We start from the raw sequence: 54,398 nt of genomic DNA on the forward strand, positions 1-54,398 counted from the left end.
CCCGAGAGAGGGCGTCGAGCGCGCGCGCTCGCGAGCTCGCGCTGCGCGTGCGGTCCCGCAGCTTGTTGTCGGCCGTCCGCAGCAGCCAGGGGAGCGACATCGGCCTGCGGGGATCGAGCTTCCGCCAGGCCACGACGAAGACCTCGGCGGTCAGCTCGTCGACCTCGTCCTGCTCCTCGACCAGGCATTCGAGGTGGGCACGGACCCGGGGAAGGTACTGGTCGAACAGGTCCCGGAAGGCGGTTTCCTTCGCATGGTCCTCGGGCCCGGCCGCGGCGGCATGCGCCTGGCCGCTGTCGCTGCCGGTCTCCGACCTCGTCGCGCCTCGTGACACCCCCGCGCTGGAGAGCACCACGCCGAGCGCGGCGAAGATCCCGAGACGCACCGTGCCCCCTTGCTCCCCCGCCCTCGTGGGCCTCCGTCCAGGCTAGGGCATGTCGACGGAACGCCGAATCCGTCGCAGGGCCGATCGCCCCCGGGGTGACCCGTGAGCGTGTCGGGGACCGCGGCTGCCCCGCCGGTCAGGACGAGCAGCGGATGGTGCTGACCGTGCCGTAGACGTTGGTGCTCGTGCCCGCGCTGGCCGTGGCGAGCACCGCACCCGACGACGTCCTGGCCTGGACACTGCCCGAGCTGCGGGCGTTCGCGATCGAGCCCACCGAGGACAGGCCCGTCGGCGTCACGGTGGTGCACGTCGTCCAGCTGAGCTTCGTGCCGCCTCGGTCGGCGCGCGAGTAGGCGCAGAACGTGCCCGTCGCGCACGTGCCCACCGCGCGGGCGAAGGAGGGGACGGCGGACAGCTCCATCCCCAGCTCGGGCCAGACGACGTGGTACTCGTCGATCACGACCCCGCCGGGGACGGCATCGAGCGCGTATTCGACGTCCGGATGGAGCGAAGCCGGCACGGTCGTGGCCTCGGCGGCGGCGGGAAGCCCGACGAGCGCGAGGGTGAGCGCGGCGGCAGCGATGAACTTCTTCATGACTGTTCTCCTGGCGACGGGCGAGCGATCGGGTGAGGCTCGTCGTCTCGGGTGACGACGGGCCGCGCTCGCGCCTTCAAGAGAAGTGTCCGGCAGCGCGCGATATGCCAGAAGGGCGGAGTGTGCGCCCTTTTGCCGCTGACGCCGATTCCTGACATCCGTCGCGGTCAGTAGCTGAGGCTCGGCTGCAGCGCACCACCCACGACGAGCGCGAAGCCGAGGCCCGCGAAGCCCAGCGTCACCACCGTCCAGGACAGGACCGAGAGCCAGCGCCACCGTGCGCCCGACCGCGCCGCGGCCACCGCCCGCCACGCCGCGGGGACGACGCCGAGCGCGGCCAGCGCGAGCAGCACCTGCCCGGTGCGGATCACCGCCTCGGCCGGTGCCGGGCCGTCGGTGAGCAGCGCCTGGGCGACCGCGGACCAGGGCGCGACCGACGCCGCCGCGCACGCCGCGGCGAGCCAGGCGGCCCACGCCGGCGCCGCCGTGCGCAGGGACGACGCGCGCCGGCCGCGCGAGACACGGCGCGCCAGCGCGGCGATCGGGAGCGCCGCGAGGAAGGCCACGATGATCAGGGCCGATGCGAGCGCGACCAGCGGGAAGGCCGCCCGATGTGCGGGCATCGGCTGCAGGGTGAAGGCGGGGCTGAGGCCGACGGCCACCACCTCGCCGTCGCGGACGTCCGCGGCGACCACGCGGTCTCCGCCCACCTCCCGCCACACCCACGGCTCCACCTCGACGAGGTCGACCGGCTGCCCCGCGGCATCCGTGATGGCCGACACCGAGACCACGCCCTCTCCGCGGTCGGTCACGGCGACCGCGGAGGCGATGAAGAACGCGCGGATGAACGTCGACTCCCCGCGACGGGACAGCTGGTAGGTCCCGGCGATCGCCGCGGCATGATCCGCCGCCTCCGGGAGAGCGGCGGGCGTCTCCTCCCCGTCCGCGGGGAGATAACGATCGGCGAAGCCCGCGGCGACGAGCTCGCGCACGGCGGTTGACGAGTCGTCGCGGACGCCGCTGCTGTTCAGTGAGATGAAGATGCCGGCGCCGTCGTCGGGGTACAGCTCGAGCTGCGCGTGGAACGCCGTCAGGTCTCCCGCATGGCTCAGGACCCGATGGCCGCCCCGGGCGTCCTCGAAGAACCCCAGCGTCATCCGCGGGCCCGCGGCGAGGCCGCCGAGGTCGTCGGAGTCGAGCGCGGGCGCGTGCATCCGCTCGAGGCTCGCCTCCTCGAGCAGAGGGCGGTCGCCCGCGCCGAGCTGCGCCAGCATGAACCGCGCCATGTCGGACGACGTGGCCGAGACGGCGCCCGCCGGGGCGGGGGAGACGACCTCGAACGGCACCGGGTCCGACCCCGCGAAGCGGTACCCGGCGGACATGCGCTGCTGGTCCTCCGCGGCCAGGGGCTGCGTCACCGATGCGGTGTCCATGCCCGCCGGCTCGAAGACGTGCTCCTCGACGTACTGCTCGAACGGCTCGCCCGAGACCCGCTCGACGATGTACCCGGCGAGGCCGTTCGAGTAGTTGGAGTACGCGGGCGTGGTGCCCGGCTCGAAGATCTGCTCGGGCGGGTCGATCGACACCGCGTCGCGCAGGCTCACGGTCGGGCTGTCCGGCGACGTGATGAGCCCGGCGAGCTCGTCCTCGAAGCCCGCCGAGTGCGTGAGCAGGTGACGCACGGTCACCGGGGTCTCGAAGGAGACCGGCAGGTCGAAGTCGAGGTGGTCTTGGATCGGGTCGTCGAGGTCGAGCGATCCCTGCTCGACGAGCTGCATGACGGCGGTCGCCGTCACGACCTTCGAGATGGAGCCGATGCGGAACAGCGTGGAGCCGTCGACCGGGCGCGGGTCGGTCTCGTCGTCCCCGACCTCGGCGTAGCCGTAGCCCCGCTCTGCGACGATCTCGCCGTCGAGGACCACGCTGACGGTCGCGCCCACGATGCCCTCGCGCTCGAGTGCGGGGGGCACCATCCCGTCGAGCCACGCCGCGACGTCCTCCTCGAAGGCCGACTCCGACGCCGGCGCGACGACCGAGGACGCAGCCGGGGCTGCGATGTTCCGCGCTGCCGCGCCGAGGCAGAAGGGCGAGCAGGGCGGCGGCGCGGAGCACGGCGGAGGACTTCGGATGCACATGGCATGATCCCATGTCCGCGCCGCGCCCGACGCCCGCGCCTCGGGACAGGCGCGGGCGTCCTGACGGATCAGGTGGCGGCGTTCGTCCTCGGCTCGACGATCGGGTCGTCGGCGTGCTCGCGTGCATCATCCGGCCGGGCGCCCGGTGCGCCCAGGTCGGCCTGAGAGCGGACCAGCTCCTCGATCTGCGCGCCGGTCGCTGCGTCGACGCGCTTCCAGTACTCGAAGGCGCGCTGCAGCACGTCGCCCGTCACTCCGCCGAGCAGGTGACCCGCTACGGTCTTGACGAACGCCGCGCGCTGCTCGTCGTTCCACACGTCGCGGACGAGCGCGCCGGGCTGCGAGAAGTCGTCGTCCCTCTCCCGCAACGTGTACGCCTGGCGCACCATGTCGCCGTCGGTCTCCCACGACGGGTCGACCTCGCCGGTCTCGTCGGCGTAGCCGCGTCCGTAAGAGTTCGGCGCGTATACGGGCGCGTCCCCGTTGTGGTCGTACGCCATGGGCCCGTCCTGCGTGTAGGTGTTGACCTCGACGTGCGGCCTGTTGACCGGGAGCTGCAGATAGTTCGCCCCGATGCGGTGCCGGTGCGTGTCGGCGTAGGCGAACGCGCGCCCCAGCAGCATCTTGTCGGGGCTGAAGCCGATGCCCGGCACCAGGGCCGACGGCTCGAACGCCGCCTGCTCGATCTGCGCGAAGAAGTTCTCGGGGTTGCGGTTCAGGGTCATGGTGCCGACCTTGATCAGCGGGTAGTCCGCGTGCGGCCACACCTTCGTCAGGTCGAACGGGTTCGTGTGATACCCCTTCGCCTCGTCGTAAGGCATCACCTGCACGGACAGCGTCCACGACGGGAAGTCGCCGCGGTCGATGGCGGTGATGAGGTCGCGGCGGTGGAAGTCGGCGTCCTCGCCGGCGATGCGTGTCGCATCGTCGTCCGTGAGGCCCTCGACGCCCTGGTCGCTGTGGAAGTGGTACTTGACCCAGTGCTTCTCGCCCGCCGCGTTCACCCACATGTACGTGTGCGATCCGTAGCCGTTCATGTGACGGTAGCTCTTCGGGATGCCGCGGTCGCCCATGAGGTAGGTGACCTGGTGCGCCGACTCGGGGTTGAGGGTCCAGAAGTCCCACTGCATGTCGTTGTCGCGCAGGCCGCTGCCGCCGCGTCGCTTCTGCGAGCGGATGAAGTGCGGGAACTTCATCGTGTCGCGGATGAAGAAGACGGGCGTGTTGTTGCCGACGAGGTCGTAGTTGCCCTCGTCGGTGTAGAACTTCAGCGCGAAGCCCCGCGGGTCGCGCCACGTGTCGGGCGACCCCTGCTCGCCCGCGACGGTGGAGAAGCGCGCGAGCATGTCCGTGCGGGCGCCCGGCTGGAACAGGCCGGCCTTGGTGTACGTCGAGACGTCCTCGGTCGTCTCGAAGACGCCGAAGGCGCCGGAGCCCTTGGCATGCACGTTGCGCTCGGGCACGCGCTCCCGGTTGAAGTGCGCCATCTGGTTGAGGAAGTGGACGTCGTGCAACACGATCGGCCCGTCGGGGCCTACCGTGAGCGAGTTGCGGTCGCTGGGCGCGGGCGCACCCGTGTCGGTGGTGGACCCGAGCCGGGCCCCCTCCGACGGGGCGGTCTTGATGGATGTTCCGTCGTTCGGCTGGGGGAGCTCGGGCACGGGAGACCTCCGGATCATGGGGCCGCCTGCCGGACGCGGGCGGCGCGAGTGAAGACCCAGTGTCCGCCCGGCGGGCTCGCCGCGCGACGGGGTCGACGCGGCGACGCCGCGACGGTATCGTGACGGCCCACGCGAGCTCACGGGAGAGCCGGAGAGGAGGGGGACCGGTGCCCGCCGCACGAACACCCGCGACCTCGGCCCTCGGCCGGATGCTCGCCGAGATCCTCGACGGGACGATCGCCGCGGAACCGACGGTTCTCGAAGAGGGCGGCCTGCCCTCGGTGTTCCCGGTCACCGAGCTCGCCACCGCGTCGGTGGCCGCGGCGGGGCTCGCGGTCGCCGACCTCGTCGCGGCGATGGGGCAGCCCCCGCCGCGGGTCGAGGTGGACCGCAGGCTCGCGTCGTTCTGGTTCGGCTCGTCCATCAGACCGCAGGGGTGGGAGTTACCGCCCGCCTGGGACGCGATCGCGGGTGACTACCTCGCCGCGGACGGCTGGATCCGGCTGCACATCAACGCCGTCGCTCATCGCCGGGCCGCGCTCGCCGTGCTCGGCGTCGCCGCCGACCGCGAGCGGGTCGCCGCCGCGGTGTCGACGTGGCCGGCGGACGAGCTGGAGGCCGCGGTCGTCGCGGCGGGAGGATGCGCGGCGGCGATGCGCTCGGCCGAGCGGTGGGAGGCGAGCGAGCCGGGGCGCAGCGTCGCGGGCGAGCCGCTCATCCGCTGGGCGGACGGCGGCCCGGGGGACGCCGCCCCGCTCGCCGACTGCGCGCGACCCCTGGCGGGCGTCCGCGTGATGGACCTGACGCGCGTGCTCGCCGGCCCCGTCGCCACACGGTTCCTCGCCCAGCTCGGCGCCGACGTGCTGCGCATCGACCCGCCGTGGTGGGATGAGCCGGGTCTCGTCCCCGACGTGATGCTCGGCAAGCGCTCCGCCCGGCTGGACCTGCGGGAGGCCCGAGATCGCGAGCGCCTTCTCGACCAGCTCGCGGGCGCCGACGTGCTCGTGCACGGCTACCGACCCGGCGCGCTCGACGGGCTCGGCCTCGACCGCGACGTGCGACAGCGCGTCCGTCCGGGCCTGATCGAGGTGTCCCTCGACGCGTACGGGTGGACCGGTCCCTGGGCGGGCCGGCGCGGCTTCGACAGCCTCGTGCAGATGAGCACCGGCATCGCCGAGGCCGGCATGCGGCTGCTCGACCGCGACCGGCCGACGCCCCTGCCGGTGCAGGCGCTCGACCACGCGACCGGATACCTCATGGCCCACGCCGCCGTCCGCGCCCTCGCCGTGCGCCTCCGCACGGGGCGCGGCAGCAGCGCGGCGCTGTCGCTGGCGCGCACCGCGCGGCTGCTCACCGCCGACGGACCACGCCCGGCGGGGGAGTCGCTCCGGCCGGAGGACGAGCGCGACCTCGCGGCGGGCGTGGAGCGCACCGCGTGGGGTCCGGCCCGTCGGCTGTCCCCGCCGGTGTCGATCGCCGGCGTCGAGATGAGGGCCGAGCTGCCCGCACGCGGCCTGGGGAGCGAGGTCCTCTAGTGGGCGCGGGTCTGGTCGTCGGCAGGTGTCGGATCCCCGGCGTCCGCGGTCGCGGCCAGGGCGTCGAAGAAGCCGCGCAGGGTCTCCCGCTCCTCGGCCGTGAGGCCGGCCACCACGTCGAAGCGGCGCGCATGGCTGCGCCCGACGCTCGCCCGGGCGGAGCGGCGGGTCTCCTCGGTGACCTCGATGGCGAGGCTCCGACGGTCGCTCGGATGCGGGAGCCTGCGAATGTGGCCGCCGTCCGCGAGCCTATCGAGCAGCTTGGTGGTGGAGGCGGTCGAGATGCCGAGATGGGCGGCGATGGCCCCCGGCGTGACGACGACGCCCTGGCGGTGGGCCGCGATGAGGAAGCGGAGCGCGCGCATGTCCGACTCGCCGAGCTTCATGTACCGCTGGGACTCCTCGTTCATGGCGCGCTCGGCCTCGCGCCACCGGCCCATGGCCTCGAGGACGGCCACCACCTGGGCCAGTTCCTCCTCGGAAAGATGCGATCGGCGCACGAGTTCCTCTTCCGGGTCCGTCGTGCGCGGGTCGTGCATCACCACGCGCGACGATCCCCGTGGTGTCAGCTCGGCCATGCGTACGAGATTACTCGACAGCGGCTAGACATTATGCTCATCATGTAGCTAGCCTGTCTAGTAATCAAGATCTGGAGCAAAGTGGAAGACACACTCGAGCGCGTGATCCTGCTGGACGAGCAGGGAGAGCCCTGCGGCGCCGCCCCCAAGAACACCGTGCATCACGCGGACACCCCGCTGCACCTGGCCTTCTCGTGCCACGTCACCGACGACAGCGGGAGGGTGCTGATGACGCGCCGCTCTCTCGCCAAGCGGGCCTGGCCCGGCACCTGGACCAACGCGTTCTGCGGACACCCGCAGCCGTTCGAGCCCGTGCCGGACGCGGTCGCCCGGCGGGCGGACGACGAGCTCGGGCTCGCGCTCGCCGACCTGCGCCTCGTGCTGCCCGACTTCCGATACCGCGCCGTCGACGCGTCGGGCGTCGTCGAGAACGAGGTGTGCCCGGTGTACACAGCACGCGCCGTGGGCGAGCCGGTGCTCGACCCGGAGGAGGCCATGGACGCGCGCTGGGTCGAGCCGGCCGAGCTCGCGGCGGCGCTGCAGGCGGCACCCTGGGCGTTCAGCCCCTGGCTGGTGCTGCAGGCGCGCGAGATGTCGGCGACCGACGGCAGGATCTCGGCGGCCGCGTGGCGGCGGGAGCAGGAGCTGTGACCGTGGCGACGGCTGAGCCGGGGCTCGAGGACGCCATCGAGGGCTACTTCGCCGCGAGGATCGCGCGCGCCGAGACCATCGGCGAGCAGGCGGCCCAGCTCTGGCGTCGTGCCGCCGAGGCCACGCGCGGCGGGAAGCGCCTGCGCCCCCGCCTCGTGCTGCTGGCGCACGACGCGCTGGGCGGGAGGGCGCGTCGATCCGCGGTCACGGTCGCCGCGGCGTTCGAGGTGCTGCACAGCGCTCTGCTGCTGCACGACGACGTGCTCGACGGCGACCTGGTGCGCCGCGGCCGTGCCAATCTCGCCGGCCAGTTCGCCGACACCGCCCTCGAGACCGGCCTCGGCTCGGAGGCAGCGACCGCTTGGGGCGCGGCGTCCGGGCTGCTCGCGGGCGACCTGCTGCTCAGCGGCGTCCACGCGATGATCGCGCGCATCGACAGCCCCGCCCGCCCGGAGATCCACGAGATCGTGGACGACGCGGTGTTCCTCACCGCCGCCGGTGAGCACGACGACATCGGCTTCGCGCTCGGCGCCGTGCCCGCGGAGGCCCGGGACATCTGGCGGATGATGGAGCGCAAGACCGCCGCCTACTCGTTCGCCGCCCCGCTGCGGGCCGGCGCGGCGCTCGCCGGAGCGGACGCGTCGACCGCGCAGACCCTTGCTCGGATCGGCACGGGCCTCGGCCTCATCTACCAGCTGCGAGACGACGTCCTGGGCGTCTTCGGAGCGGAGGAGCTCACAGGCAAGAGCGCGACGGGCGACCTGCGGGAGGGCAAGCGCACGCTCCTGATCGCCTTCGCGTCCCGCGAGCCGGCGTGGCAGGACGTGGCTCATCTGCTGGGCCGCAGGTCCCTCGAGGACGAGGACGCCGATCGGCTCCGGGAGGCCATCGTCGCATCCGGCGCGCGCGCCGCGGTCGAGGAGCTCATCGCCGAGCAGCTGGCCCAGGTGGACCAGGAGCTCCTCTCCTCGGGCCTGCCCGAAGAGCTGCGCGTGGAGCTGCACGCCATCGGGCGGATGTGCGCGGAGCGCGACGCATGACCGCGTCCACCGGTCTGGCGCTCTACACGCGGACTGCTCGTGCGTCGTCGGCGCGCGTCATCGGCGCCTACTCGACGTCCTTCGGCCTCGCGAGCCGCCTGCTCCCGCGCACGGTGCGCGGACGCGTCGCCGACGTCTACGCCCTCGTCCGCGTCGCGGACGAGATCGTCGACGGCCCCGCGACCGAGGCGGGGATGGGCGGCGCCGACAAGCGCGCGGTCCTCGACGCGCTCGAGGCCGAGACGCTCTCGGCGATCGCGCACGGCTTCAGCGCGAACCTGGTCGTCCACGCCTTCGCCGTCACCGCGCGGGAGACCGGCATCGGGGCCGAGCTGATCCGGCCGTTCTTCGAGTCCATGCGGATGGACACGCGTGAGATGCCGGCGCTCGACGAGGAGGCGTACCGACGGTACATCCACGGCTCGGCGGAGGTCGTCGGGTCGATGTGCCTGCGCGCCTTCGCAACCGAGGACCCCCGGCTGCGCCTCGACGACGAGCTCGAGGAAGGCGCCCGCCGTCTCGGCGCCGCGTTCCAGAAGGTGAACTTCCTGCGAGACCTCGCCGACGACGTCGAGCGCCTCGGCCGGGTGTACCTGCCCGGCGTCGACCCCGCGCGCTTCGCCGACGTCGACAAGGACCGGTTCGTGGACGAGATCGCCGAGGACCTGACCGTCGCCTCCCGCGCCATCGTGCGGCTGCCGCCGGCGTCGCGACGTGCGACCGCCGCCGCCGCGGGCCTGTTCGACCGGCTGAACGAACGGCTGCGCGCGACACCCGCCGCCGAACTGCTGCGGCGACGGGTGTCGGTGCCGCGGGCGGAGAAGCTGCGGGTCGTGGCCCGCGCAGCGCTCGGCCGGGTGCCCGCATGACCGCGCGTCGGCGCGTCGTCGTCATCGGCGGCGGCATCTCCGGCCTCGCGACCGCGGCGCTGCTCGCTCGCGAGGGCGACGACGTCACGCTGGTCGAGGCGCGCGACGAGCTCGGCGGGCGTGCGGGCCGCTGGTCGTCCGACGGGTTCGTCTTCGACACCGGCCCGTCCTGGTACCTGATGCCCGAGGTGTTCGACCACTTCTTCCGTCTGCTCGGCACCTCGGCGGCCGAGCAGCTCGACCTCGTGCGCCTCGACCCGGCGTACCGCGTCTACTTCGAGGCGGAGCCGGAGCCGTTCGACCTGCCGGGCTCCGACGCGAGGGACGCTCTCGTCTCGCTCGACCCCGCGGCCGCGGACCGTCTGGACGCCTACCTCGCGTCGGCCGCCGAGACCTACGATCTCGCGACGTCGAAGTTCCTGTACAGCACGTACGAGTCGCTGCGCCCGCTGCTCGGACGCGACACGCTGGCCCGGCTGCCGCGCCTCGCGCGGCTCCTCGGCGAGCCCCTCGACCGCTTCATCCGGCGGCACACCGACGACGTCCGCGTACAGCAGGTGCTCGGATACCCCGCGGTCTTCCTCGGGACGTCGCCCGCCGCGGCCCCCAGCATGTACCACCTGATGAGCCACCTCGACGTCGGGCAGGGGGTGCTGTACCCGCGCGGCGGCTTCGGCGCGGTCATCGACGCGATCGCCCGGCTTGCCGAGAGCCACGGCGCAGAGCTGCGCACCGGAACGCGCGCGCGCCGCATCTCGGTCCGCGGGGGAGTCGCGACCGCGGTGGACGTGGAGCGCGCCGATGGCACCGTCGAACACCTGTCGGCAGACGTCGTCGTCTCGAGCGCCGACCTGCACGTGACCGAGCAGCGCCTGCTCGCCCCCGAGCATCGCAGCCGCCGCGAGTCGTGGTGGGAGTCGCGCGATCCGGGGCCGGGTGCGGTGCTGGCGCTCCTCGGAGTGCGGGGAGAGCTGCCGGAGCTCGCGCACCACACGCTGTTCTTCACGCGGGACTGGGAGCGCGGCTTCGACGCGATCTACGGCTCGCGGCCGCACATCCCCGACCCGGCGTCGATCTACGTCTGCCGGCCGAGCGCCACCGACGACGTCGCGCCCGAGGGCCACGAGAACCTGTTCGTGCTCATCCCCGTGCCCGCCGATCCCGGCATCGGCGAGGGCGGTCTGGACGGCGGCGGCAGCCCGGCCGTGGAACGAGCGGTGGACGCCGCGATCGACCAGGTCGCGTCCTGGGCGGGCGTGCCCGACCTGCGCGAGCGGATCGTCGTGCGCCGCAGCATCGGACCGGCCGACTTCGAGCGCGAGTACGGCGCGTGGCGCGGCGGGGCGCTCGGACCGGCGCACACGCTGCGCCAGAGCGCGGTGCTGCGCGGCAGCAACGCCTCGTCCCGCGTCGGGGGCCTGCTCTACGCGGGGGCGACGACGATCCCCGGGATCGGCCTGCCCATGTGCCTCATCAGCGCCGAGCTCGTCGTCAAGAGGCTGCGCGGCGACCTCTCCGCCGGTCCCCTCGAGGAGCCCCGGTGAGCCTCGTCTACCTCGCCTGCCTGCTCGTGTCGCTCGCCGGCGTGGTCGCGCTCGACCTGCGCCACCGTCTCTTCCTCGGCAGGTCGCCGCTCCGCGCGATCGCCGTGCTCCTGGCGGGGACGGCGTTCTTCCTGGCCTGGGATCTCGCGGGCATCGGCCTCGGCATCTTCTTCCGCGCCGAGACGTCGTTCATGACCGGTGTCCTGCTCGCGCCCGAGCTGCCGCTCGAGGAGCCGGTGTTCCTGCTGTTCCTCTGCGAGCTGACCATGGTGCTCGTGTGCGCCGCCGAGCGCCTGCTCGATCGTCGCGCCGCCGCCGACACGGCCACGGCGCGCCGGGGAGGCGAGCGCCCATGACGTACGCCGTGCTGTGCGCCGCCTTCCTCGCCCTCGCCCTCGCCGCCGCCGTGCTGCTGCGGCTCACGGCGCCCGCATCGGCGCGTCCCTTGCGGCCGTTCGGCCCGCAGGCGCTCGCCGCGGTCGCGCTGATCGTCCTCACCGCGGTGTTCGACAACGCGATGATCGCGGCCGGCCTGTTCGCCTACGACGACGCCCGCATCTCCGGGCTCCGCGTCGGCGCGGCGCCGATCGAGGACTTCGCCTATCCGCTGGCCGCCGTCATCCTGCTGCCGGAGATCTGGCGGCGCGTCCGCCTGGGGGATCCGGTCCGGCCGGGCGATCGCGGACCGTCGCGTCGCGACGAGCCCGCGGGGAACAGAGGGGAGGGCATGCGATGATCCGCGACCTCCTGATCGCCTCGCGTCCGCTGAGCTGGATCAACACCGCGTATCCGTTCGCCGCCGCGTACCTGCTCGCCGCGAGAGAGGTCGACGCCGCCCTCGTCGTCGGGGCGCTGTTCTTCCTCGTCCCGTACAACCTCGCGATGTACGGCGTGAACGACGTGTTCGACCACGCGTCCGACCTGGCGAACCCGCGGAAGGGCGGGGTGGAGGGGGCGCTGCTGCCCCCGAGTCGCCATCGGGCCGTGCTGATCGCCGCCGCGGTCGCGTGCCTGCCGTTCGTCGTGGTGCTCGTGGCCTGGGGCTCTCCGCTGTCGTGGGCGGTGCTGGCGGTCAGCCTCTTCGCCGTCGTCGCCTACTCGGCGCCGCCCTTCCGCTTCAAGGAGATCCCGGTGCTCGACTCGATGACGTCGAGCGTGCACTTCGTCAGCCCCGCCGTCTACGGCGTGGCCCTCGCCGGCGGCTCGTTCGACGCGCGGCTGCTCGTCGTGCTGGCCGCGTTCTTCCTCTGGGGCATCGCCAGCCATGCGTTCGGCGCGGTGCAGGACGTCGTGCCCGACCGCGCGGCGGGCATCTCCTCCATCGCGACGGCCTTCGGGGCGGCGCCCACCGTGCGCCTCGCGATCGCCGCATGGACCGCCGCCGCCCTGCTCATGCTGACGGCGGGTCCGCCCGGGGCCTGGGCGGCGCTGCTGGCGCTTCCCTACCTGTGGATCGCCGCCCCCTTCTGGAGGGTCTCCGACGACGAGTCCGGGCGCGCCAACCCCGGCTGGCGCCGGTTCCTCTGGATCAACTACGTCTGCGGCTTCGTCGTCACGATCCTCCTGATCGTCTTCGCGATGCAGACATCCTCATGACCGCCCTCGACCCTGGAGATCCTCCCGTGGACACCATCGAAACCGTCGTCCCGTTCGCCTCGCCCGCCACGCGGGCGGGAGAGCCCTACGCCACCGCCCCGCAGCGCTACGACGGGCTGCTGCTGGCGGGCTTCGGCGGACCGGAGGGGCAGGACGACGTCATCCCCTTCCTGCGCAACGTCACCCGCGGCCGCGGGATCCCCGACGAGCGCCTGGAGGAGGTCGCCCACCACTACCGCCACTTCGGCGGAGTGAGCCCGATCAACGCCCAGAACCGTGCGCTCAAGGCCGCCCTCGAGGCGGAGCTCGCGCGCCGCGGGATCGACCTGCCGGTCTACTGGGGCAACCGCAACTGGGCGCCCTATCTCGACGACGCGGTGCGCGAGGCGGCCGACGACGGGCGACCGCGTCTGCTCGCGTTCGCGACCAGCGCCTACAGCTCGTTCTCCAGCTGCCGCCAGTACCGCGAGGACTTCGCGCGCGTGCTCACCGAGACCGGACTGGCCGGCACGGTCACGATCGACAAGATCCGCCAGTTCTTCGACCACCCGGGGTTCGTCGACTCGTTCGTGCCCGGCGTCGTCGAGGCGCTCGCCGAGCTGCGCGGCGCCGGGGGAGCGGCTCCTCGCGTGCTGTTCACCACGCACAGCATCCCGATCGACGACGCGCGCCGCTCCGGGCCGAGCGAGCTCGGGCTCGGCGACGGCGGAGCCTACGAGGCCCAGCACCGCGCCGTCGCGGAGGCCGTGATGCAGCGGGTCGTCGAGCGCGACGCGCGGATGGCCGACGTCGAGTGGGAGCTGGTCTACCAGTCCCGCTCGGGGCCCGCGTCGCAGCCGTGGCTCGAGCCCGACATCTGCGACCGGATCGCCGAACTGCCGGGAGAGGACGTCGAGACCGTCGCCATCGTGCCGATCGGCTTCGTGAGCGACCACATGGAGGTCATGTGGGACCTCGACAACGAGGCCCTCGAGGCGGCGGAGGAGGCGGGTATGCGCGCGATCCGCACCCCCACCCCGGGCGTGGACCCGACGTTCGTCACCGGCATCGTGGACCTCGTCGAGGAGCGGATGGCGGCAGTGCCGCGAGAGCAGCGCGTCCACGCGACCGAGTACGGTCCGTGGTTCGACGTGTGCCGCCCCGCGTGCTGCGAGAACGTCCGAGCGGGCTTCCGCCCCGCCGCGGCGGGCATCGCGCCGTAACCTCGCGCCGGCAGGAGAGACCCGCACGACGCATTCATCGAGACAGACCACCGAGCACGGCGACAAGACGAGGAGGTGGGCGACATGGCCCACGACGAGCTGTCCTTCCCTGCGGACGCGCTGAGCGCGCCGACCGGCGCCGAGGAGGCGCTGCGCGCCGCGCGACGATCCGACGGTGAGCCCCCGCGCGTGCTCGTGCTCGGCGCGACCGGGTATCTCGGCGGCCGGCTCGTGCCGCGTCTGCTGAACGGCGGGTACCGCGTGCGCGTCCTGTCCCGCTCGGCCCAGCGCATAGCGGCGCTGCCCTGGGCCGATGACGTGGAGGTCGTCGAGGGCGACGCGGCCGACGCCGATGCGATGGCGCGCGCGACGTCCGGCGTCGACGTGCTCTACCACCTCGTGCACTCCATGACGAGCGGGCGCGGTTTCGCCGAGACCGACCGCGCGATCGCCGAGAACGTCGCGCGGCGATCGGCCGACCACGGCGTCTCGCGGATCGTGTACCTCGGCGGCCTGCATCCCGACGGCGTCGAGCTGTCCCCCCACCTCGCCTCCCGCACCGAGGTGGGGGAGATCCTGCTCGCTTCGGGCGTCCCCACCCTCGTGCTGCAGGCGGGGGTCGTGATCGGATCGGGGTCGGCGTCGTTCGAGATGGTGCGCCACCTGACCGACGTCCTGCCGTACATGCCGGCCCCGAGGTGGGTGCGCAACCGCATCCAGCCGATCGCCGTGCGCGACGTGCTCTACTACCTGCTGGCCGCGGCGCGGGTCGATCCCGAGCTGAGCCGCGCCGTCGACATCGGCGGGCCCGACGTGCTGCGCTACGGGCAGATGATGAACGGCTACGCGGTCGAGGCCGGGCTCCGCCAGCGCGGGATCGCCGCTCTGCCGGTGCTGACCCCGCGCCTCGCCTCGCACTGGGTGGGGCTCGTCACGCCCGTGCCGCGGCAGATCGCCCAGCCCCTGGTCGAGTCGCTGCAGCACCCCTGCGTGATGGCCGACCACGCGATCGACGAGATCATCCCGCCGCCGCCGGACGGGCTGACCGGGTACCGCGAGTCGGTGCGCCTCGCGCTCGGGCGCATCGAGATCGACCAGGTGGAGACGAGCTGGGTCGACGCGACGGTCTCCCGCGCGCCCAGCGACCCGCTGCCGAGCGACCCCGAATGGGCCGGCCGAACCGTCTTCACCGACCGCCGGACCCGCCGCACGACGGCCGACCGCGACGCGGTGTGGTCGGTCATCACGCAGATCGGCGGCGCCAACGGCTGGTACTCGGCGTCGGCGCTCTGGGCGCTGCGCGGCTGGCTCGACCGCATCGTCGGAGGCGTCGGCCTGCAGCGCGGGCGCCGGACCCGCTCGCGTGTGGTGGCGGGCGACGCGATCGACGTCTGGCGCGTCGAGGCCGTGGACCCGGGGCGGCTGCTGCGGCTGCGGGCCGAGATGTGGACGCCGGGCAGCGCCTGGCTCGAGCTCGGCATCGAGGACGCGTCGGACGGCGTCGCCTACTGGCAGCGGGCGGTGTTCTTCCCGCGCGGCCTCGCGGGCAGGCTCTACTGGCTGGCCATGCTGCCCTTCCACGGCCTGATCTTCAGCGGCATGGTGAGCCGCATCGTCTCGACCGCGGAGAAGACGGCCGCCGAGGGCGGCGCCGCGGACTGCGGCACCGCGGACGGCGGCTAGGCACCGTCGTCGTTACTTAGGTTGGCGTGACAGCTTGTGTCACGCTAATCTCAGTGAAGAGGTGATCCCCATGTCCATGGACGTCGATGCTCTTCGCACGGTTCAACGTGCGCCCTTGCGAACGGTGCGACCGCAGGATCTCGACGGTGTACTGACGCATTCCCGTCGGACGATCGGTCGGCTGGTTGAGGCTGGCGCGCTCGTCCGAATCGCTAAAGGGGTGTACACCGCGCCCCCAGACGGTCGGGACGGCCGAGCCTGGAAGCCGACGCTCGAAGACGCGGCACTGGCGATAGGCACGGCGCGATTCGGCAACCGCCGAGTGGTCTTGATGGGTTTGGGGGCAGCGCGGCACTGGGCGGCGATTCCGAGAGCGATCGGTGTGACGACGATCGCCGTGCCGGAGGCCGGACGCCCGCCGGTCGAGGTGGACGGTGGTGGAAAGGTGCACATGATCCCCCGCGACCTCGATCGCCTCGATGCTGTCCTCGAGCGTACGGAGCTGGGCCCCGCTCTCGTGACGACCCCTGCGCAGACCATCTACGACCTCACCATGAAATCAGCCCAGGGCGGCATGCCCGCCGAAGCGGATGCGGCAGTGCGCCATTTGCTCGCCCAAGTCACCCGAACGGAGCTCGCGGAGGTCGTAGAGGCGCGCGGACGCGCGAACGACGCGCTCCGGACGACGCTCGCGGAGATGGGATCACAGGATGAGCGCAGCTGAGCAGCCGGGCCAGCGGCGCTCTCGCACCGCACGCCCTCTCGGAGCGAATCGCGGCAACGACTCGTCCCTACGCGGTGTGCTGGACGAGCACGAGCGTTCGAAGGTGCAAACACTTTTCGGCGTCGCTGCCGAACAAGTTGTTCGCGATCACGCCATCTCGCATGCTCTCGCGGCCATCGGTTCGGTCGTATCCGACGACGTGGTGTTCTTCGGCGGCACTGCCCTCGCCCGCACACACCTCTCCGATGTTCGGTTATCGGAGGACATAGACCTGATCGCGCGTGGTGATCGTCGTGAGATCGGCGACCGGATCGAGGATGCGATCACTCGGTCGTTTCGTCGCGCCTTCGGCCGAGTGTCGTTCACTCCTCGCATCCGCAGCACCGATCATCCGGCCCCCTCGGTCATGCAGGTCGCGGACATCCGCATACAGATCCAGCTGCTGTCCTGCCAGGGGTACCCCGACTGGCCGACAGAGCTCGTCGACATCGAGCAGCGCTACAGCGACGCGCCGCCTGCGAGGATGCGCGTGCTGACGGCGCCTGCATTCGTCGCGTCGAAGCTCGCTTCCTGGAACGATCGAGGGGCCTCGCGCGACCTCTATGATCTCTGGGCACTCGCGAAGGCCGGCAAGATCGATGCCGCGGCGGCGGAACTCTTCGGGAGACACGGACCGTACACCGGGGTGTCGGGTGTCTCTTTCGAGCGGCTGCCGTCTGAGAGCGAATGGCGCGCTGCGCTAGCCCATCAGTGCCGCGTGTCGGTCAATCCGAAGGAAGCCGCGGAAGCCGTCATCGCGGAGTTGGCCACGGTCGGCGATACCTGATCTGCTCCAGCCGACGGCTGTCCCGGGGCGGCGCGCGGCTCAGGAGGACGAGGCGATCAGACCGGGGAACCGGTCGGGGATCTCCCTCGCCAGGTAGCCGACGCCGCCACGGACGGGCGCGAGCAGGCGGTCGGCCGCCGCGTGCACGTGCGTGCCCCACACGGCCGCGCCGACCGGCCCGGTGCCGCGGGCCGCGAACCCGGCGACCGCACCGGCGAGCACGTCGCCGCTGCCGGACGTGCCGAGGCCCGGCCCGCCCTCGCGGAATCGCCACGTCGCCCCGTCCGCCTCGGCCACGAGCGCCTGGGTCGCGACGGCGGCGGCGTAGCGGCGCGCCACCTCGCGGGCCGCGCGCCGCATCGCTCCCGGACGATCCGGCGGGACGTCGTCTTCGCCGAGCAGCACCCCGAGCTCGGTCGGGCTCGGGGTCATCACGAGCCGGCCGCGCAGGGGGTCGACCAGCCCCGGTCGCTTCGCGACGGCGCCGAGCGCGTACGCATCGAGCACGAACGCGGTGTTCTCGCGGGCCTCGGCCGCCAGCGCCTCGACGAGCCGGGCGGCCGAGTCCACGTCGTCGAGGCCGGGGCCGATCAGCACGGCCTGCGCCGAGCTGAGTACCGGCAGGACGGCCTCGTAGGCATCCGGCCGCACGGAGCCCTCCGTCGTCTCCGGCAGGGCCACGACGCCCGCCTCGGGGACGCCGACCCCGAGCGCCGGCGCCACGGAGCGAGCGACCGCCAGCGTGATGCGTCCGGCCCCGACGCGCAGGGCGGCGACGCCCGCGAGCGACACCGCTCCGGGGCTGCTCAGCGCCCCTCCCACCACCAGGACCGTGCCGCGGTCGTACTTCGACGCACCGGGGTCCGGGAGCGCCCAGCGCCGCAGGGCGCGACGGTCGACGGTCCTAGTCCGCGGCGGCATGGGACTCCTCCTCCGCGTCGTCGGGTCTGCCCGGGTCGATGTCGCCGCTGCGCGGCTCGACGTCGTGACGGCCGGCGTGCATCGTGGCCGGGACGCCGTGGCGCTCGAGGTGGGCGACGTCGCCGACGAGCGCGGCTCGCCAGGGGTCGCCCGGAGCCGCGCCGGCCTCGAGCAGCGTGACCGACGCGTTCGGCGCCGGCGCGTCGACCGCGGCGTCGAGCACCCGACGCTCGTCCCACCCCTCGAGGACATAGCGGATGAGATGCACGACGGCCTCGTGCACGAAGACGACGCCGGTGGCCGCGGGCGCCGCGGTCGCGTCCGCGAGGAACGAGCGCAACCGCAGCGCGACGTCCGCCCACGACTCGCCGCCCGGCGGGCGGTAGAAGAACTTGCCGAGGTGCGCGCGGCGCTCGGCCTCGGAGGGGTAGCGCGCGTTCACCCCGTGCGAGGTGAGGTGGTCGAGGACACCCAGCTCGCGGTCGCGGAGACGCTCGTCCAGCCGGAGCGGTGCGCCGAGCCCGGCGGCGGCCAGCGCGAGCTCGCCCGTCCTGGCCGCGCGCCGGTACGTCGACGCCCACACCACCGCGTCGCCCGTGACCCCAATCGCGTCGAGCGCGGATCCCACGGCTCGCGCCTGCGCCTCTCCCGTGTCGGACAGAGGCGTGTCGGCGTCGCGGAACGGCAGGGCGATGACCTCCTCGCCGCCCCGCTCGGCGGCGCTGGCCGCCTCGTTGCCGACGCTCTCGCCGTGCCGGACGATGACGAGCCGCTCGAGTCCCATCGTCCGAGCGTAACGAGCACGTCGCGCTCGGACGACGGGTTGACAGCCGCCGTCGCGGCCGCGTTCAGCGGTCGAACAGGCCGCCGAGGTCGAAGCCCGACACGGCGTCGCCGAAGGAGCCGAGCTCGCCCCCGATCCCGCCGACCGCCTCCTCGATGCCGCCGAGGGCCTCGCCGCCGACGCCCTCCGCGATCGCGTCGAGGTCGACGCCGCCCGTGAGGGCATCGAAGTCGACGCCGAGGTCGGCCGCCTGCGCGAGGAGGGGGCCTGCGACGGCCGTCGCGATCGCTCCGCCGGCCACCGCGGTCAGCAGCCCGCCCGCAGCGGCGCCCGCGCCGGCGGCGAGCGCCATGCGGCCGCGTCCGCCGCCGCCCGCTCGCGCCAGCAGCCCGCGCAGCGAGCCGGGCGTGCGCACCTCCGCGCGCGTTGCCGCCCGAGCGAGGTCGTCGGGGGCCGCGGATGCTGGACGCTCGTGGGGCGGGAGCTCGTCGCCCATGCGCGCCTGCACCTGTGCGCGCTGCTGCGGGCTGAGGCGCGCGAACGCCTCGGCATGCACCTGCTCCAGCTGGCGGGGATCCGCCGTCTGCAGCAGATAGTCGTACCGGGCGATCGCCGCACGGTCCTCCGCCGAGCCGCCTCCCGAGCCGGCGGCGGGCGGCTGCAGCGGGGTCCCCTGCCCGGGGCGGGAGGCGTATGCCGGCTGCGAGCTGCCGGCCGACGACGCGGCGGGGTACGCCTGCGGCGCGCCGCCCTGCGCGCCGGACGCCTGCTGGCCGCCCTGCTCGCCGGTGATCGCGTCGGCCGCCTTGCGGACCATCGCGCGCCAGTCGCCCGAGCCGCCTGCCGCGCCGCCCGCCGCTCCGCCGCGCTGGGACGAGCCGCCGTCCATCTGGTCGAGCGCCTTCTTGGCCATGCCGAACAGCCGGTTCATCTTGCTCATGGTTGCTCCTTCAGAGGTTTTCGGGGGAGGGCGTCGATCAGCGGTCCGACGGACGCTGCTCGACCGGGACGTTCGGCGCCTCGTCGGCGACAGCCTGCCGGCTGCCGCGATCGCCGCGGGTCTTGACGAGGCTCGCCACGGTGGCGATCGTGATCGTCGCCCCGATGAACAGCAGCGAGAACCAGATGGGGATCTCGGGCACCCACGTCACGTGCTCGCCGCCGTTGATGAACGGCAGCTCGTTGACGTGCAGCGCGTGGAAGACGAGCTTCACGCCGATGAACGCCAGGATGACGGCGAGGCCCTGCGCGAGGTAGACGAGCCGCTCGAGCAGGCCGCCGATGAGGAAGTACAGCTGGCGAAGGCCCATCAGCGCGAACGCGTTGGCGGTGAAGACGATGTACGCCTCCTCGGTCAGGCCGTAGATCGCCGGGATCGAGTCGACTGCGAAGATGAGGTCGACGAAGCCGATCGCGATGATCGTGAGCAGCATCGGCGTGACGAAGCGGCGCCCGTCGATCCTGGTCGTCAGCCGGTCGCCGTGGTACTCGTCCGTCACCGGCAGGACGCGGCGGACGAGTCGCATGAACCGTCCGTCCGCCGGGTTGTGGTCGCCGCTGCCGAAGGCCTGGCGCCAGGCGAGGAACAGCAGCAGGGCACCGAACGCGTAGAAGATCCAGCTGAGGTTCTCGATCAGCGCGGCGCCGACCGCGATGAACCCGCCGCGGAGGATCAGCGCGATCACTATGCCGATCATCAGCACCTTCTGCTGGTAGATCTTCGGCACGGCGAAGCCGGTCATGACGATCAGGAACACGAAGAGGTTGTCGACCGACAGCGCCTTCTCGGTGAGGTAGCCCGCGAAGTACTCGCCGCCGTACCGCCAGTCGACCAGCCAGCCGATGCCGACGCCGAACAGCAGCGCGAGGCCGATGTAGAAGGCGGACCAGCGCGCCGACTCGCCGATGGACGGCTCATGCGGCTTTCGCACGTGGGCGAAGAACTCGTAGACGAAGAACGCGATCGTGATCGCGATCGTGATGATCCAGACCAGCGGGGTTACCTGCACGGAGGGACTCCAAGGAGAGAGACGTCGACATGAACGTCAAGGTCTTCTCCACCGGAACGACTGTCCGGCCGGCGGCCCGGGACCCTGCATTGGATCCGTATTGACGGGCCGACCGTCGCTGGGAGTACTCCCCTTGATGGGACGAGGTTACGGCATGTTCTCTATGGCTGGCCTGAGAGCGCCGCCACGGCGTGGCGCCGCTCCGGCGCGATCCGGATCGGCGGGGCCCGCCGGGTCGCGTGCGCGGACGGACGGCACGTCCTCCCGTCCCGACCGCCGCGGGAGATTCCGATCCGTTTCGGGCTCGGCGACGAACAAGCAAGGAACGGTACGAGTGGTCTGCCGATCGAGAGGCGACAGCAATGGCGAATCCCACCGCACGAGCGCAGCAGGCGAAGACCCGTCGCGGGGTCTGGTGGCTGTGGAGCGCGCTCGCCGGCATCGTCAGTGCCGCCGCCTTCCTGGCGGTCGCCGAGCTGATCGCGCTGCTGGTCGCGCGCGAGAGCAGCCCGATCCTCGCGATCGGCGGCTTCGTCATCGACATCGTGCCGCAGCCGCTGAAGGAGTTCGCCATCGCGACCTTCGGCTCGGCCGACAAGATCGTGCTGCTCGGCGGTCTCGGGCTCGCCGTCGTGATCGCCGCCGCGATCGCCGGCATCCTCCAGTTCTTCGCCCGCCCGTTCGGGCTCGTCGTCATCGGCCTCGCCGGTGCGCTCTCGACGGCTGCGATCGTGACCCGCGCCGGCGCGAGCACGCTCGCGTTCGTGCCGCCCGTCGTCGGCACGCTCGTCGGGGCGTTCGTGCTGATCCTCCTCGTCACCCGGCTGCGGCGCTGGGCGGGCGGGCCGGCGACCGCGGATGACGACATCCCGGCGGCACCCGCCGCCGAGCCGCGCGGAATCGCGCGTCGGTCCTTCCTTATCGCGACCGCGGGCGTCGGAGTCGCAGCCGTCGTCGTCGGCGTCGGCGCCCGGCTGCTCAACGTCACGACCGCGTCGCTCGACGCCGTCCGTCGTGAGCTGGCGCTGCCCGCACCGCGCTCGACCGTCACGATCCCCGAGGGCGCCGAGCTCGACGTCGAGGGCATCTCGCCGCTCGTCACACCGAACGCCGACTTCTACCGCGTCGACACCGCTCTCACGGTGCCCAGGGTCGACCCCACGACGTGGCGACTCGTCATCGACGGCATGGTCGACCAGCGCGTCGAGCTGACCTTCGACGACCTCGTGGGCATGGGCCTCGACGAGTACGCCGTGACCTTGACCTGCGTCTCGAACGAGATCGGCGGCGGGCTGGTCGGCAACGCGATCTGGCAGGGGGTCCCGATCCGCGACATCCTGCGCATGGCGGGGCCTCAGGCGGGCGCCGACATGGTCCTGTCGACGAGCGCCGACGGCTACACGGCGTCCACTCCGCTGGAGGCGCTCACCGACGACTCGCGCGACGCGATCCTCGCCGTCGCGATGAACGGCGAGCCCCTGCCGCTCGAGCACGGCTTCCCGGTGCGCATGGTCGTCCCCGGACTCTACGGCTACGTCTCGGCGACGAAGTGGGTCACCGAGCTCAAGGTCACGACGTTCGAGGCGGACGAGGCCTACTGGACGCCCCGCGGGTACGCCGCCGAGGCGCCGATCAAGTTCTCGTCGCGCATCGACACCCCGCGCGCCGGAACGCCGGTGCCCGCGGGAACCGTCGCCGTCGCGGGAGTCGCATGGGCGCAGACCGTCGGCATCGAACGCGTCGAGGTGCGCATCGACGACGGCGACTGGCAGGCCGCGACGCTGTCGACCCCCATCAACGCCGACACCTGGGTGCAGTGGGTGCTCGAGTGGCAGGCCGACGCCGGCACGCACTACGTCGAGGTGCGCGCCGTCAACAAGAACGGCGACACCCAGACCGAGGAGCGCGCGCCGATCGCTCCGGACGGCTCGAGCGGATGGCAGCGCGTGCTCGTCACGGTCAGCGACTGACTGACGGACGGACGGACGCAGGCACGAGGCTCGCCCCGTGCCGCGGGTAGCCTCCGGGCATGGGATTCTCCGCGTGGGGACTGGCGATCGGCCTGGCCGTGCTCGCGCCCAATCTGCTGCTGCCGCTCTTCCCGCCGCGCACGTCGATCCCGTCGTCGCCCGTCCCGCGGGCCCTGGGATGGCTCGAACGCGCCGGGCAGGCCCTGTGCCTCGTGGTCCCCGCGCTCACCGCGTCCGGCGACCCCGTCTGGTGGTGGTTGATCCCGATGCTGGCGGCGCTGGCGGGCTACTACGCGCTGTGGGCGCGCTATCTTCTGGGCGGACGGCGAGGGGAGGACCTGTACCGGCCGCTGGGAGTGCTGCCCGTGCCGATGGCGATCCTTCCCGTGCTGGTCTTCCTCGCGTCCGCCGGCTGGCTCGGCAGCGCCTGGATCGCCGCCGCGGCCGTCGTCCTCGCGGCCGGGCATGTGCCCGCCGCCGCGATGCGCGCAGCGCGCGGCTGATCAGGCCTTCCGGCCCGCAGCCGGGCCGACGAGCCGCTGGGTGCCGAGGACGACCGCGAGCGAGAGACGGTCGGCGTCCTCGGAGCCCGGCTCGGCGGTGTACACCATCAGCCGCAGGTCGTCCCCGGCGACGACGAGGGTGTCGCAGTCGAGCGCGATGGGGCCGACGTCCGGGTGCTCGATCACCTTCCTCCGCGTCGGGTCGTCGCGCTGCGGCAGCTCGTCCGAGCCCCACAGCTCGACGAAGCGCGGGCTCTGCGCGCGCAGCCGCGACACCAGACGAGCCACGCGCGGGTCGCCGGGGTAGCGTGCCGCGGTCAGCCGCAGGTCGGCGACGAGTCCTGTCACCAGATCGTCCCGATCCTGCTCGGTGTGGACGACGCGACCCCGCGGGCCGAGCAGGTTGCGCCACAGGGCGTTGCGCTCGAGCCCCTGCCATGTCGTCGTCGCGCCCATCAGCGCGTCGTACGGGGCGTTGGCGATCACCAGGTCCCACAGCCCGTCGTAGACGGCGACCGGGATGCCCTCGAACCTGTCCAGCAGACGCAGCACGCTGGGCGCGATGCGCGCCGGCACCGTGCCGCGCCCGGGCGGCGCCTGCCCGGCCAGGCGGTACAGCAGCTCGCGCTCCGCGTCGCTGAGCCGCAGCACGCGGGCGAGCGCCTCGACCACCTGCGCCGACGGCGACGCGGCCCGTCCCTGTTCGAGACGCGTCAGGTAGTCGACCGAGATCCCGGCGAGGCCCGCCACCTCCTCGCGGCGCAGGCCGGCGGCCCGCCGTCGCCCGCCGACGGGCACCCCCACCGCCTCGGGCGCGACGCGGTCGCGCCAGTGCCGCACCGCCCGGCCGAAGCCGCCGTGACCCGATCCGGGATCCTCCATGCCACCAGTGTCCCGCGCCGCGGCGCGCCTGTCCTGGCCCTGCCGTTCCTACGACAGGCGGACGACTGCCGCGGGCCCGTCGGAAGGCGGAGAGTCGACGCATGACGACGACATTCATCACCGGGGCGAACAAGGGCCTCGGACGAGAGACCGCCCGCCAGCTGATCGCCCTCGGGCACACCGTGTGGATCGGCGCGCGGAACGAGGAACGGGGCCGCGCAGCGGCCCATGAGCTGGGGGCGCGGTTCGTGCGGGTGGACGTGACGGACGCCGCGTCCGTCGACGCCGCCGCCGCGCGGATCGCCGAGGCCGGAGGCATCGACGTGCTGGTGAACAACGCCGGGATCGAGCCGCGTCTCGCCGGCAACGCCATCCCGACGCCGGCGGACGAGAGCGCGGACGACGTCCGCAGGACGTTCGAGACCAACGTGTTCGGCGTCGTGTCGGTCACCCGCGCCTTCCTGCCGCTGCTGCAGCGGTCGTCGGCGCCCGTGATCGTCAACGTGTCGAGCGGGCTGGGGTCCCTGGCCGGGCTGTCCGACCCGGACGGGTACACGCACTTCTACTCGGGAGTGTCGTACCCGGCCTCGAAGGCGACCGTGAACGCGCTGACCATCCAGTACGCCAAGGCGTTCCCGGAGATCCGCGTGAACGCGGTCGAGCCCGGCTACACGAACACCGACCTCAACGGCCGCACGGGCACGCAGACCGTCGAGGAGGGCGCCGAGATGATCGTCCGGATGGCGTGCGTGGGGGCCGACGGCCCCACGGGCCGCTTCATGTCGAGCCGCGGCGAGCTGCCCTGGTGAGTCCGCGAGGCCGCGCGGCCGGTTCAGTGCCGCGCGGCCTCATGGAGTCGGCCGCGCGGGCGGTATCGGCCGATCAGGACGCGTCGTCGGGGGAGCGGTCTCCGCGACCCGACAGCGCCGATCGCAGCGCCTGCTCCGCCCCGTCGCCCGCGTGAGCGGCCTCGGCGTTCTCCGAGCGCACGGCGTCGACGATCTCCGCACGCTGGATGCGGGTCTCGCGCGGGGCGTCGATACCGATGCGGATGCTGTCGCCCTTGATGTCGAGCACCGTGACCTCGACGTCGTCGCCGATCACCACGCGCTCGCCGATACGCCTCGTCAACACCAGCATCGCCTCAGACTATCGGCCGTCGGGCGCGCGGAGTGAGGCGGCGTCGCAGACCCGTGTGCGGGCGGTCAGGCCGCGAGCGACTGGCTGTCGCGCACGACGCCGACGGTCTCGATCGCGAGTCCCGCCGAGGTCGCCTCGCTGTACGACAGCACGGGCAGCCCGTCGGTCTGCGCGGACAGCAGCCGACGCACGGCCGGACGCAGCGTCGGCGCGCACACGAGCACCGGCTCGCCGAGCGCCGGGTCGATGTCGGCGACCGCCGTCTTGAGGGAGACGAGCACCGCGTCGAGCCGCGCCGGGTCGAGCACGATGTGGCTGCCGTCCTCGCCCGCCCGCATCCCCTCGAGCATCGTCTGCTCCAGCAGCGGGTTGATCATCACGACGCGCAGCGTGCCGTCCTGGGCGAACCGCGTCGCGATGGCCGGCCCGAGCGCCGCCCGCGCCGCCTCGACGAGGCCCTCGGGCTCCGTCGAGGTCTTCGCCCGCAGCGCGAGGGCCTCGTAGATGCGCGCCAGGTCGTTGATCGGCACCCGCTCGGCCAGCAGCCCCGTGAGCACGCGCTGGATCTCCGCGAGCGAGAGCAGCGCGGGCGTGAGCTCGTCGACCGCGGCGGGACTGACCTGCTTCAGCCCGTCGGTGAGCTGTCGCACGTCCTCGCGGCTCAGCAGGCGCGGCGCGCTCGACTGCACGATGCTCGACAGGTGCGTCACGATCACGCTGGCGCGGTCGATCACCGTCGCCCCCGCCAGCTCGGCGCTGTGCCGCATCTCCTGCGGCACCCATTTGCCCTCGAGGCCGAAGACGGGGTCGAGCACGGCCGATCCGGGCAGCGCGTCGAGGGATCCGCCGAGCGCGAGCACGGCCCCGGGCGGGGCCACCCCGCGACCGGCCTCGACGCCCGCGACACGGATGGCGTAGGTCGACGGCGGCAGCTCGATGTTGTCGCGCGTGCGCACCGGCGGCACGACGAAGCCGAGATCGAGAGCGGTCTTGCGCCGGAGCGCCTTGACCCGCGCGAGCAGGTCGTCCGGCCCGCCGGTGACGAGGTCGACGAGGTTCGGCGCGAGGAGGATCTCGAGGGCGTGCACGCGCATGCGCTCGATGAGGTCCTCCGGGCGGTCGGACGGCGGTGCGACGGGCGCCTCGTCCCCCTCCTCCGCGCGGCGCCTCTCGCCCGCCTTCAGGCGCTGCGCCGCCAGCAGGAGCCCCGCGCCGATGGCGATGAACGGCAGCATCGGCATGCCCGGGATCAGCGCCATCACGATGGCGGCACAGCCCGAGATCGTGAGCGCGTTTCGCGACTGCGCCAGCTGAGAGGCCGCGGCGTTGCCCATCTCGTGCTCGGCGTTCGAGCGCGTCACGATCATGCCGGTCGACACCGCCATCAGCAGGGCCGGGATCTGCGTCACCAGGCCGTCGCCGATCGTCAGCAGGCTGTAGGTGCTGAGCGCCTCGTCGATGGCCATGCCGTGGGAGACCATGCCGATGCAGATGCCGCCGACGATGTTGATCACGATGATGACGAGGCCCGCGATCGCGTCGCCCTTGACGAACTTCGACGCGCCGTCCATCGCCCCGTAGAAGTCGGCCTCCGCCGCCACCTCCGCACGCCGGGCGCGCGCCTCGGCATCGGTGATGAGGCCCGCGTTCAGATCGGCGTCGATGGCCATCTGCTTGCCGGGCATGGCATCGAGGGTGAAGCGGGCGCCGACCTCGGCGACGCGCTCGGCGCCCTTCGTGACCACGACGAACTGGATGACCACGAGGATGAGGAACACCACGGCGCCGATGATCAGCGATCCGCCCACCGCGATGTGACCGAACGCCTCGATCACCTGCCCCGCGTACGCCTCGCCGAGCACGAGCCGGGTGGAGGCCACGTTCAGCCCGAGCCGGAACAGCGTCGCCACGAGCAGCAGCGACGGGAACACCGAGAAGTCGAGCGGCTTGCGCGCGAACATGGTGGTGAGCAGGATCACCAGCGCGAACATGATGTTCAGGATGATCAGCACGTCCAACAGCGGCGGTGGGACGGGCACGACCAGCAGCATGATGATGCCGACCACGCCGACCGGCACGGCGAGGCTCTTCAGCAGCGTTCTCATCTCGGGGTCTCCTGATGCGGGCCCGTGGCGGACCTCCCGCGAGGGGAGGACGCCGTCCGGGCGGGTTCGGGAACGGTGTGCACGCCGCCGGGGGAGCCGCGGCGTTCGAGCGCGGCGACGAACACGAGCACGCGCGCCACCGCCGTGTACAGCTCGGTGGGGATCTCCTGGCCGAGGTCGCACGCCGCGTGCAGCGCGCGCGCCAGCGGGATGTCCCGCACCATCGGGACGCGCGCCTCCGCGGCCTTCTCGCGGATGCGGTCGGCGATGACGCCGCTGCCCTTGGCCACGACGCGGGGCGCCGAGCGCCCCGGCTCGTAGGTCAGCGCGACGGCCACGTGGGTCGGGTTGACGAGCACCACGTCCGCGCCGGTGACCGCGGCGATCATGCGGTTGCGGCTCATGGACAGCTGCCGGGACCGGCGCTGCTGGCGGATGAGGGGATCGCCCTCGCTCCTCTTGTTCTCGTCCTTGGCCTCGCGCTTGGTCATGCGGGTGTGCTTCGTGTTGCGGCGCATCACCACCAGCACGTCGACGAGCGCGAGCGCGACGCCCACGGCGACCGCCACCCACAGCACCGCGACGGTCGCCCCCGCCGCCTCCGCCAGCAGCCGGCTGACGGAGTGCCCGCCGCTGGCGGCGAGCACCGGCACGAGGTTCGCGATCACGAGCCACAGGGCGCCGCCGATCGCGAGGGTCTTCAACAGGGCCTTCGCTCCCTGCCACAGCGCCTGCAGGCCGAACAGGCGACGCACGCCGGAGACCAGGTTGAACTGCTCGACGCGCCCGGTCAGTCCGCGCAGGTGGATGCCGCCCTGCGCGGCGGCGGCGAGCAGCGTCGCGATCGCCACGGCCGCGAGCAGCGGCCCGAGCGTGGCGCCGATCGACTCGATCCCGTCGGCCAGCAGGGCGACCGCGCGCTGCGGGTCGGGCGAGCGGGTGATCGACGTCACCGCGATCATCTGCTCGGTGCCCGACGAGGCGCCCTCCGAGATCGCTCCGGCCGCCATCGCCCCCGCGGCGGCGATGCCCACCCACGCCGTCAGGTCCTGGCTGCGCGAGAGCCGGCCCTTGCGCCGGGCCTCGCGCAGGCGCTGGTCGGTGGCCTTCTCGGTGCGCTCTCCGCTGTCCGCCTCGGCCATCAGCGCACCCCCTGCAGCAGTCCGAGCGCGTCGCGCGACAGCGCGGAGACGACGCCCGGCAGCACGAGGAACACGACGCCGGCGAGCAGCAGCGTGAGCATGATCTTCAGGGGGAAGCCGAGGGCGAACGCGTTGAGGGCGGGGGCGACGCGGGTGACCAGCCCGAGCCCGACGTCGGCGAGGAACAGCACGAGGATGAGCGGCCCCGCGATCTGCACGGCGGCGAGCATCATCTGGCCGACCACGTCGACGAGCAGCTCGGCGGGCTGCGAGATGCGCAGGACGCCGTCCACCGGCACAGCGGCGAAGCTGCGCGCGAGGCCGGCGATCACGAGCTGGTAGCCGTTCGACGCGAACAGCAGCACGACCGCCGTCAGCTGGAACAGCCTGGTGAACTGGGCGCCGTTCACCATCGACTGCGGATCGAAGGCCTGCGCGAGCTGGAAGCCGCCGAACGTGTCGATCAGGTTGCCCGCCGCCTGGACCGCCGAGAACACCGCGAGCACGAGGAAGCCGAGGAGCGCCCCGGTGGCCACCTGCAGCACCAGCGCGCCGAAGAACGGCCACACGCCCGCCGCGGAGGTGTCGACGCCCTCGTATCCCGGCGCGACGGCGGTGCCGATCGCCAGAGCGAGCCCGATGCCGAGCATCGCCTTGATGCGCGCCGGGATGGCGCCGTGCGAGAACGGCGGCGCGATCATCAGGAAGGCGGTGATGCGCACGGCCGCCATCATGGTCGCCTCGAGCCACGTGAAGTCGACGGGGATGTCCACGCGTCAGCCGCCCGACAGCAGCGACGGTATGCGTCCGAACATCTCGTTCGTGAAGGCGATGATCTCGGCGATCATCCAGTTGCCGCACACGAGCAGCGCGATGCCGACGGCGACGACCTTCGGCACGAACGAGAGCGTCACCTCCTGCACCTGCGTGATCGACTGCAGCAGCGAGATCGCGAACCCGACGACGAGCGCCGTCACCAGCAGGGGAGCGGCGAGCTTGGCGGCGACGATCAGCCCCTGCATGCCGATGTCGAGGACCGCCTCGGGCGTCATCCGCCGCCTCCGGCGTAGGACTCCAGCAGCGAGCGGATGATGAGACCCCAGCCGTCCACGAGGATGAACAGCAGGATCTTGAACGGCAGCGAGATCATGACCGGGGGCAGCATCATCATGCCCATCGCCATCAGAGCGGACGCGACGACGAGGTCGATGATCAGGAACGGCACGAAGATGACGAAGCCGATGATGAAGGCGGCGCGCAGCTCCGAGATCATGAACGCGGGGATCAGCGTGTACAGCGGGACGGCGGCCGCGTCCTGCGGGTTCGGCTGGTCGGAGACCCGCGTCATGAGCGCGAGGTCCTCCTCGCGGGTGTACTGCAGCATCCAGTCGCGCAGCGGCCCCTGGCCGAGGTCCACGGCCTGCGCGAACGTGAGCGACCCGTCGACGTACGGCTGCACGGCGATCTCGTTGACGTCCGTCAGCACCGGCCACATGATGAACAGCGACAGGAACAGCGCCAGCCCCGCGAGCACCTGGTTCGGCGGGATCGACGGCAGCGAGAGGGCGTTCCTCGCCATCGCGAGCACCACGAAGATCTTGGTGAACGACGACATCATCAGCAGCAGCGCCGGAGCGACCGACAGCAGGGTGATGCCGAGCAGCGTCAGGATCGACGCGGACGGCGAGCCGTTCACGCCGTTGATCTCCACCGTCACGCCCTCTCCGGGCGCCTCGGTCGGCAACACGGGATCCGCCGGCGGCGTGGGGGCGACGGGCGCGGCATGAGCCAGCGCGGGGGACAGGATCATCGCCACCACGGCGACCAGCACCGCGACGGCCAGCAGCACCGCGCAGCGGGCGGCCCAGTGCGCCAGCCTTCCCGGCTGGTCGCGGCGCGCGGCGTTCATCGCCGGGTGCGGAGCGCCGCTGCCGTCTGGCGCCACGTCTCCGGCGAGAGGATCGAGCCGCGCAGCGGGTCGGCGCCGCCGGGGCGAGCGCTGCGGCGGTCGCGGCGCAGCGCGGGCTCGGCCTCGTCCGGCCCCGTCTTCGCGGGGGAGTCCGCGTCCGCCGCCTCCGCGAGGAGCCGCTCGAACTCGCTCACGACGTCCGCCGCGGGGGTGCTTCCCGCGCCCGGCTCGCCGATGCGCTGGGGAGCGCGTGCGCGGTCGACGACCGAGATGCCGTGCTCCGTGACGCCGAGCACATAGCGCGTCCCCTCGATCTCGACGACGACCAGCTGCGCCTTGCCGCCGAGCCCCCGACGGGACAGCACGGAGATCCGCTCCTCGCGACGGCCGCGCGCGGTGCGGCCCGTGGTCCCGCGCGCGATGCGGCGCTGCAGGAACCAGAGCAGCCCGAGCACCGCCGCGAGCGAGACCGCGACGCGCAGGGCGAGGAGCAGATCGTCCAGGTCAGACCTCGGCGTTCTCGAGGATGCGCGTGATGCGCACCGCGTAGTCCTGGTCGACGACGACGATCTCGCCGTGCGCGATCAGCCGGCCGTTGAGCTTGACGTCGGCCGGAGCGCCGGCCGACCGGTCCAGCTCGACCACGCGGCCGGGGGTGAGATCGAGCACGTCCCGCACCGCCATGCGGGTGCGGCCGATCTCGACGGTCAGATCCATCTCGACGCCCGCGATCCGGTGCAGCCGACGCGAGCTCGTCGACGCGGCCGAGGAAGCCGCGGTGCCCGGCGTCACACGCACCGCGAGACGCCCGACGACGCGACCGGCGTCGTCCTGCAGGTCGAAGATCTGGGCCTGCGGGTGCGAGAAGAGCGCCGAGGCGTCGCCGAGGCGGGTCTGACCCAGCACGCCCGGTCCGAGCGTGGCGGCGGCCGCGTCGAGGGCGTCGTGCAGACGGTCGCCGAGCGGAGCGTGCGGCACGCCGTCGTTGAGGGCGCCGGGGTCCAGCAGCAGCACCGCCAACTCGGCGCTCGTGTCGCCGACGTACGACGCGATGACGGCGTCGCCGGTGTCGCCCGAGGCCTGCGAGGCACGAGCGCTGATCGCGGTCGTCGTCGGCATCCGCGCCGCGAAGGCGGCGGCGACGGCGGACTCGTGGGCGGTGATGCTCACCTGGGCTCCTCTGGATCGGCATGGTCGGGACGGTCCGCGGCCGCGGACCCGTCCGATGAGGTGGCGGTGACGACGCACGCGAGCCGGGCGCCGCTCGTCCCCACCGCGGCCGTCGCGACCGGGACGTCGCCGGCGACGAGGTCGAGGGGACGGTCGTGCGCGTGGGGCACGCGGATGAGGTCTCCCACGGACAGCCCCAGCACGTCGGCGGGGTGCACGGTCAGCGGGGCGAGGCGCAGCGAGAGGTCGACCGGGGTCTCCTCGACCTGTCGGCGGATGAGCCTCGGAGCCGTCTCCGCGGGGGCCGTGGGATTGTCGACGTTGAGCCGTTCCAGCACGAGGTGCGCGGGCAGCATGACGCTGGCGGGCACCGGGCGCTCGCCCAGCAGCAGCGAGAACTGGGCCACGACGACCAGGTCGCCGGCCGAGGCGAGCTGCGCGAACTGGGGGCTGTACTGGATGCCCGCGACCGTCAGACCGCGCGGGAACAGCCCGCCGAGCGCGTTGCCCAGATGGTCGAGGGCGCCCGCGGTGAGATGCCGGATGAGCGCCTGCTCGACCGGCGTGAGAGCGCGCTCCTCGGCGATGTCGACGGGACGCCCGCCCACCATCTGCACGATCCACGACAGCGCCGCCGACAGCGGGAACTGCACGATTCCCTTGCCCTCGACATCGGGCAGCGAGCACACGACGATCGTCGTGGTCGGCGGGAGGGAGTCGGCGTACTCGGCATAGGTGCGCAGCGAGACCTGCTGCAGGCCGACGTGCGCGCGCACGCGGATCTTGTCGGTCAGCTGCGTCGCCCACTGGCGCGCGAACGTCTCGAAGGCCAGCTCGAGCACGCGGGCGTGCTCGCGCGCGAGCGTCGCCGGGCGGCCGAAGTCGTACGGCTCGACGGCCGGCGCCGCATCCGCCGGCGCAAGCACGGTCGCGCGCTGCTCGATCACCACGAACCCGACTATCGGGCGCGTGGCGGTGCGCGTAAGGAGCGGCGCGCGCCGGATCGGCGCCGCCGGGTCAGAGGGGGAAAGGCATCGCGGTCAGGAGGGGGCGTCCCCCTCCACCAGCCCCGGGATGAGCGCGCGCACCTCCTCCGCGGCGTCCGAGAGCACGACGATGTCGACGCGGCGGTTGCGGGCCAGCGACTCGTCGTCCGATCCGTCCGCCAGGGGACGCGTGGCGCCGAACCCCACCGCCTGCGTCCGGTCGCCCTGCAGGCCGTCGGCCTCCACGAGATGCCGCAGCACCTGGGTCGCCCGGCCGGAGGACAGCTCCCAGTTCGTGGGGTAGGGGGCGACCGGCGCGCGGTGATCGGCATGCCCCTCGACCGAGATCCGGTTCGGAACGTCCACGAGCACCGATCCGAGGGCGTCGAGCACCGTCACGGCCTTGGCGGTCAGGTCGACGCTGTTGGTCGAGAAGAACGTCTCGGCGCCGACCAGGCCCACCGTGAGGCCGCGGTCGTCGATCGTGAACTCCGCCGTGTCCGCGATGCCCCGGGCCTCGAGCGCGCCCTCGAGGCGCTCACGCAGCGAACGCAGGTCGTCGAGCTCGGCCTGCGCCGCGGCGAGGTCGGCGTTGGACGCGTAGCCGACGTCCTTCGCGCGCAGCTCCGGGGGCAGCACCAGGCCGGAGAAGTCGATCTCGTCGGTGGGCTCCTGGCCGAAGCCCGTCGCCAGCGAGTCGCGCAGCGCGTCGAACTTCTGCTGGTCGACGCTCGACATCGCGAACAGCACGATGAACAGGCACATCAGCACCGTGACCATGTCGAGGTAGGACGCCATCCAGCGCTCGTCGGGCCCGTCGTGCCCGTTCGCCGCGTGGTCGGGCACGCGGCGCCGACCGCCGCCGCGCACGCTCACGACGTCTCCACCGGCTCGGGCGCCGGCTCGCGCTCTTCCTTCGCGCGCGCCGGCCGCTCGACGACGAGCGCCTGCAGACGCTCGCCGACCAGGTGCGGCGGGCTGCCGGACTGCACCGCGAGCATGCCCTCCAGGACCAGTGTCATCCGCTCCAGCTCGAGCTCTCCGAGACGCTGCAGCCGGTTTCCGATGGGCAGCCAGATGAAGTTGGCCGACAGCAGGCCCCACAGCGTGGCCACGAAGGCGGCGGCGATCATCGGACCGAGCGTGTCGGGGGTGTCGAGCTGCTCGAGCACGTGGGTCAGGGACACGACGGTGCCGATGATGCCCACGGTGGGGGCATAGCCGCCCAGCGTCGCGAAGAACCGGGAGGCGGTGCGGTTGCGCGCCGCCGTCGAGGCGATCTCGTCCTCGAGCATGACGCGCAGCTCGTCGGCGTCGGTGCCGTCGGCGATGCTCTGCAGCGCCCGGCGGGCGAACGGGTCGGCGGCGTCGGGCACGAGCTGCTCGAGCGACAGCAGGCCCTCGGCGCGCGCCTTCTCCGCGTACGCGACGATGTCGTCGATCATCGCGGACGCCTTGCGGCGGTCGCCGCGCACGGCGCGGGGAAGGGCTTTCACGGCGGAGACGGCGTCGCGCACCGTGGCGCTGGCGATGCCGATCGCGATCGTGCCGCCGAAGACGAGCACCATCGGCGCGGGCAGGAAGAGCGAGGCGATGCTCGCGTGCTCGAGCGTGATCATCGCGTACAGCGAGCCGAACGCGAGGACGATGCCGACCAGGAACGCGGGATCCATCAGCCGGTCACCCCCTCGCCGCGAGCGGCGGACCGCACACCGGCGGCGGCCGCGGCGAGCACCTCGGCGCGGAACGAGAAGATGCGGCCGATCACCTCGTCCATGGTCTCCAGGACGATGAAGGTCGCTCCGTCCACCATGACCAGAGTGGTGTCGGGCGATGCGTGAATCCGCTCGACGAGGTCGGGATTCACCGCGAACCGCGTGCGGTTCAGGCGCGTGACGACGATCATGGCTCCATCCTGGAAATGCAGTGCGTCGATCCGGGGGATCTCGTGACGCGTGCGACCCGTCCTGGGTCGCGATGCCGGCGGCCCGTCCTGGACCGTCGAAGAGGACTGTCGGCAGACGCGCGGCGGCGGTTAGGCGCGTATCGAGCATGTGGTGCTCAGGGTTTCCAACAATGTTGGATACTCTGAACAACTAGGAGGCGACATGGATGCGACGGCGGCGATCAGGGCGCTGGCCGAGAGGGGCGTGCGTGTCACCCCGCTGAGCGCGGACCTGCTCCGCGCACAGGACGGCACGCTGTACCGCATCGCACGCAGGCCGAACCCGGCCGCCGTGCGCGAGCTACGAGATCAGCACCCGGACGTCACGATCATCGCGCCCGTCGTTCGCACCACGGCCGCCATGAGAGAGCTCGCCGCACTGGACGGCAGAGTGATGCTCATCACGCAGCCGCCGCGACCGTCTGAGTCGACCGCAGGCAAGCGCGGTCCGGCGCCGCGGACGCAGTGGGCTGCCGCGCGCGCCCTGCTCGCCCATCCCGGGCGGCGATGGAGCCAGCGCGAGCTCGCCGCCGCGGCGGGTGTGTCCTCCGGCGCCGTCAACAGTGCCTTGAACCAGTCCCTCGCACCGTTCGTGCGCATGGACGTGCGGTGGTCGGTCGTGGACCCGGAAGGGCTGTGGGACTGGCTCGCGTCCGTCTACAGACCGGCCGAGACGCTGACGACGTACTGGTGGCGCGATGATGCACTCGACGTCCAGGCCGACTCCGTCGTCGCCGCCGACCCGGCCGCAGTTCTCACTGGCGATCTCGCGGCCGATCGCTACTTCGGCTGGCGGCGACCCGAGCACGCGATGTTCTACAGCAACCTCGGCGCCCCCGACATGGCGGCGCTCGGCTTCGCGATGGACGACGAGGGCGGTCACACCATCGCACTCTCCGTGCCCTCGGACAAGAGCGTCCCCGCGCAGGCGACGACCATCCAAGGGGTGCAGTGCGCAGACCCGTTCCTCGTGGCGTGGGACGTCCAGCGCACGGGTACCACCGGCGATCACGATGAGGCGGCCCGCATGATTCGAGACGAGACGATCCGGCGGTTCGCTCGTGTCTGATGCGGGACCCACTGTGCTGGGACCTGCCTACCTCGCCGCTTCAGCGGCCGCAGACGACGCCGCGTAAATCGCCCTGCATGACCTCACCCGCGTGCTCGCCACACATGAAGACGCCGCCGTCGTCGGCGGCCACATGGTGGCGATCCTCTGTGCGCTCCACCCCTCGCCGGGGCTCAGTGTCAGGCGCACCGGCGACGCCGACGCCGGCATCCCCGTTCAGGTGGCCCGTACCGGTGACATCCACGAAAGCCTGGTGGCCGAGGGATACACCGACACGCAGGGTAACCGGTACGAGAAGGAGACTCCGGAGGGAATCCCCAACGCGGTCATCGACGTGCTGGTGCCATCGACGGGATCGGCGACACGGATCCACGAAGTCGAGTTGGGCGGTCGACGATTCGACTCCGTGCCCGGCCTCAACTCCGCCATCGTCTCTGCGCGCGAGGTCGACGTCGAGATGCGGCTGCGCGATGGCACCGCCCTCACCGCGATGCCGCGCGTGCCCACCGTCGAGCTCGCATTGGTGCTGAAGGCTCTTGCCTGGTCCGACCGGCGCGCGGACAAGGACGTCGTCGACATCGCGAACCTCTTGGCGATCCGCGACCAGCACAGAGAGTCATCCGGACCCTGGTCGCTGAACGCGAAGGCACTGACTGCGAGCAGGCGCGACGGCGCTGCCGCGCTCCACACCCTGGCTGATCAGTGGGAGGGCGGCGGCACGAGGAACGCCCCGGTCGAGGTCCGCCGACTCGTCGTGCGGATCCGGCGTCACATCACGGACCCCCGTCCGTAGGAGAAGAACGCCGAGTCGACGACGAGCGGCGAGGGGGCCGAGGACGTGTTCCACGACGACGGCCTCCCCTTCTGCGGGACGGGCGTAAGAGACAGGCGAAAGCCTGTGCCTGTCAGCGCTTCAGGTTGGTGAGCTCCTGCAGCACCTCGTCGCTCGTGGTGATGATGCGGGCGTTCGCCTGGAACCCGCGCTGCGCGACGATCAGGTTGGTGAACTCCTGCGACAGGTCGACGTTGGACATCTCGAGGGCGCCGCTGATGAGCGATCCCATGCCGTCCACGCCCGCCTCGCCGATCGTCGCGTCGCCCGAGTTGACCGTGGGACGGTACTGCGAGCCGCCGGCCTTCTCCAGCCCCGACGGGTTGACGAACGTCGCCAGCGCGACCCGCGCGAGCACGGCGGTCTCGCCGTTGCTGAACGTGCCGACGAGGCTGCCGTCGTCGGACAGCGCGTACGACTGGAGCGTGCCGGCGGCGTTGCCGTCCTGGCCGCCGATCGCGACCGTCTTCAGCTCGGCGTAACCGGTCACCGCGGAGAGGTCGACCGCGATGGGCCCGGCCGTCAGCGAGCCGCCGCCCGTGAGCCTGCCGTCGTCGAACGTGAGGGACGTCGTCGCGCCGCCGGCCGTCGCGACGTCCCATCCGCCCGCCGTGCGCGTGAACGTCAGGGTCAGCGTGTCGGCCGTGCCCTCCGCGTCGTAGACGGTGACGTCGCGCACCAGCTCGTCGCCCACCGCCGCGTCCGATGGCAGGTTGCCCGTGACGCGAGCCGACGTCGTCGCCGCGGCGGGGGAGACGGCGCCCACCGGCAGGGTGATGTTGCCGGTCGGGCTGCCGGGGGCGATCGCGCCGTCCTGTGCCGTCCAGCCCTGCACGAACGCACCGTCGGCCGTGACCATGCGACCCTGCGCGTCGAACGAGAAGCCGCCGTTGCGCGTGTAGGCCGTCTCGGCGCCCGAGCGCACCACGAAGAAGCCGTCGCCCGCGATCATCAGATCGGTGGGCACCCCGGTCGCCTGCGCCGATCCCTGCGCGAAGTTCGTCGAGATCGACGCAACCTGCACGCCGAGGCCCACCTGCGCGGGATTGCGCCCGCCCGTCTCGGCCTGCGGCAGGGCCGAGTTCTGCACGATCTGCGAGAGCGTGTCCTGGAACTGCACGGACGACGCCTTGAACGCCGCGGTGTTGACGTTGGCGATGTTGTTGCCGGTGACGTCGAGCATCGTCTGGTGCGAGCGCAGGCCCGAGATGCCGGCGTAGAGGGAGCGGAGCATGGCTGCCTTCTTTCGTAGGGAGGAGGTTCTGGGGATCAGTTCTGGGTTCAGGCGACGGCGACGGCGACGCCGGAGACGGCGTCGAGGGGCACGGACACGTCGCCGAACAGCACCTGCGGCGTGCCAGAGGCGAACGACACGGCGGTCACCAGGCCGGTGCGCGTCTCGCCGTCGGCGTCGAGGTAGGACGCCTGCCGGCCGACGAGGTCGGCCGCGGTCTGACGCATGGAGAGGGCGAACGTCTCGTTCGACGTGGACGCGAGGGTCGTGAGCTGCTCCATCATGGCGAGCTGCGTGCTCTGCGAGATCATCTCGTTGGTGTCCATCGGAGAGCTCGGGTCCTGGTTCTTCAGCTGCGTGACCAGCAGCTGGAGGAACACCTCCGAGTCGAGCGACTGCTTGCGCTCGCTCGCGGGGGTCTCGTTGCGCGTGTAGAGGCCGGTCGCGGAGACGGGGTCGACGGTGGGCATGGGATCCTCTCGATCAGGCGAGCACGTCGAAGGACGCGGCTGCCGCCCAGCCGTTCGACGGGAGGGGGGAATCGGTCGCGGCTCGGGCGTGCCCGCCGTCTGCGTCGCCGGGGCGGGAACCCGGGGAGGGGCGCTCGGCGCGGTCGCGCGCCGCGTGCGGAGAGCCGTCACGCGGCGACTGCTGCGGCGCGCCGTCGCGGCCGGCCTGCGATCCGTCGGCGCCGGTGTGCGTGGAGGACTGCGGAGACGAGTGTCCCGCGGACGGGGCCGGCTCGCCGGTCGCCAGCGACAGGGTCGCGTGCGGCGCGGCGATCGCGAGGTCGCGTCGCAGGTCGGCGAGGACGAGACGGAGGGCGTCGCGGCCGACGTCCGACGGCGAGAAGAGCTCGATCCGCATCGTGTCGCCGGAGATGCGGGCGCGCACGGTCACCGGCCCGAGGTCCTCGGGCGAGACCGTGAGCGTGACCTCGTGATCGCCGTCGCCCGCGGCGGCGAGCGCGGTCACGTGCGGGACGAGCTGCGGGACGAGCGGCGGCCGCGGCCCGGCGGTCGCCGCCGGGGGCGGCGCGGCGGCCGGAGCGGCCGTGCGGACCGGGCTCTCCGGGGCGGCGGTGCCTGTCGTCTGGACCGGAGCGGGATCGCGCGGCGCCCCGTCGGCCTCGTGCGTGGCCGCCGACGTCGTCGGGGCGACGGGGACGGCTGCCGCCGCGCCCACGCGTCCGCCGGGGGCCGCGACCTGCGGTTCGGCGTCTTCGGGTCGGGAGGCGGCGGCGCGGCTCGTGGCGTCCGCCCCGTCCGGCCGCCCGGCCGCGGGCGTCGCGGCGAGCGGCGCGGAGGTCGTGTCCGCCGCGACGGGGCGCCCCGCGTCGGGCGTCGTCACGGTCGTCAGCGGCGCGGGCGCGCCCGTGGCGGCGTCCACGGTCGTCACGGGTCCCTCGGCGCCGCCTAGGCCGGAGTCGCCGTCCGCCGCGCCGGACGAGACCGGGGCGGGCACGCCCGCGTGCTCCGGCGGCGTGCCGGTGGCGACCGCGCGGCGGTCGGCCGCGCCGTCCGCCGCGGTCTCGGACGGGGAGGTGTCGGACGGCGCCGTCGCCCCGGACGGGGCATCGGACGGGCTCGCGTCGAGCGAGAGGCCCGTCGCGTGCGCGCCCTGGGGCACCGGCACCGGCACCGACTCCGGTGCTCGACTCGATCCGGGTAGGAAGGCCGTGGGGTCCGCCGGCTCTGCCGCCGTCGCCGCGGGGTCGGTCGGCCCGGGATCGGCCGCGTCGGGCTTCGCCGCGTCGGACGGTGCGATCTCGGCGAGGCCGCTCCCGGTCGAGGGCGTCTCGCCGCCGTCCGCGTGAGCGGCGACGGGCGACGGGGGAGTCGGGGCCGGCGGCGTCGGCGAGACGGGATCGGCGAGCGCGGCGAGCGCGGCGCCGAACAGGGACGCGGCCTCCGCCGAGCCCGACGAGGCGCCGCCCGCGCGCGGCGTCGGTGCGGCTGCCGGGAGCAGGCCGACGAGGCTCATCCGAGCAGCCCCGTCGTGAGCGTCCCGCCGGCGGGCATCGCCTGGGCGAGCCCCGTGGCCTGCGAGGCGAACATCGTCTGCATGACCGACAGCAGCTGGGCCGCGTCGATCTCCGGCGCCTGGGCCGGAGATCCTCCGGTCGCGGTGACGTCGGCGACCGGGCCGACCGTCGACGACGCCTCGCCGGCGGGCACGATGCGGCGGATCGTGGAGATCTCGTCGGCGGACAGATAGTTGTCCACCAGCTGCACGTCCTTGCCGGGACGCGGCGCGTGGATGATCTTGCCGTCGCCGGCGTAGATCACGATGTGACCCTCGCCCTTCACGACGAGCAGGTCGCCCGGCTGCGCCTGGTCGAGGGACGGCACCTCCACGCCCACGTCGGCCTGGTCCTGGACGACGCGGGGCACGTCCACCCCGAGGTCGGCGAACACGCGCTGCACCAGGCCTGAGCAGTCCATCCCCGTGGCGTCCTCGCCGCCGAAGACGTAGGGGACGCCGAGGTACTGCCTCGCCCGGGCGACGACGTCGTCGCCCGAGGCCACGCCGTCCGCCGTCGCGGACGATCCGAGCGCCGCCGTGCGCAGCGCCGCGGCGAAGTCCTCGGCGGTCGAGCCCGCGACCGTCGTCGCCCCGGTGGCCGTCGCCGCGCCCGTCGCGGACACCGTGGACGCTCCGGACACCCCGAACGTTCCGGACGTCGTCGTCCGAGGCTCCACGAGATCCTGGATCATCGTCTGGATCGCGCCGATGCGGTCCGTCGCCGCCGACAGGCTCATGCGACGTCCTCGGCTGCGGCGGTGAGGCGGGGCGCGGCTCCGACGCCGGCGGACCGGCCGGCGATCGAGCGCGCGGAGGCGATCTCGTCCAGCGCGGCCTGCTCGACGCGGAGGTCGTTCACGCGCTCGCGCTCGGCGTGCGCGCGCTCGAGCTTCTCGAGGCCCCGGGCGCGCGTCTTGGCCTCGCCGTGGACGCGTCGGGCCTCGTCGACGTCGGCGCGCTGCGCATCCGTCAGCAGAGCCAGATCGGCGAGCCTCGACCGTGCCGCGGCACGCGACGCCGCGATCGCCGCGAGCGTGCGGACGTCCACGGCGTCGTCGTCCGCCTTCGCGAGCGCCGCACGCGTGCGCCGGTCGCGCGCCTCGGTCTGCTGCGCCGCGATCGCCGCGCGCGACAGCCGTTCGGCGGCGGCCCGCTCTTGGACGCCGCGCAGCCGCAGCAGGCCGGCCAGTGAGAAGCCTCGGGTCATGTCACATCTCCGAACGTCGAGACGAGCTGGGACAGCCGGTGCCACGCCTCCGGTGCGGGGCACGACTCCTCCAGCGGCTGGGTGAGGAAGGCGGCGATCTCGCGCTCGTGGGCGATGGCGGCGTCGACCCGGGGGTTCGCCCCCGGCTGGTACGCGCCGATGTCGATCAGGTCGCCGGCTCCGCGGCGGGCGGCCATCACGGTGCGCAGCGTCGTCGCCAGCCGGCGCTGCTCCGGCGTGGTGACCTTCCCCGCCACACGGGAGACCGAGCCGAGCACGTCGATCGCGGGGTGGTGACCGGTCAGCGCGAGGGCGCGGTCGAGCACGATGTGACCGTCCAGGATCGATCGCGCGGCGTCGGCGATCGGCTCGTTGTGGTCGTCGCCGTCGACCAGCACCGTGTACAGCCCGGTCACGGACCCCTCGCGGCCCGTGCCGGCCCGTTCGAGGAGGCGTGCCAGCACCGAGAACGTCGACGGCGGGTAGCCGCGGGTGGCGGGAGGCTCGCCCGCCGACAGCCCGATCTCGCGCTGCGCCATGGCGACGCGCGTGAGCGAGTCCATCATCAGCACCGCATGGGCGCCGTCCTCGCGGAACGCCTCGGCGATCCGCGTCGCGGTGAAGGCGGCGCGCAGCCGCGTCATCGCCGGCTGGTCGGACGTCGAGACGACGACGACCGACCGCGCGAGGCCCTCCGGCCCGAGGTCGTCCTCGAGGAACTCGCGCACCTCGCGCCCGCGCTCGCCCACCAGCGCGATGACGGCCACCTCCGCCTCGGTGCCGCGGGCGATCATGGACATCAGCGACGACTTGCCGACGCCGGAGCCCGCGAACAGGCCTAGGCGCTGCCCGCGCCCGACGGAGGCCATGGTGTCGACGGCGCGCACGCCGAGCGACAGCGGCACGTCGATGCGGGCGCGATCCATCACGGCCGGCGGAAGGTTGTCGACACTCACACGAGGAGGGTCCACGAGGGGGCCGCGACCGTCGATCGGGCGCCCCAGGCCGTCGAGCACGCGGCCGAGCAGCGCCCGTCCGGTGGGCACGCCCAGCGCCCCTCCCGCCATACGTGCGGCGGTGCCGGTCGTCAGCCCCGACATCGCGGCCAGCGGCATGCAGCGCAGCGCGCCGCCGCCCGTCGCGACGACCTCCGCCTCGATCCCGTCGCCGAGCGTCAGCAGATCGCCGACCGCCGCCTCGAGCCCGCGCACCTCCACGCCGAGCCCCAGCACCTGCGAGACGGTGCCGACGCGCTCGGGACGCGCCGCGTCGAGCACCGCCTGCCAGCTCACGGGGCACCCCGCTCGCCTGCGCGGTCGCCGAGCGCCGCGCGGGCGCGGTCGAACGCGGCCCGGATGCGCGCGTCGACCGATCCGTCCGGCACCACGACGACGGCGTCCCCCGGGGAGAGGGAGCCGTCCGCTGTCAGGGCGATCCCGGACGGCACGGCGTCCTGGGCGCGCAGGGTCTCCAGGTCGGCGGTGCTCAGGCGCACCTCCCGCACCTCGGCGGGCGGCGCTTCCGCGAGCGCGCGACGCAGGGCCGCGCGCGCTGAGTCCTCGCCGTCGGCCAGCTCACGCGCGACGACGACCTCCGCGAGGTCGACGGCCAGGCGCTCGAGCGTGCGCTGCGCGGCGTCGGCGAGCTGGCGCTCGCGCTCCGCCAGCGACAGCGCCGCGGCCTCGAGCGCGCCGACCGAGAGGGCGATGGCGCGCTCACCGGCGACGCGCTCCTGCTCGCGATCCCGCTGCGCCTCCTCCCTCATCAGGTCGGCCGCAGCGGCAGCCGCGCGCATTCCCTCCGCGTGCCCCGCCGCATAGCCGCGCACGCGCGCCGATGCGAGCTCGCGGTCGGCATCGGGGCTGCGCCCGGCGATGCGGGGGAACACCGCCGCCGCGAACCGCGCCGGCGGCGGCACCGCGGCCGACGGGTCAGTAGACATACTCGTCCTCGTCCGCGCGGTGCACCGTGATGTCGCCGGCGCTCGCGAGCGCGCGGATCGTGCGCACGATCTCGGCCCGTGCCTCCTCGACCTGCGACATGCGCACCGGCCCCATGATGCGCACCTCGTCGTCGAGCACCTCGCGGTTGCGCTCCGACACGTTCTTGCGCACGACCTCGGCGATGCCCTGGTTCGCCCCCTTGAGCGCCAGCGCGAGCGTGCGGATGTCGACCCCGCGCAGCACGCGCTGCGCGTCGCGGTCCTCCAGCTTGACGAGGTCGGCGAACGTGACCATGCGCGAGCGGATGTCCTCCGCCAAGGCGGTGTCGCGATCCTCCAGGCTCTCCAGCAGGGCCTTCTCGATGGTCGCCTCGGAGCGGTTGATGATCTCGACGAGGGGCTGCACGCCGCCGACCGTCTCGGTCGCCTCCCGCATTGCGAACACGCCGGTGCGCGAGCGCAGCGTCTCGGCCACGACGGCGACCGCCTCCTGCGTGGGGGTGCCCATCGTCGCGATGGACTGCGCCACGTCGGTGCGAAGCGGGTCGGGGAGGGCCGCGAGGACCTCGGCCGCATGGCTCGTGCGCAGGTGCGCGAGGACGAGCGCGATGGTCTGCGGCAGCTCGCCCTCGAGCAGGGTCGCGAGCTGGGCCGGGTCGGCGACGTTCAGGAACTCGAGCGAGGTGCCCGCCATCGACGAGTTCACGCGGGTGAGCACGCCCGCGGCGCGCTCCGCGCCGAACGACGCCTCCAGCAGCCGCGCGGCGATGTCCCGTCCCCCGCGGCCCGGGCTGAGCCTGCCCGATGCGACGAGATGGAACTCGCGCAGGGCGCGGGTCGTCGTCGCGGCGTCGAGGCGCCCCATCCGGATGATCTCCGCGGCGAGCTCCTCCGCCTCGGTCTCGCTGAGGTGCTTCATCACCTCGACCGCGCGGGCGGGGTCGAGGTTCATCAGAACGACGGCCGCCTTCTGCGACCCGGTCAGCTCGATCACGCGTCGACCCGGTCGGACATCAGGCTGCGCAGCACCTCGGCGGTCTTCTGGGGGTCGCGCCGCGCCACTGCCTCGAGCTCGACGCGCTGCCGCTCCAGCGCCAGCTGATCGGGCTCGGGGCCGGGCTCCGGCTCGACGTCGAGCGCGATCGTCGGCGCGACCGTCTCCAACGGCGACGGCGGCGGTACGGTGGTGAGCTGCACGGTGTCGGCGTCGTCGGCGTCCTGCGGAGTGAGCAGCAGCGTCTCCGCGGTGAGCTCGAGGGGCGATCCCATGTCCTCGGGCTCCCGCCGGCGGCGGGAGCGCACGGCGAGGACGATCACGCCGATGAGCAGCGGGAGGCCGATCGCCGCCGCGATCAGCGACGTGCGCAGCACGCCGTCCGCGCGCTCCGCCTCCTCGGCCTGCCTCGCCTCGAGCAGCGCCTGCTGCGCGGCGTCCGCGTCGGCCGTGCTGAACGACATCAGCGCGACGGTCACCTCGTCGCCGCGCTCGCCGTCGAGGCCCGCCGCGGTCGCGACGAGGTCCTCGATCTGCGTCACGTCGATGCCGGCGACCGCACCGGAGTCGACCGCCACCGACACGGCCTGGCGGGTGATGTCGCCCGCCGGCGTGGTGATCGTCTCGGTCGACTTGTTGACCATGTTGTTGCGGGTGGTCTCGGTCGACTCGTAGCTGCCGCCCGCCTCGCCGGTCGGCACCGCGATGTTGTCGGGGCCCAGCACGCCGGTGCCGCCGGTGCCGCCGGTGTAGCTCTCCGTGCGGGTCTGCTCGGTGGCCGGCGGCGCGTCCTCCGGGTTCGTATAGGTCTCGTCGACGCGCTCGCTGGTGGCGCGCGACATCTCGGCCGCGACCGTCACCGTCGCGTTGCCCGCGCCGACCACGCGGTCGAGCATGGTCTGGATGCTCGCGGCGACACGGGTCTCGTAGTCGCTCGCCTGCTGGTCGGTGCCGCCCGTCGTGCCGATCCCGACCGCCGAGAGGGTCTCTCCGGACTGGTCGATGACGGCGACGTTCTCGGGCCTCATCCCGCTGATCGCCGCGGAGGTCAGGTGCACGATCGCCTCCACCTGCCTGGCGTCGAGCGTCGTCCGGCCCTGCGTCTCGACGAACACGGACGCCGTCGGATCGGCGGTCTCGGCGACGAAGACGCTCTCCTCGGGGATCGCCAGCTGCACGGAGGCGGCGCTGACCCCGTCCAGTGCGGAGATCGTGCGGGCGAGCTCGCCCTCGATGGCGCGCTTGTAGGTGACCGACTGCTGGAACTCGGACGTGGTCACGCCCATGTCGTCGAGCAGCGTGTAGCCGCCGGAGCTCTCCGTCGGCAGGCCCGCCGCCGCGGCGGTGAGGCGCTGGTCGTAGACGTCCTGCTGGGGCACCAGCACGGTGCCGCCGCCGTCGGAGAGCTCGTACTGCACGCCGGACGAGCGCAGCTGCTCGACCACGGCGTTCGCGTCCGACGCCGACAGCCCGCTGAACAGGGGGGTCAGCTGCGGACGCGCAAGCCAGCTGCCGAGGGCGACCGCCCCGAGCGCCAGCACGGCGACGCCGATGATCGCGATGGTGCGCTGGGCCAGGGTGAAGCTCGCCACGGCACGGCCGAGGCGTTGGAAGACGTTGGTGACCGCCTGGGGCATCAGGCCTGCATCCTCATGATCTCGGTGAACGCGTCGACGCCCTTGTTGCGCACGGCGGCGACCAGCTCGAGGGTCACCGACGCGCGGGTGGAGGCGATCATCGCGGAGTGGATGTCGGTGAGGTCGCCGGTGACGGCGGAGACCGCGAGCTGGTTGGACGTGGCCTGCAGCTGCTGCAGCTCGTCGACGGCGCCGGTCACCGCCGACGCGAAGCCGCTGCCGTCGGCGGGGGCGGCCGGCGCGGTCGGCGCCGGAGCGACGACGGCGGCGGCGCCCGAGACGGAGTCGATGGAGGGGACCGGCATCAGCTGCGTCCGATCTGGAGGGCGGCCTCGTAGGTGGTCTTGGCACGGTCGACCACGGCGGCGTTCGCCTCGTAGCCGCGCTGGGCGAGGATGAGCTGGCTCATCTGGTCTCCGAGGTCGACGTCCGGATAGCGCACGTAGCCGTCGTCGTCGGCGAGGGGGTTGTCCGGCTCGTGGACGAGCCGTCCCTCGGCGTCGCCGAGGGCGATGCCCGCCACGTGCACACCGGGGCTGTCCGGGTCGTTCTCCACCACGACATAGCGCGCCTGGAAGGCGCTGCCGTCCGTGGAGGACGCCGTGTTGACGTTGGCGATGTTGTCGCTCAGCGCGTCGAGCCACTTGCGGTGGACGTTCAGGCCGGTGCCGGCGATGCCGATCGCGTCGAAGGTCACGACGTGGTCCTCAGCGCCGTGCGCACCGAGCTGAACGACCCGCCGATCGCCTGGCTGGCGAACTGGAAGCGCAGCACCGTGTCGATGCTCGAGAGCGTCTCGGTGTCGAGGTTGACGTTGTTGCCGTCGGTGCGGGTCGGCTCGAGCGACTCCGCGGTGGTCGCGGCGACGCGGCCCGACCCCTCTGCCACGGAGGCCGCGAGGGCCTCCTCGAACTGGACGCGCTTGGCGCGGTAGTCCGGCGTGTTGACGTTCGCGATGTTGTCCGCGATGGCCCGCTGGCGTTGCGAGAGCCCGTCCATGGCGCTCGTGAGCGCGCTGATGGTCACTGAGTCGAACACGATCCCGTTTTTCTCGGTCTGCGGTTCGGCCGTTCCGTGGCCTGGGTGGCGAGCGATCCGTGCTCACACAGATCTATCGGCCGATCCGTCCGGGGCGTTAGCCGTCGAGGTCGAGGTACGCGGCGGGGCGCTCCGGCTCGGCGGGCACGAGCCGGAGCGCGGCCAGCTGGGCCGCGGCGTCGTCCCGCTCGTCGATGAGACGCGCCATGCGCTCGTGCTGGGCCGCGAGCGCGCGCCGCGCGCGGTCGGCCAGCTCGGGCGGGAGCGGGGATGCGGCCGGGGCCCACGCGTCGCCGACCGCGGCGTCGGGACCCTCGTCGAGCTGTCGTTCGAAGCGGTCGAGCAGCGCGGACCACTCGCGCTGCGCCGCGCCCTCAGGCACGCGCCTGCGCGGGGAAGGCGGACGAGACCGGACGTGCGTTCGCCGCCGCCACCTGCTGAGCCGCGGCGTGCCAGGCCTCGCGCAGCGGCGCCACCAGGTCGCGGCAGGAGCGGGTGCGCTCGGGGTCGCGACCCAGGTTCGCGCCGACGAGCGTGGTGGTGAGGAACGCGTACACGCCCCGCAGCCCGGCCGCGCCGTCCCAGGCGTCGGTGAGCGACGCGGTGAGCTCGGCGACGATCGACTGCGCGTGCTGCAGCTGGGCGTTCGCCTCCTGCCACTCGCCGGCCCGCTGCGCGGCCTCGCCGCGCTCGATGTCGAGCAGCAGCCGGTCGTACAGCATGGTGAGCAGCCGCTCCGGCGCGGCGGACATCACGGCGTCGGCCTGGTAGCGCTGCTGCGCGGCGCGCAGCTGGGCGACGCCGGCGCGAGCGGCGGGTGCGGGTGCGAGGTCGTTCATCAGGAGTCTCCCTGGCTGGTCGTCGGCAGCGACGCCAGCTGCGATGTGAGGTAGGCGGACTGGGACTGGAGCTGCGACAGCATGGTCTCGAGACGCGCGTAGGTGCGCTCGAGGGTCGCGCGGCGCTGCTCCAGGCGCACGTCCCACCGCTCGATCTGCTCCTCCAGCGAGCTGACCTCGCTCTGCTGCCCCGTGATGCGCGCGGTGAGCAGGCCGTCGTAGCGGTCGGAGTACTGCGTCGTGGTGGTCTCGACCCGCGCGGACAGCCCGGTGAAGACCTTCTCGACCGCCGCGGGGTCCTCCGCCATCGCCGCCTTGAAGCGCTCCGCGTCGAAGGACAGCACGCCGTAGCGGTCGATCGAGATGCCGATGCTCGAGGGGGAGACGCCGCCGACGGGATGCTGCACGGCGTCGGCGAGCGCGTGGCGCAGGGCGCGCACGGTGCTGTCGCCCGTGAACACCCCGAGCGTCGTCGTGTCGCCGGTCGAGGAGCCCACCGTCGCCTTCGAGCCGTTGTCGATGCGCTTGAGGATCGTCGCGATCCGGTCGACGAAGTCGCCGGCGGTCTTCGCGCGCGCGTCGTCGTCCACCGCCACGGAGATCGTCACGGGATCGGGCGATGCCCGGGAGACCGTCACGTCGACGCCGGGCAGCAGCCCCGTGAAGGTGTTGGTCGACGACGTGACGACCTGCTCCGCAGCCGTCCCCGCCCACAGCCGCAGCCGCGCGTCGGCTGCGGTCGCGACCACGGCGGCCCCGGTCTCGGAGGCGACGTCGACGGCCGTGCCCGCGTCGACGGCCGCCGCGTCGCCGCGGAACAGCTGGAAGGCGCCGGCCGTGCCCGTCTCGGTCGCGCTGAGCTGCAGGCGGAACAGGGGAGCACCGGACGCGTCGGTGCCCGCGGCGACGGCGGTCGCGGCGACGCCCGCTCCGGCGGCGTTGATCGCGCGTGCGACGTCGGCGGGCGACGACGACGCGGCGGTGATCTCGACGCGCTCGCCGGCCGCGTCGACCAGGGTGAGCACCGGCGGGTCGTCCGGCCAGGCGCTCAGCGCCGCAGTGACCAGGGTCTGCGCGGTGGCGACGCGGTCGACGACGACGTCGGTGGTCGAGGGCGTCGCGCCCGACGCGGCGGTCGCCGTGAGCGCGTCGCTCGACGACGTGGTGCGGTAGGCGGACAGTGCGCCTGGGGCGGCCGCCTTCTTCGCCTGCGTCAACAGGTCCTGCAGCGAGGTGTTCAGCGACTGGAGCTGCGTGATGATGACGCCCTTGTCATCGACCTTCGTCTTCAGCAGGGCGCGGGGAATGGACTGCACGTCCATGAGGGCGTCGATCAGCGCCGCCGTGTCCAGCCCCGAGACGAGGCCATCGAGCGAGAGTCCCATGCGCGCCTTCCGTTTTCGCGTGGAGGTCCGGGATCGGGGATGGCGCCCGGGGAGGGACGGGATGGGACCGTCCCTCCCCGGGGCCGGGACGAGTCCGCGAACGGCCCGAGGACCGCCGCGGGGGCTCTATCAGCGCAGCAGCTGCAGCACGCCCTGCGTCGACTGGTTCGCCTGCGCGAGCATGGCGGTGCCGGCCTGCGACAGGATGTTCGCCGCGGTGTACTTGACCATCTCGGAGGCCATGTCCGTGTCGCGGATGCGGCTCTCGGCTGCCGCGAGGTTCTCCGAGGAGATCTGCAGCGAGTTGATCGCCGACTCGAAGCGGTTCTGCGCCGCACCGAGGCCCGCGCGATCGGTCGAGATGCTCGTGATCTCCGTGTCGACGGCGTCGATCGCGGCAGCCGCGGTCGTCGCCGAGCTCACGTCGAGAGCCTTGATCGTCGCGCCGAGGCCTGACAGGTCGGTGAAGTCCACCGTGATCTGGTCCTCGGCCGCCGTGCCGCCGGCGCCGACGTGGAACGTCAGCGAGGCGTTGGTGGCGTCGAGTAGCTTGATCCCGTTGAAGTTCGTGCTCGCGGCGACGCGGGTGAGCTCGTCGCCGAGGGCGTCGATCTCGGTCTTGATGGCCGTGCGCGAGTCCGCGTTGTTCGAGTCGTTGCCGGCCTGCACCGCGAGATCGCGCACGCGCTGCAGGATGGAGTGGACCTCGGTCAGGGCGCCTTCCGCGGTCTGGATGACCGAGATGCCGTCCTGGGCGTTGCGGGCGGCCACGTTCAGGCCGTTGACCTGCGAGCGCAGGCCCTCGGAGATCGCGAGACCGGCCGCGTCGTCGGCAGCGCGGTTGATGCGGAGGCCGCTCGAGAGCTTCTCGAGGGACTTCGACAGGTCGTTCTGCGTGCTCGACAGGTTGCGGTAGGCGTTGAGCGCCGACACGTTGGTGTTGATCTGCATACCCATGGTTTTCCTCCGTGACTGGGTGGTGAAGCGGAGCCCGTCCGTGAGCTCCGCTCTGACCTATCGGCAGGTCTCCCGGGGAGGTAAGGCGAAGGCCGGCTCCCCTGGGGGAGCCGGCCTTCGCGGTCGCGTCGTCGTCAGAGCGCCGCGGCGCCCTTCAGGAAGGCGCCGGCGAGACGGCGCCCGCCGTTCGCGGCGATGCGCGTGAAGTACGCCTCGCGGGCGGCGTCGGACACGCGCGAGGTCGGTGCGGGGGAGTCCCCGGGGTTCTCGGCGTCGTACCTGTCGAGCGCGTCGCGCAGCAGCCGCAGGCCCTCGGCCCGCTGCTGCGAGACGGCCGAGTGGGACACGCCGAGCTCCGCGGCGATCTCCTTGACGGGCCGCTCCTCGACGTACACCGCCCGCACGATCAGACGCATCCGCTCCGGCAGCGCCTCGAGCGCGTGCTGCAGCACCTCGCGTCGCTCGCCCTGCGCGGCGGCCGCGTCGGGCAGGGGCAGGTCGGACGACACGGCGTGCACGATGGGGTCGTCGAGCGCGATCACCGTGCGCTCCGCATCGGCGAGCGCGTCCGTCACGGTCTGCGCGTCGACGCCCATCGTCGAGGCGATCTCGTCCGTCGTCGGCGTGCGTCCGAGCGCGGCCGTGAGGGTGTCGCGCACCGCGGTGGTCTCCTTGATCCGGCGCCGGATGCCGCGCGAGGCCCAGTCCATCGCGCGCATCTCGTCGGCGAACGCGCCGAGGATGCGACGGCGGGCGTAGGCGCCGAAGGGCACACCCATCGTGGGATCGAACGCGTCGGCCGCGGTCACCAGGGCCAGCGCGCCGGCCGCGGCGAGGTCCTCGCGGGAGATGTGGGTCGCCCGGGAGCTCAGCTCGGCGGCGAGGAAGCCGACCAAGGGGAGGTTCTCCACGACGAGGCGATTGCGCTCGACACGCGTCATTTTTCTGTTCTGCCGCTCTTCTAGGGGGGTAGGGGCGGAGTTCTCGGCTTCGGGGGAAGCCCACGATGCGGCATCCGGAGGTGTGACCCGCGCGGATGTCGTATCGAAGATATATCGCGATCCAAATGGACGTGCAAGCAGAACAGATGATCTTCTCGGATCCCCGTTCCGGTCGTGAATGGGTACCAGTCCCCACGGCCGCTTGTTACGGTACCCCCACGCTCGCCGATAGTGGCAGCTGACACGATCCCGGTCGTGTCGCATCAGGGGGAGATTGGGAACGGGAAATGGGAGCCAACGAGCTTTCGATGCACCTGTGGCGGGAGCGTGAGCTGCTGGAGATGCTGCTGTTCAAGCTGGAGGAGCAGGAACTGCTGCTCGCAGCGGGACGTTCGCGGTGGATCCACTTCGCCACGCGCGAGGTCGAACAGGTGCTCGAGCGCATACGCCAGGAGGGCCTCGGACGTGCCGTGGAGGTCAGCGGCGTGGCCGAGGAGTGGGGCGCACCCGACGACGCCACGCTGCGGCAGCTGATCGAGCACGCGCCGACCGATGCCTGGCGCGACGTGTTCACCGAGCACCTGCGGGCCATGACCGAGCTCACGGCCGAGGTCGCGCAGCGTCGGGACGCGAACGAGGTGCATCTTCGCGCCGCGGTCCGGGCGACGCAGGAGGCCATCGCCGGCCTCGGCATCCGCACCGGCGAGTACGACGCCGACGGCACGGTCGGGCCCGACGACTCGTCGCCCCGCATCGTCGACACCGCCCTCTGACGCCTCGGCGCCGGCACCGCACGAGCACCCGATCCGAACACGAACCGAACCTGGAGTGACATGTCGACCTTCACCGGACTGAACACCGCGGCCTCTGCGCTGTCAGCCGCGCGGCGCGGCATCGAGCTCACGGGGCAGAACATCGCCAACCAGACCTCGGCGGGCTACACGCGTCAGCGTCTGGAGACGTCGGCGGTCGCGGCGGTCGCCCAGGCGGGGCGGTTCAGCGCGGGCGCGGTGCCGGGCCAGGGCGTCTCGGTGGACGGCGTCGCGCGGCTCGGCGACGCGCTGCTCGACTCCCGGGTGCGCGACGCGCTCGGCGCGGCGGGCTTCTGGAGCGTCCGGGCCCAGGCGGCGCGCACCGCCGAGGCGACGATGGCCGAGCCGACCGAGGCGGGGCTCGCCCATCGCCTCTCGCAGTTCTGGGCCGACTGGCAGGACCTGTCCAACTCCCCGGACGCCGCGGCGGCGGCCGCGGTGGTGCTGAACGACGCGAGCGCCCTCGCCTCCCAGATCGCGGCGGGCTACGCCGCCGCGAGCTCCCAGTGGAGCGAGGCGCGCGCGGGCGTCGAACGGACCGTGTCGGAGGTGAACACCGCGGCGGATCAGATCGCGCAGCTGAACCGCGAGATCCGCGACGCGCTCGGTGCCGGGCGCTCGGCGAACGAGCTGATCGACCGCCGGGCCGTGCTGGCGGAGCGGGTGTCGCGACAGACCGGCGCGACGGCGTCCGTCGAGCAGGACGGCACGCTGACGGTCCGGATCGACGGCAACGCGCTCGTGTCGGGCGTGGAGGCGCGGCACCTGGTCGCGAGCGGCCCGTCCGGCATCACGGCGGGGCAGCCGGTCACGGTGGCCTGGGCGCATCGTCCGGACCAGCCGGTCGCCCTCTCCGGCGGCGAGCTCGGAGGCGCGCTCTCGGTGCTCGCCCCCGCCTCGGAGGGCGGCACCCTCGCGCAGCTGGCCGACACCTACAACCGCCTCGCGACGACGCTCGCCGAGCGCGTGAACGCCCAGCACCGCGCCGGTGCCACCGCGGCGGGGGAGCCGGGCGGAGACTTCTTCGACGTGTCCGCCGCGGGACCGGCCGCTCTCTCGCTGCGGGTGGTGCCGACGCGGGCCGACCAGCTCGCGCTCGCCGCGCCGGGCGCGGGCGCGTTCGACTCGTCCAACGCCGACGCCATCTCGCAGATCGGATCGAGCGCCGGATCGCCCGACGCCCTGTGGGCCGACTTCGTCACCTCGTTCGGCGTCGCGACGGCGGGCGACGTGCAGCGGGCGAGCGTCGCGGAGGTCGCCGCCGTCACGGCCGTCGGCGCGCAGCAGTCGGTGGCGGCGGTGGACGGCGACGAGGAGACCATCAACCTGCTCACGTACCAGACCGCCTATCAGGCGGCGGCGCGGGTGCTCACCGCGGTCGACGAGGCCCTCGACGTGCTCATCAACCGCACCGGCCTCGTCGGCCGCTGATCCCGCGACGCTCCCCGAAAGGCACGCCCATGATCTCCCGCGTCACCTCCCAGACGATGACCCAGGCGTCGCTGCGCAACCTGCAGACGAACCTGAGCCAGCTCGCACGCCTGCAGGAGCAGGCCACGTCGCAGCGGGCCTTCCTCGCCCCGTCCGACAGCCCGTCGGCGGCGGCCACGACGCTCGCCCTGCACGCCGAGCAGCGCCGCAACGAGCAGTACGCGCGCAACATCGACGACGGTCTCGCGCACGGCTCGTACGGCGGCGACATCCTCTTCGAAGGCGAGGGCGTGGCGTTCTCGTCGATCCGCGACTCCGAGGAGCGCGGCATCGTCATCATCCACCAGGAGCTGGCCCTCGTGCCGCACCTCTCGGTGGCCGAGAACATCTTCCTCGGCAACGAGCGGGTGCGCGGCGGCCTCATCGACTGGAACCAGGCGAACCACGAGGCGGCGGCGTTCATGGAGCGTGTCGGCCTCGACGAGAACCCGACCGTGCCGGTCGGCCAGCTCGGCGTCGGCAAGCAGCAGCTCATCGAGATCGCCAAGGCGATGACCAAGGACGTCAAGCTGCTGATCCTCGACGAGCCCACCGCGGCGCTCAACGACAACGACTCGGAGCACCTGCTCGGGCTGCTGCGCGAGCTGCGCGACCAGGGCATCACGTGCATCATCATCAGCCACAAGCTCGGCGAGATCGAGGCGATCGCCGACTCGACCACGATCATCCGCGACGGGGAGTCGATCGAGACGATCGACATGCACGGCGAGGACGCGACGCAGGCGCGCATCATCCGCGGGATGGTGGGCCGCTCGCTCGACCAGCGCTTCCCCGACCGCACGCCGCAGATCGGCGAGGAGATCTTCCGCGTCGAGAACTGGACGGTGCACCACCCGACGCAGGCCGGGCGCGTGGTGGTCGACGACGCGTCGATCTCCGTGGGCGCGGGCGAGATCGTCGGCATCGCGGGCCTCATGGGCGCCGGACGCACCGAGTTCATGATGAGCCTGTTCGGACAGTCGTACGGGCGCGACATCTCGGGCCGTGTCTTCCTGCACGGCAAGGAGATCCGCCCCCGCACCGTGCAGGAGGCGATCGGCAGCGGCCTCGCCTACGTGTCGGAGGATCGCAAGCACTACGGGCTGAACCTCATCACCGACATCCGCACCAACATCACGGCGGCGGCGCTCGGCAAGATCAGCAACAGGGCCAGCTTCGTCAACGGCAACGAGGAGATCAAGGTCTCCGAGGAGTACCGCCGCGACATGAACATCAAGACCCCGACCGTGATGCAGACCGTGGGCAACCTCTCGGGCGGCAACCAGCAGAAGGTCGTGCTGTCGAAGTGGCTGTTCTCGGATCCCGAGGTGCTGATCCTCGACGAGCCCACCCGCGGCATCGACGTGGGCGCCAAGTACGAGATCTACGAGATCATCAACGCCCTCGCCGCCGCCGGCAAGGCGATCATCGTCGTCTCCAGCGAGCTGCCCGAGCTGCTCGGCATGTGCGACCGCATCTACACGCTCGCGTACGGCCGCATCACCGGGCAGGCCCCCGCGGCCTCG

General features: G+C 72.8%; 59 protein-coding genes (2 of these 59 only partly in view). 20 read left to right on the top strand and 39 right to left on the bottom strand.

Going from position 1 to position 54,398, the window contains the following annotated elements; genetic code table 11:
• The 4 genes from K5S26_RS03925 to K5S26_RS03940 all read right to left on the bottom strand — a co-directional run.
• On the bottom strand, positions 1-385 hold the 5' portion of the coding sequence (locus K5S26_RS03925; protein ID WP_221856222.1) for an RNA polymerase sigma factor. The gene continues 236 nt to the left of window position 1, outside the view; only the first 385 of its 621 coding nucleotides appear in the window; its start codon is at positions 383-385; the stop codon falls past the left edge of the window.
• Positions 386-521: 136 nt separating this feature from the next.
• Positions 522-980 (bottom strand): peptidase inhibitor family I36 protein, encoded by a 459-nt coding sequence (locus tag K5S26_RS03930; protein ID WP_221856224.1) that lies wholly within the window; start codon positions 978-980, stop codon positions 522-524.
• 167 nt (positions 981-1,147) lie between these two features.
• Entirely contained in the window at positions 1,148-2,953 is a 1,806-nt protein-coding gene (locus K5S26_RS03935; RefSeq protein ID WP_221856226.1) for a serine hydrolase domain-containing protein, read from the bottom strand.
• Positions 2,954-3,183: 230 nt separating this feature from the next.
• On the bottom strand, positions 3,184-4,794 hold the full coding sequence (locus tag K5S26_RS03940) for a catalase (RefSeq protein WP_221856228.1): 1,611 nt from the start codon (positions 4,792-4,794) through the stop codon (positions 3,184-3,186).
• Positions 4,795-4,943: 149 nt separating this feature from the next.
• Here K5S26_RS03940 and K5S26_RS19120 point away from each other — a divergent pair, with 149 nt between their 5' ends.
• Complete coding sequence (locus tag K5S26_RS19120) at positions 4,944-6,311, top strand: CoA transferase (protein WP_221856230.1); 1,368 nt, start codon at positions 4,944-4,946, stop codon at positions 6,309-6,311.
• Here the strand turns inward: K5S26_RS19120 and K5S26_RS03950 are convergent.
• Complete coding sequence (locus tag K5S26_RS03950) at positions 6,308-6,889, bottom strand: MarR family winged helix-turn-helix transcriptional regulator (RefSeq protein WP_246603578.1); 582 nt, start codon at positions 6,887-6,889, stop codon at positions 6,308-6,310. The two genes, K5S26_RS19120 and K5S26_RS03950, sit on opposite strands and share 4 nt — an antisense overlap.
• A gap of 81 nt (positions 6,890-6,970) precedes the next feature.
• Here K5S26_RS03950 and idi point away from each other — a divergent pair, with 81 nt between their 5' ends.
• The 11 genes from idi to K5S26_RS04005 all read left to right on the top strand — a co-directional run bounded on the left by idi (position 6,971) and on the right by K5S26_RS04005 (position 17,024).
• Positions 6,971-7,540 carry an isopentenyl-diphosphate Delta-isomerase gene (gene idi, locus K5S26_RS03955; RefSeq protein ID WP_221856232.1) on the top strand — a complete coding sequence of 190 codons (570 nt, stop codon included), beginning with the start codon at positions 6,971-6,973 and terminating at the stop codon, positions 7,538-7,540.
• Positions 7,537-8,580, top strand: coding sequence for a polyprenyl synthetase family protein (locus tag K5S26_RS03960; RefSeq protein WP_221856234.1), 1,044 nt, complete (start codon positions 7,537-7,539; stop codon positions 8,578-8,580). Before idi ends, K5S26_RS03960 begins: the two co-directional genes overlap by 4 nt.
• Entirely contained in the window at positions 8,577-9,449 is an 873-nt protein-coding gene (locus K5S26_RS03965) for a phytoene/squalene synthase family protein (RefSeq protein ID WP_221856235.1), read from the top strand. Before K5S26_RS03960 ends, K5S26_RS03965 begins: the two co-directional genes overlap by 4 nt.
• A complete protein-coding gene (gene crtI, locus K5S26_RS03970) occupies positions 9,446-10,993 on the top strand; it encodes a phytoene desaturase family protein (protein WP_221856237.1) in 1,548 nt (515 codons plus the stop codon). The genes K5S26_RS03965 and crtI overlap by 4 nt, the downstream gene beginning before the upstream one ends.
• On the top strand, positions 10,990-11,349 hold the full coding sequence (locus tag K5S26_RS03975; RefSeq protein WP_221856239.1) for a lycopene cyclase domain-containing protein: 360 nt from the start codon (positions 10,990-10,992) through the stop codon (positions 11,347-11,349). Before crtI ends, K5S26_RS03975 begins: the two co-directional genes overlap by 4 nt.
• A complete protein-coding gene (locus K5S26_RS03980; RefSeq protein ID WP_221856241.1) occupies positions 11,346-11,729 on the top strand; it encodes a lycopene cyclase domain-containing protein in 384 nt (127 codons plus the stop codon). The genes K5S26_RS03975 and K5S26_RS03980 overlap by 4 nt, the downstream gene beginning before the upstream one ends.
• Entirely contained in the window at positions 11,726-12,589 is an 864-nt protein-coding gene (locus K5S26_RS03985) for a prenyltransferase (RefSeq protein WP_221856243.1), read from the top strand. Before K5S26_RS03980 ends, K5S26_RS03985 begins: the two co-directional genes overlap by 4 nt.
• A complete protein-coding gene (locus tag K5S26_RS03990; RefSeq protein WP_221856244.1) occupies positions 12,586-13,791 on the top strand; it encodes a ferrochelatase in 1,206 nt (401 codons plus the stop codon). Before K5S26_RS03985 ends, K5S26_RS03990 begins: the two co-directional genes overlap by 4 nt.
• Before the next feature lie 84 nt (positions 13,792-13,875).
• Complete coding sequence (locus tag K5S26_RS03995; RefSeq protein WP_221856246.1) at positions 13,876-15,474, top strand: SDR family oxidoreductase; 1,599 nt, start codon at positions 13,876-13,878, stop codon at positions 15,472-15,474.
• A 70-nt stretch (positions 15,475-15,544) separates the two neighbouring features.
• Positions 15,545-16,198: a type IV toxin-antitoxin system AbiEi family antitoxin domain-containing protein gene (locus K5S26_RS04000; protein ID WP_221856248.1), complete on the top strand. Its 654-nt coding sequence runs from the start codon at positions 15,545-15,547 to the stop codon at positions 16,196-16,198.
• Complete coding sequence (locus tag K5S26_RS04005; RefSeq protein WP_221856250.1) at positions 16,185-17,024, top strand: nucleotidyl transferase AbiEii/AbiGii toxin family protein; 840 nt, start codon at positions 16,185-16,187, stop codon at positions 17,022-17,024. The genes K5S26_RS04000 and K5S26_RS04005 overlap by 14 nt, the downstream gene beginning before the upstream one ends.
• Positions 17,025-17,063: 39 nt before the next feature.
• Here K5S26_RS04005 and K5S26_RS04010 read toward each other — a convergent pair whose 3' ends face one another.
• The 4 genes from K5S26_RS04010 to K5S26_RS04025 all read right to left on the bottom strand — a co-directional run bounded on the left by K5S26_RS04010 (position 17,064) and on the right by K5S26_RS04025 (position 20,738).
• Positions 17,064-17,945, bottom strand: coding sequence for an ADP-dependent NAD(P)H-hydrate dehydratase (locus K5S26_RS04010; protein WP_221856252.1), 882 nt, complete (start codon positions 17,943-17,945; stop codon positions 17,064-17,066).
• A complete protein-coding gene (locus tag K5S26_RS04015; protein ID WP_221856254.1) occupies positions 17,929-18,729 on the bottom strand; it encodes a histidine phosphatase family protein in 801 nt (266 codons plus the stop codon). The genes K5S26_RS04010 and K5S26_RS04015 overlap by 17 nt, the downstream gene beginning before the upstream one ends.
• A gap of 64 nt (positions 18,730-18,793) precedes the next feature.
• Complete coding sequence (locus tag K5S26_RS04020) at positions 18,794-19,669, bottom strand: cation-transporting ATPase (protein WP_221856256.1); 876 nt, start codon at positions 19,667-19,669, stop codon at positions 18,794-18,796.
• A 37-nt stretch (positions 19,670-19,706) separates the two neighbouring features.
• Positions 19,707-20,738: a TerC family protein gene (locus K5S26_RS04025; protein WP_221856258.1), complete on the bottom strand. Its 1,032-nt coding sequence runs from the start codon at positions 20,736-20,738 to the stop codon at positions 19,707-19,709.
• A gap of 362 nt (positions 20,739-21,100) precedes the next feature.
• Here K5S26_RS04025 and K5S26_RS04030 point away from each other — a divergent pair, with 362 nt between their 5' ends.
• Together K5S26_RS04030 and K5S26_RS04035 are read left to right on the top strand one after the other, a co-directional pair.
• Positions 21,101-22,708: a molybdopterin-dependent oxidoreductase gene (locus tag K5S26_RS04030; protein WP_221856260.1), complete on the top strand. Its 1,608-nt coding sequence runs from the start codon at positions 21,101-21,103 to the stop codon at positions 22,706-22,708.
• A 59-nt stretch (positions 22,709-22,767) separates the two neighbouring features.
• Positions 22,768-23,211, top strand: coding sequence for a hypothetical protein (locus K5S26_RS04035; RefSeq protein ID WP_221856262.1), 444 nt, complete (start codon positions 22,768-22,770; stop codon positions 23,209-23,211).
• On the opposite strand, the gene K5S26_RS04040 is transcribed toward K5S26_RS04035, so the two are convergent.
• Positions 23,212-24,093, bottom strand: coding sequence for a helix-turn-helix transcriptional regulator (locus tag K5S26_RS04040; protein ID WP_221856263.1), 882 nt, complete (start codon positions 24,091-24,093; stop codon positions 23,212-23,214).
• A 101-nt stretch (positions 24,094-24,194) separates the two neighbouring features.
• Between K5S26_RS04040 and K5S26_RS04045 the strand changes: the two genes are divergently transcribed.
• Complete coding sequence (locus K5S26_RS04045) at positions 24,195-24,902, top strand: SDR family NAD(P)-dependent oxidoreductase (protein WP_221856266.1); 708 nt, start codon at positions 24,195-24,197, stop codon at positions 24,900-24,902.
• Between the two features lie 73 nt (positions 24,903-24,975).
• Here the strand turns inward: K5S26_RS04045 and csrA are convergent, their stop codons facing one another.
• The 12 genes from csrA to K5S26_RS04105 all read right to left on the bottom strand — a co-directional run bounded on the left by csrA (position 24,976) and on the right by K5S26_RS04105 (position 34,451).
• Entirely contained in the window at positions 24,976-25,233 is a 258-nt protein-coding gene (csrA, locus tag K5S26_RS04050; RefSeq protein ID WP_221856268.1) for a carbon storage regulator CsrA, read from the bottom strand.
• A 65-nt stretch (positions 25,234-25,298) separates the two neighbouring features.
• Positions 25,299-27,338 (bottom strand): flagellar biosynthesis protein FlhA, encoded by a 2,040-nt coding sequence (locus tag K5S26_RS04055; protein ID WP_221856270.1) that lies wholly within the window; start codon positions 27,336-27,338, stop codon positions 25,299-25,301.
• Entirely contained in the window at positions 27,335-28,480 is a 1,146-nt protein-coding gene (locus K5S26_RS04060) for an EscU/YscU/HrcU family type III secretion system export apparatus switch protein (protein WP_221856272.1), read from the bottom strand. Before K5S26_RS04060 ends, K5S26_RS04055 begins: the two co-directional genes overlap by 4 nt.
• Positions 28,480-29,253 (bottom strand): flagellar biosynthetic protein FliR, encoded by a 774-nt coding sequence (locus K5S26_RS04065; protein WP_221856274.1) that lies wholly within the window; start codon positions 29,251-29,253, stop codon positions 28,480-28,482. The genes K5S26_RS04060 and K5S26_RS04065 overlap by 1 nt, the downstream gene beginning before the upstream one ends.
• A gap of 3 nt (positions 29,254-29,256) precedes the next feature.
• The gene (gene fliQ / locus K5S26_RS04070; protein ID WP_221856276.1) at positions 29,257-29,532 is read right to left on the bottom strand and encodes a flagellar biosynthesis protein FliQ; all 276 of its coding nucleotides are present in this window, start codon (positions 29,530-29,532) and stop codon (positions 29,257-29,259) included.
• Complete coding sequence (gene fliP, locus K5S26_RS04075; RefSeq protein WP_221856278.1) at positions 29,529-30,389, bottom strand: flagellar type III secretion system pore protein FliP; 861 nt, start codon at positions 30,387-30,389, stop codon at positions 29,529-29,531. Before fliP ends, fliQ begins: the two co-directional genes overlap by 4 nt.
• Positions 30,386-30,844: a FliO/MopB family protein gene (locus K5S26_RS04080; protein ID WP_221856280.1), complete on the bottom strand. Its 459-nt coding sequence runs from the start codon at positions 30,842-30,844 to the stop codon at positions 30,386-30,388. The genes fliP and K5S26_RS04080 overlap by 4 nt, the downstream gene beginning before the upstream one ends.
• Positions 30,845-30,893: 49 nt before the next feature.
• Positions 30,894-31,559, bottom strand: coding sequence for a flagellar motor switch protein FliN (fliN, locus tag K5S26_RS04085; protein ID WP_308122750.1), 666 nt, complete (start codon positions 31,557-31,559; stop codon positions 30,894-30,896).
• Positions 31,556-32,509, bottom strand: a complete 954-nt coding sequence (locus K5S26_RS19125) for a flagellar motor switch protein FliM (protein WP_221856282.1) — start codon at positions 32,507-32,509, stop codon at positions 31,556-31,558. Before K5S26_RS19125 ends, fliN begins: the two co-directional genes overlap by 4 nt.
• A 90-nt stretch (positions 32,510-32,599) precedes the next feature.
• Positions 32,600-33,421, bottom strand: a complete 822-nt coding sequence (locus K5S26_RS04095) for an OmpA/MotB family protein (RefSeq protein WP_221856284.1) — start codon at positions 33,419-33,421, stop codon at positions 32,600-32,602.
• On the bottom strand, positions 33,418-34,218 hold the full coding sequence (locus K5S26_RS04100; RefSeq protein ID WP_221856286.1) for a motility protein A: 801 nt from the start codon (positions 34,216-34,218) through the stop codon (positions 33,418-33,420). Before K5S26_RS04100 ends, K5S26_RS04095 begins: the two co-directional genes overlap by 4 nt.
• Positions 34,218-34,451, bottom strand: coding sequence for a flagellar FlbD family protein (locus K5S26_RS04105; RefSeq protein WP_221856287.1), 234 nt, complete (start codon positions 34,449-34,451; stop codon positions 34,218-34,220). Before K5S26_RS04105 ends, K5S26_RS04100 begins: the two co-directional genes overlap by 1 nt.
• Before the next feature lie 202 nt (positions 34,452-34,653).
• Here K5S26_RS04105 and K5S26_RS04110 point away from each other — a divergent pair, with 202 nt between their 5' ends.
• Complete coding sequence (locus K5S26_RS04110; RefSeq protein WP_221856288.1) at positions 34,654-35,559, top strand: hypothetical protein; 906 nt, start codon at positions 34,654-34,656, stop codon at positions 35,557-35,559.
• 91 nt (positions 35,560-35,650) lie between these two features.
• Positions 35,651-36,352 (top strand): hypothetical protein, encoded by a 702-nt coding sequence (locus K5S26_RS04115; protein ID WP_221856289.1) that lies wholly within the window; start codon positions 35,651-35,653, stop codon positions 36,350-36,352.
• 112 nt (positions 36,353-36,464) lie between these two features.
• Here K5S26_RS04115 and K5S26_RS04120 read toward each other — a convergent pair whose 3' ends face one another.
• From K5S26_RS04120 to K5S26_RS04200, 17 genes are all read right to left on the bottom strand, one after another.
• Positions 36,465-37,625, bottom strand: coding sequence for a flagellar hook protein FlgE (locus tag K5S26_RS04120; protein WP_221856290.1), 1,161 nt, complete (start codon positions 37,623-37,625; stop codon positions 36,465-36,467).
• Between the two features lie 47 nt (positions 37,626-37,672).
• Positions 37,673-38,095 carry a flagellar hook capping FlgD N-terminal domain-containing protein gene (locus K5S26_RS04125; RefSeq protein WP_221856291.1) on the bottom strand — a complete coding sequence of 141 codons (423 nt, stop codon included), beginning with the start codon at positions 38,093-38,095 and terminating at the stop codon, positions 37,673-37,675.
• A gap of 13 nt (positions 38,096-38,108) precedes the next feature.
• Positions 38,109-39,608, bottom strand: a complete 1,500-nt coding sequence (locus tag K5S26_RS04130; protein WP_221856292.1) for a flagellar hook-length control protein FliK — start codon at positions 39,606-39,608, stop codon at positions 38,109-38,111.
• Complete coding sequence (locus K5S26_RS04135) at positions 39,605-40,387, bottom strand: C40 family peptidase (protein WP_221856293.1); 783 nt, start codon at positions 40,385-40,387, stop codon at positions 39,605-39,607. The genes K5S26_RS04130 and K5S26_RS04135 overlap by 4 nt, the downstream gene beginning before the upstream one ends.
• Positions 40,384-40,857, bottom strand: a complete 474-nt coding sequence (locus tag K5S26_RS04140; protein WP_221856294.1) for a hypothetical protein — start codon at positions 40,855-40,857, stop codon at positions 40,384-40,386. Before K5S26_RS04140 ends, K5S26_RS04135 begins: the two co-directional genes overlap by 4 nt.
• Positions 40,854-42,149, bottom strand: coding sequence for a FliI/YscN family ATPase (locus K5S26_RS04145; RefSeq protein ID WP_221856296.1), 1,296 nt, complete (start codon positions 42,147-42,149; stop codon positions 40,854-40,856). The genes K5S26_RS04140 and K5S26_RS04145 overlap by 4 nt, the downstream gene beginning before the upstream one ends.
• Positions 42,146-42,799, bottom strand: a complete 654-nt coding sequence (locus K5S26_RS04150) for a FliH/SctL family protein (protein WP_221856297.1) — start codon at positions 42,797-42,799, stop codon at positions 42,146-42,148. The genes K5S26_RS04145 and K5S26_RS04150 overlap by 4 nt, the downstream gene beginning before the upstream one ends.
• Complete coding sequence (gene fliG / locus K5S26_RS04155; protein WP_221856298.1) at positions 42,789-43,793, bottom strand: flagellar motor switch protein FliG; 1,005 nt, start codon at positions 43,791-43,793, stop codon at positions 42,789-42,791. Before fliG ends, K5S26_RS04150 begins: the two co-directional genes overlap by 11 nt.
• Entirely contained in the window at positions 43,790-45,430 is a 1,641-nt protein-coding gene (fliF, locus tag K5S26_RS04160) for a flagellar basal-body MS-ring/collar protein FliF (protein ID WP_221856299.1), read from the bottom strand. Before fliF ends, fliG begins: the two co-directional genes overlap by 4 nt.
• Positions 45,430-45,735 (bottom strand): flagellar hook-basal body complex protein FliE, encoded by a 306-nt coding sequence (gene fliE / locus K5S26_RS04165; protein WP_221856300.1) that lies wholly within the window; start codon positions 45,733-45,735, stop codon positions 45,430-45,432. The genes fliF and fliE overlap by 1 nt, the downstream gene beginning before the upstream one ends.
• Entirely contained in the window at positions 45,735-46,127 is a 393-nt protein-coding gene (locus K5S26_RS04170; protein WP_221856301.1) for a flagellar basal body rod protein FlgC, read from the bottom strand. Before K5S26_RS04170 ends, fliE begins: the two co-directional genes overlap by 1 nt.
• Entirely contained in the window at positions 46,124-46,468 is a 345-nt protein-coding gene (locus K5S26_RS04175; protein ID WP_221856302.1) for a flagellar basal body rod protein FlgB, read from the bottom strand. Before K5S26_RS04175 ends, K5S26_RS04170 begins: the two co-directional genes overlap by 4 nt.
• 97 nt (positions 46,469-46,565) lie before the next feature.
• A complete protein-coding gene (locus tag K5S26_RS04180) occupies positions 46,566-46,850 on the bottom strand; it encodes a hypothetical protein (protein ID WP_221856303.1) in 285 nt (94 codons plus the stop codon).
• On the bottom strand, positions 46,843-47,307 hold the full coding sequence (gene fliS / locus K5S26_RS04185; protein ID WP_221856304.1) for a flagellar export chaperone FliS: 465 nt from the start codon (positions 47,305-47,307) through the stop codon (positions 46,843-46,845). Before fliS ends, K5S26_RS04180 begins: the two co-directional genes overlap by 8 nt.
• Positions 47,307-48,692: a flagellar filament capping protein FliD gene (gene fliD, locus K5S26_RS04190; RefSeq protein WP_221856305.1), complete on the bottom strand. Its 1,386-nt coding sequence runs from the start codon at positions 48,690-48,692 to the stop codon at positions 47,307-47,309. The genes fliS and fliD overlap by 1 nt, the downstream gene beginning before the upstream one ends.
• A 129-nt stretch (positions 48,693-48,821) precedes the next feature.
• Positions 48,822-49,649: a flagellin N-terminal helical domain-containing protein gene (locus K5S26_RS04195; RefSeq protein WP_221856307.1), complete on the bottom strand. Its 828-nt coding sequence runs from the start codon at positions 49,647-49,649 to the stop codon at positions 48,822-48,824.
• Positions 49,650-49,783: 134 nt separating this feature from the next.
• The gene (locus K5S26_RS04200) at positions 49,784-50,590 is read right to left on the bottom strand and encodes a sigma-70 family RNA polymerase sigma factor (protein WP_221856309.1); all 807 of its coding nucleotides are present in this window, start codon (positions 50,588-50,590) and stop codon (positions 49,784-49,786) included.
• Between the two features lie 287 nt (positions 50,591-50,877).
• Between K5S26_RS04200 and flgN the strand changes: the two genes are divergently transcribed.
• The 3 genes in view from flgN to K5S26_RS04215 are tightly spaced (at most 60 nt apart) and all read left to right on the top strand, a layout consistent with a single transcriptional unit that may run on beyond the window.
• Positions 50,878-51,363, top strand: coding sequence for a flagellar export chaperone FlgN (gene flgN / locus K5S26_RS04205; protein WP_221856311.1), 486 nt, complete (start codon positions 50,878-50,880; stop codon positions 51,361-51,363).
• A 60-nt stretch (positions 51,364-51,423) separates the two neighbouring features.
• Positions 51,424-52,833 carry a flagellar hook-associated protein FlgK gene (gene flgK, locus K5S26_RS04210; RefSeq protein ID WP_221856313.1) on the top strand — a complete coding sequence of 470 codons (1,410 nt, stop codon included), beginning with the start codon at positions 51,424-51,426 and terminating at the stop codon, positions 52,831-52,833.
• A gap of 29 nt (positions 52,834-52,862) precedes the next feature.
• A protein-coding gene (locus K5S26_RS04215) for an ATP-binding cassette domain-containing protein (protein WP_246603579.1) crosses the window boundary here: on the top strand, positions 52,863-54,398 show its 5' portion. It continues 66 nt past the right edge of the window; the window shows 1,536 of its 1,602 coding nt (coding positions 1-1,536); it begins with the start codon at positions 52,863-52,865; its stop codon lies off the right edge, out of view.

Origin of the sequence: Microbacterium marinilacus (assembly GCF_019753765.1) — a bacterium.
GTDB lineage: Bacteria > Actinomycetota > Actinomycetes > Actinomycetales > Microbacteriaceae > Microbacterium > Microbacterium marinilacus.

Excerpts from the sequence above, each read along its gene's own strand:
- K5S26_RS04140 (WP_221856294.1), bottom strand. The coding sequence starts at position 40,857 with ATGACCCGAGGCTTCTCACTGGCCGGCCTGCTGCGGCTGCGCGGCGTC.
- flgN (WP_221856311.1), top strand. The coding sequence starts at position 50,878 with ATGGGAGCCAACGAGCTTTCGATGCACCTGTGGCGGGAGCGTGAGCTG.
- K5S26_RS03980 (WP_221856241.1), top strand. The coding sequence starts at position 11,346 with ATGACGTACGCCGTGCTGTGCGCCGCCTTCCTCGCCCTCGCCCTCGCC.
- K5S26_RS03940 (WP_221856228.1), bottom strand. The coding sequence starts at position 4,794 with ATGATCCGGAGGTCTCCCGTGCCCGAGCTCCCCCAGCCGAACGACGGA.
- crtI (WP_221856237.1), top strand. The coding sequence starts at position 9,446 with ATGACCGCGCGTCGGCGCGTCGTCGTCATCGGCGGCGGCATCTCCGGC.
- fliD (WP_221856305.1), bottom strand. The coding sequence starts at position 48,692 with ATGGGACTCTCGCTCGATGGCCTCGTCTCGGGGCTGGACACGGCGGCG.
- K5S26_RS04045 (WP_221856266.1), top strand. The coding sequence starts at position 24,195 with ATGACGACGACATTCATCACCGGGGCGAACAAGGGCCTCGGACGAGAG.
- fliE (WP_221856300.1), bottom strand. The coding sequence starts at position 45,735 with ATGCCGGTCCCCTCCATCGACTCCGTCTCGGGCGCCGCCGCCGTCGTC.
- K5S26_RS03935 (WP_221856226.1), bottom strand. The coding sequence starts at position 2,953 with ATGGTGCCCCCCGCACTCGAGCGCGAGGGCATCGTGGGCGCGACCGTC.
- fliQ (WP_221856276.1), bottom strand. The coding sequence starts at position 29,532 with ATGACGCCCGAGGCGGTCCTCGACATCGGCATGCAGGGGCTGATCGTC.
- K5S26_RS04120 (WP_221856290.1), bottom strand. The coding sequence starts at position 37,625 with ATGCTCCGCTCCCTCTACGCCGGCATCTCGGGCCTGCGCTCGCACCAG.
- K5S26_RS03950 (WP_246603578.1), bottom strand. The coding sequence starts at position 6,889 with ATGGCCGAGCTGACACCACGGGGATCGTCGCGCGTGGTGATGCACGAC.
- K5S26_RS03995 (WP_221856246.1), top strand. The coding sequence starts at position 13,876 with ATGGCCCACGACGAGCTGTCCTTCCCTGCGGACGCGCTGAGCGCGCCG.
- K5S26_RS04020 (WP_221856256.1), bottom strand. The coding sequence starts at position 19,669 with ATGAGCAAGATGAACCGGCTGTTCGGCATGGCCAAGAAGGCGCTCGAC.
- K5S26_RS04015 (WP_221856254.1), bottom strand. The coding sequence starts at position 18,729 with ATGGGACTCGAGCGGCTCGTCATCGTCCGGCACGGCGAGAGCGTCGGC.
- K5S26_RS04200 (WP_221856309.1), bottom strand. The coding sequence starts at position 50,590 with ATGACGCGTGTCGAGCGCAATCGCCTCGTCGTGGAGAACCTCCCCTTG.
- K5S26_RS04005 (WP_221856250.1), top strand. The coding sequence starts at position 16,185 with ATGAGCGCAGCTGAGCAGCCGGGCCAGCGGCGCTCTCGCACCGCACGC.
- K5S26_RS03985 (WP_221856243.1), top strand. The coding sequence starts at position 11,726 with ATGATCCGCGACCTCCTGATCGCCTCGCGTCCGCTGAGCTGGATCAAC.
- K5S26_RS04105 (WP_221856287.1), bottom strand. The coding sequence starts at position 34,451 with ATGATCGTCGTCACGCGCCTGAACCGCACGCGGTTCGCGGTGAATCCC.
- K5S26_RS04010 (WP_221856252.1), bottom strand. The coding sequence starts at position 17,945 with ATGCCGCCGCGGACTAGGACCGTCGACCGTCGCGCCCTGCGGCGCTGG.
- K5S26_RS04100 (WP_221856286.1), bottom strand. The coding sequence starts at position 34,218 with ATGGATCCCGCGTTCCTGGTCGGCATCGTCCTCGCGTTCGGCTCGCTG.
- K5S26_RS04035 (WP_221856262.1), top strand. The coding sequence starts at position 22,768 with ATGGGATTCTCCGCGTGGGGACTGGCGATCGGCCTGGCCGTGCTCGCG.
- fliF (WP_221856299.1), bottom strand. The coding sequence starts at position 45,430 with ATGCCCCAGGCGGTCACCAACGTCTTCCAACGCCTCGGCCGTGCCGTG.
- K5S26_RS04055 (WP_221856270.1), bottom strand. The coding sequence starts at position 27,338 with ATGAGAACGCTGCTGAAGAGCCTCGCCGTGCCGGTCGGCGTGGTCGGC.
- csrA (WP_221856268.1), bottom strand. The coding sequence starts at position 25,233 with ATGCTGGTGTTGACGAGGCGTATCGGCGAGCGCGTGGTGATCGGCGAC.
- fliP (WP_221856278.1), bottom strand. The coding sequence starts at position 30,389 with ATGAACGCCGCGCGCCGCGACCAGCCGGGAAGGCTGGCGCACTGGGCC.
- K5S26_RS04150 (WP_221856297.1), bottom strand. The coding sequence starts at position 42,799 with ATGTCTACTGACCCGTCGGCCGCGGTGCCGCCGCCGGCGCGGTTCGCG.
- K5S26_RS04040 (WP_221856263.1), bottom strand. The coding sequence starts at position 24,093 with ATGGAGGATCCCGGATCGGGTCACGGCGGCTTCGGCCGGGCGGTGCGG.
- K5S26_RS04000 (WP_221856248.1), top strand. The coding sequence starts at position 15,545 with ATGTCCATGGACGTCGATGCTCTTCGCACGGTTCAACGTGCGCCCTTG.
- K5S26_RS04125 (WP_221856291.1), bottom strand. The coding sequence starts at position 38,095 with ATGCCCACCGTCGACCCCGTCTCCGCGACCGGCCTCTACACGCGCAAC.
- K5S26_RS04030 (WP_221856260.1), top strand. The coding sequence starts at position 21,101 with ATGGCGAATCCCACCGCACGAGCGCAGCAGGCGAAGACCCGTCGCGGG.
- K5S26_RS04130 (WP_221856292.1), bottom strand. The coding sequence starts at position 39,608 with ATGAGCCTCGTCGGCCTGCTCCCGGCAGCCGCACCGACGCCGCGCGCG.
- K5S26_RS04195 (WP_221856307.1), bottom strand. The coding sequence starts at position 49,649 with ATGGGTATGCAGATCAACACCAACGTGTCGGCGCTCAACGCCTACCGC.
- fliS (WP_221856304.1), bottom strand. The coding sequence starts at position 47,307 with ATGAACGACCTCGCACCCGCACCCGCCGCTCGCGCCGGCGTCGCCCAG.
- K5S26_RS04135 (WP_221856293.1), bottom strand. The coding sequence starts at position 40,387 with ATGAGCCTGTCGGCGGCGACGGACCGCATCGGCGCGATCCAGACGATG.
- K5S26_RS03930 (WP_221856224.1), bottom strand. The coding sequence starts at position 980 with ATGAAGAAGTTCATCGCTGCCGCCGCGCTCACCCTCGCGCTCGTCGGG.
- K5S26_RS04060 (WP_221856272.1), bottom strand. The coding sequence starts at position 28,480 with ATGGCCGAGGCGGACAGCGGAGAGCGCACCGAGAAGGCCACCGACCAG.
- flgK (WP_221856313.1), top strand. The coding sequence starts at position 51,424 with ATGTCGACCTTCACCGGACTGAACACCGCGGCCTCTGCGCTGTCAGCC.
- K5S26_RS03990 (WP_221856244.1), top strand. The coding sequence starts at position 12,586 with ATGACCGCCCTCGACCCTGGAGATCCTCCCGTGGACACCATCGAAACC.
- K5S26_RS03965 (WP_221856235.1), top strand. The coding sequence starts at position 8,577 with ATGACCGCGTCCACCGGTCTGGCGCTCTACACGCGGACTGCTCGTGCG.
- K5S26_RS04110 (WP_221856288.1), top strand. The coding sequence starts at position 34,654 with ATGGATGCGACGGCGGCGATCAGGGCGCTGGCCGAGAGGGGCGTGCGT.